47 protein-coding genes (1 of these 47 running past the window's edge) are annotated in these 57,671 nt (G+C 68.2%); 27 read left to right on the top strand and 20 right to left on the bottom strand.

From position 1 onward, the window contains the following. The 4 genes from VGP60_RS17410 to uvrB all read left to right on the top strand — a co-directional run. On the top strand, nt 1–266 hold the 3' portion of the coding sequence (locus VGP60_RS17410) for a DUF5685 family protein (RefSeq protein WP_327549056.1). 988 nt of this gene lie to the left of the window's left edge; the window shows 266 of its 1,254 coding nt (coding positions 989–1,254); its start codon lies off the left edge, out of view; it ends in the stop codon at nt 264–266. 46 nt (nt 267–312) lie between these two features. Further along, nucleotides 313–1,587 (top strand): PucR family transcriptional regulator, encoded by a 1,275-nt coding sequence (locus VGP60_RS17405; protein WP_327549055.1) that lies wholly within the window; start codon nt 313–315, stop codon nt 1,585–1,587. A gap of 134 nt (nt 1,588–1,721) precedes the next feature. After that, nucleotides 1,722–1,973 carry a hypothetical protein gene (locus VGP60_RS17400; RefSeq protein WP_327549054.1) on the top strand — a complete coding sequence of 84 codons (252 nt, stop codon included), beginning with the start codon at nt 1,722–1,724 and terminating at the stop codon, nt 1,971–1,973. Nucleotides 1,974–2,045: 72 nt separating this feature from the next. Next, nucleotides 2,046–4,202 carry an excinuclease ABC subunit UvrB gene (uvrB, locus tag VGP60_RS17395; protein ID WP_327549053.1) on the top strand — a complete coding sequence of 719 codons (2,157 nt, stop codon included), beginning with the start codon at nt 2,046–2,048 and terminating at the stop codon, nt 4,200–4,202. A 145-nt stretch (nt 4,203–4,347) separates the two neighbouring features. Here the strand turns inward: uvrB and VGP60_RS17390 are convergent, their stop codons facing one another. From VGP60_RS17390 to VGP60_RS17370, 5 genes are all read right to left on the bottom strand, one after another. Further along, entirely contained in the window at nt 4,348–5,757 is a 1,410-nt protein-coding gene (locus VGP60_RS17390) for a S28 family serine protease (protein ID WP_327549052.1), read from the bottom strand. A 103-nt stretch (nt 5,758–5,860) separates the two neighbouring features. Further along, nucleotides 5,861–6,628, bottom strand: a complete 768-nt coding sequence (locus tag VGP60_RS17385) for an enoyl-CoA hydratase/isomerase family protein (RefSeq protein ID WP_327549051.1) — start codon at nt 6,626–6,628, stop codon at nt 5,861–5,863. Between the two features lie 40 nt (nt 6,629–6,668). After that, nucleotides 6,669–7,874 carry an alpha/beta hydrolase gene (locus VGP60_RS17380; RefSeq protein WP_327549050.1) on the bottom strand — a complete coding sequence of 402 codons (1,206 nt, stop codon included), beginning with the start codon at nt 7,872–7,874 and terminating at the stop codon, nt 6,669–6,671. A gap of 143 nt (nt 7,875–8,017) precedes the next feature. Then, nucleotides 8,018–8,971: an ABC transporter permease subunit gene (locus VGP60_RS17375; protein ID WP_327549049.1), complete on the bottom strand. Its 954-nt coding sequence runs from the start codon at nt 8,969–8,971 to the stop codon at nt 8,018–8,020. Further along, the gene (locus VGP60_RS17370; protein ID WP_327549048.1) at nt 8,968–11,835 is read right to left on the bottom strand and encodes an alpha/beta fold hydrolase; all 2,868 of its coding nucleotides are present in this window, start codon (nt 11,833–11,835) and stop codon (nt 8,968–8,970) included. Before VGP60_RS17370 ends, VGP60_RS17375 begins: the two co-directional genes overlap by 4 nt. 308 nt (nt 11,836–12,143) lie before the next feature. Here VGP60_RS17370 and VGP60_RS17365 point away from each other — a divergent pair, with 308 nt between their 5' ends. The 3 genes from VGP60_RS17365 to VGP60_RS17355 all read left to right on the top strand — a co-directional run bounded on the left by VGP60_RS17365 (nt 12,144) and on the right by VGP60_RS17355 (nt 15,745). Then, complete coding sequence (locus tag VGP60_RS17365) at nt 12,144–13,127, top strand: TerC family protein (RefSeq protein ID WP_327549047.1); 984 nt, start codon at nt 12,144–12,146, stop codon at nt 13,125–13,127. Nucleotides 13,128–13,161: 34 nt separating this feature from the next. Then, nucleotides 13,162–15,117, top strand: coding sequence for a S9 family peptidase (locus tag VGP60_RS17360; protein ID WP_327549046.1), 1,956 nt, complete (start codon nt 13,162–13,164; stop codon nt 15,115–15,117). Between the two features lie 100 nt (nt 15,118–15,217). Then, on the top strand, nt 15,218–15,745 hold the full coding sequence (locus VGP60_RS17355) for a GNAT family N-acetyltransferase (protein ID WP_327549045.1): 528 nt from the start codon (nt 15,218–15,220) through the stop codon (nt 15,743–15,745). Here VGP60_RS17355 and VGP60_RS17350 read toward each other — a convergent pair. The 3 genes from VGP60_RS17350 to VGP60_RS17340 form a co-directional block, all read right to left on the bottom strand. Next, on the bottom strand, nt 15,738–16,394 hold the full coding sequence (locus VGP60_RS17350; protein ID WP_327549044.1) for an RES family NAD+ phosphorylase: 657 nt from the start codon (nt 16,392–16,394) through the stop codon (nt 15,738–15,740). The genes VGP60_RS17355 and VGP60_RS17350 overlap by 8 nt on opposite strands. A gap of 66 nt (nt 16,395–16,460) precedes the next feature. Next, nucleotides 16,461–17,042 (bottom strand): DNA-binding protein, encoded by a 582-nt coding sequence (locus VGP60_RS17345; RefSeq protein ID WP_327549043.1) that lies wholly within the window; start codon nt 17,040–17,042, stop codon nt 16,461–16,463. A gap of 337 nt (nt 17,043–17,379) precedes the next feature. After that, nucleotides 17,380–18,372 carry a LacI family DNA-binding transcriptional regulator gene (locus tag VGP60_RS17340; protein ID WP_327549042.1) on the bottom strand — a complete coding sequence of 331 codons (993 nt, stop codon included), beginning with the start codon at nt 18,370–18,372 and terminating at the stop codon, nt 17,380–17,382. 174 nt (nt 18,373–18,546) lie between these two features. Between VGP60_RS17340 and VGP60_RS17335 the strand changes: the two genes are divergently transcribed. Continuing rightward, nucleotides 18,547–20,061 carry an FGGY-family carbohydrate kinase gene (locus tag VGP60_RS17335; RefSeq protein WP_414640365.1) on the top strand — a complete coding sequence of 505 codons (1,515 nt, stop codon included), beginning with the start codon at nt 18,547–18,549 and terminating at the stop codon, nt 20,059–20,061. On the opposite strand, the gene VGP60_RS17330 is transcribed toward VGP60_RS17335, so the two are convergent. Next, nucleotides 20,024–20,719 (bottom strand): helix-turn-helix domain-containing protein, encoded by a 696-nt coding sequence (locus VGP60_RS17330; RefSeq protein ID WP_327549041.1) that lies wholly within the window; start codon nt 20,717–20,719, stop codon nt 20,024–20,026. The genes VGP60_RS17335 and VGP60_RS17330 overlap by 38 nt on opposite strands. A gap of 214 nt (nt 20,720–20,933) precedes the next feature. Between VGP60_RS17330 and VGP60_RS17325 the strand changes: the two genes are divergently transcribed. The 3 genes from VGP60_RS17325 (at nt 20,934) to VGP60_RS17315 (ending at nt 22,902) form a co-directional block, all read left to right on the top strand. Next, nucleotides 20,934–21,425, top strand: a complete 492-nt coding sequence (locus VGP60_RS17325) for an MmpS family transport accessory protein (protein WP_327549087.1) — start codon at nt 20,934–20,936, stop codon at nt 21,423–21,425. Continuing rightward, the gene (locus VGP60_RS17320; protein WP_327549040.1) at nt 21,422–22,045 is read left to right on the top strand and encodes a hypothetical protein; all 624 of its coding nucleotides are present in this window, start codon (nt 21,422–21,424) and stop codon (nt 22,043–22,045) included. The genes VGP60_RS17325 and VGP60_RS17320 overlap by 4 nt, the downstream gene beginning before the upstream one ends. A gap of 89 nt (nt 22,046–22,134) precedes the next feature. Then, on the top strand, nt 22,135–22,902 hold the full coding sequence (locus tag VGP60_RS17315) for an ABC transporter permease (RefSeq protein WP_327549039.1): 768 nt from the start codon (nt 22,135–22,137) through the stop codon (nt 22,900–22,902). Here VGP60_RS17315 and VGP60_RS17310 read toward each other — a convergent pair. The 4 genes from VGP60_RS17310 to VGP60_RS17295 all read right to left on the bottom strand — a co-directional run bounded on the left by VGP60_RS17310 (nt 22,865) and on the right by VGP60_RS17295 (nt 30,818). Next, nucleotides 22,865–23,548, bottom strand: a complete 684-nt coding sequence (locus tag VGP60_RS17310) for a histidine phosphatase family protein (protein WP_327549038.1) — start codon at nt 23,546–23,548, stop codon at nt 22,865–22,867. The two genes, VGP60_RS17315 and VGP60_RS17310, sit on opposite strands and share 38 nt — an antisense overlap. 11 nt (nt 23,549–23,559) lie before the next feature. Then, a complete protein-coding gene (locus VGP60_RS17305) occupies nt 23,560–25,425 on the bottom strand; it encodes a Na+/H+ antiporter (protein WP_327549037.1) in 1,866 nt (621 codons plus the stop codon). Between the two features lie 34 nt (nt 25,426–25,459). Then, nucleotides 25,460–27,541, bottom strand: coding sequence for an acyltransferase family protein (locus tag VGP60_RS17300; protein ID WP_327549036.1), 2,082 nt, complete (start codon nt 27,539–27,541; stop codon nt 25,460–25,462). A 202-nt stretch (nt 27,542–27,743) separates the two neighbouring features. Then, the gene (locus VGP60_RS17295; protein WP_414640368.1) at nt 27,744–30,818 is read right to left on the bottom strand and encodes a glycosyl hydrolase 2 galactose-binding domain-containing protein; all 3,075 of its coding nucleotides are present in this window, start codon (nt 30,816–30,818) and stop codon (nt 27,744–27,746) included. A 384-nt stretch (nt 30,819–31,202) separates the two neighbouring features. On the opposite strand from VGP60_RS17295, the gene VGP60_RS17290 reads away from it, so the two are divergent. Further along, the gene (locus tag VGP60_RS17290; protein ID WP_327549034.1) at nt 31,203–32,939 is read left to right on the top strand and encodes an SdrD B-like domain-containing protein; all 1,737 of its coding nucleotides are present in this window, start codon (nt 31,203–31,205) and stop codon (nt 32,937–32,939) included. 184 nt (nt 32,940–33,123) lie between these two features. Beyond that, entirely contained in the window at nt 33,124–34,311 is a 1,188-nt protein-coding gene (locus VGP60_RS41740; RefSeq protein WP_414640364.1) for an endonuclease, read from the top strand. 42 nt (nt 34,312–34,353) lie between these two features. On the opposite strand, the gene VGP60_RS17275 is transcribed toward VGP60_RS41740, so the two are convergent. Further along, nucleotides 34,354–34,842: a hypothetical protein gene (locus VGP60_RS17275; RefSeq protein ID WP_327549033.1), complete on the bottom strand. Its 489-nt coding sequence runs from the start codon at nt 34,840–34,842 to the stop codon at nt 34,354–34,356. A gap of 357 nt (nt 34,843–35,199) precedes the next feature. On the opposite strand from VGP60_RS17275, the gene VGP60_RS17270 reads away from it, so the two are divergent. The 5 genes from VGP60_RS17270 (at nt 35,200) to VGP60_RS17250 (ending at nt 41,631) form a co-directional block, all read left to right on the top strand. Beyond that, the gene (locus VGP60_RS17270; protein WP_327549032.1) at nt 35,200–35,988 is read left to right on the top strand and encodes an alpha/beta hydrolase; all 789 of its coding nucleotides are present in this window, start codon (nt 35,200–35,202) and stop codon (nt 35,986–35,988) included. A 290-nt stretch (nt 35,989–36,278) separates the two neighbouring features. Beyond that, nucleotides 36,279–36,803 (top strand): DUF4365 domain-containing protein, encoded by a 525-nt coding sequence (locus tag VGP60_RS17265; protein WP_327549031.1) that lies wholly within the window; start codon nt 36,279–36,281, stop codon nt 36,801–36,803. Then, nucleotides 36,800–37,858, top strand: coding sequence for a hypothetical protein (locus tag VGP60_RS17260; protein WP_327549030.1), 1,059 nt, complete (start codon nt 36,800–36,802; stop codon nt 37,856–37,858). Before VGP60_RS17265 ends, VGP60_RS17260 begins: the two co-directional genes overlap by 4 nt. Before the next feature lie 33 nt (nt 37,859–37,891). Further along, a complete protein-coding gene (locus VGP60_RS17255; protein WP_327549029.1) occupies nt 37,892–38,512 on the top strand; it encodes a hypothetical protein in 621 nt (206 codons plus the stop codon). Next, complete coding sequence (locus VGP60_RS17250) at nt 38,509–41,631, top strand: helicase HerA domain-containing protein (RefSeq protein ID WP_327549028.1); 3,123 nt, start codon at nt 38,509–38,511, stop codon at nt 41,629–41,631. Before VGP60_RS17255 ends, VGP60_RS17250 begins: the two co-directional genes overlap by 4 nt. Nucleotides 41,632–41,634: 3 nt before the next feature. Here the strand turns inward: VGP60_RS17250 and VGP60_RS17245 are convergent, their stop codons facing one another. Next, nucleotides 41,635–42,012: a hypothetical protein gene (locus VGP60_RS17245; protein WP_327549027.1), complete on the bottom strand. Its 378-nt coding sequence runs from the start codon at nt 42,010–42,012 to the stop codon at nt 41,635–41,637. 249 nt (nt 42,013–42,261) lie between these two features. On the opposite strand from VGP60_RS17245, the gene VGP60_RS17240 reads away from it, so the two are divergent. After that, entirely contained in the window at nt 42,262–42,861 is a 600-nt protein-coding gene (locus tag VGP60_RS17240) for a DUF7711 family protein (protein WP_327549026.1), read from the top strand. Between the two features lie 140 nt (nt 42,862–43,001). On the opposite strand, the gene VGP60_RS17235 is transcribed toward VGP60_RS17240, so the two are convergent. Beyond that, nucleotides 43,002–43,679 (bottom strand): MBL fold metallo-hydrolase, encoded by a 678-nt coding sequence (locus VGP60_RS17235; RefSeq protein WP_327549025.1) that lies wholly within the window; start codon nt 43,677–43,679, stop codon nt 43,002–43,004. Nucleotides 43,680–43,786: 107 nt separating this feature from the next. On the opposite strand from VGP60_RS17235, the gene VGP60_RS17230 reads away from it, so the two are divergent. Further along, nucleotides 43,787–44,983: an acyltransferase gene (locus VGP60_RS17230; protein ID WP_327549024.1), complete on the top strand. Its 1,197-nt coding sequence runs from the start codon at nt 43,787–43,789 to the stop codon at nt 44,981–44,983. An 82-nt stretch (nt 44,984–45,065) separates the two neighbouring features. Continuing rightward, nucleotides 45,066–47,921, top strand: coding sequence for an excinuclease ABC subunit UvrA (gene uvrA, locus VGP60_RS17225; protein WP_327549023.1), 2,856 nt, complete (start codon nt 45,066–45,068; stop codon nt 47,919–47,921). A 76-nt stretch (nt 47,922–47,997) separates the two neighbouring features. Here the strand turns inward: uvrA and VGP60_RS17220 are convergent, their stop codons facing one another. Next, a complete protein-coding gene (locus VGP60_RS17220) occupies nt 47,998–48,570 on the bottom strand; it encodes a hypothetical protein (RefSeq protein WP_327549022.1) in 573 nt (190 codons plus the stop codon). Next, the gene (locus VGP60_RS17215; RefSeq protein ID WP_327549021.1) at nt 48,567–50,279 is read right to left on the bottom strand and encodes a PHP domain-containing protein; all 1,713 of its coding nucleotides are present in this window, start codon (nt 50,277–50,279) and stop codon (nt 48,567–48,569) included. Before VGP60_RS17215 ends, VGP60_RS17220 begins: the two co-directional genes overlap by 4 nt. A 224-nt stretch (nt 50,280–50,503) precedes the next feature. Here VGP60_RS17215 and VGP60_RS17210 point away from each other — a divergent pair, with 224 nt between their 5' ends. The 4 genes from VGP60_RS17210 to VGP60_RS17195 all read left to right on the top strand — a co-directional run bounded on the left by VGP60_RS17210 (nt 50,504) and on the right by VGP60_RS17195 (nt 52,921). Further along, on the top strand, nt 50,504–51,040 hold the full coding sequence (locus VGP60_RS17210) for a hypothetical protein (RefSeq protein WP_327549020.1): 537 nt from the start codon (nt 50,504–50,506) through the stop codon (nt 51,038–51,040). 147 nt (nt 51,041–51,187) lie between these two features. Next, a complete protein-coding gene (locus VGP60_RS17205; protein ID WP_327549019.1) occupies nt 51,188–51,727 on the top strand; it encodes a sigma-70 family RNA polymerase sigma factor in 540 nt (179 codons plus the stop codon). After that, complete coding sequence (locus VGP60_RS17200) at nt 51,724–52,467, top strand: zf-HC2 domain-containing protein (RefSeq protein ID WP_327549018.1); 744 nt, start codon at nt 51,724–51,726, stop codon at nt 52,465–52,467. Before VGP60_RS17205 ends, VGP60_RS17200 begins: the two co-directional genes overlap by 4 nt. 7 nt (nt 52,468–52,474) lie before the next feature. Next, nucleotides 52,475–52,921 (top strand): polyketide cyclase, encoded by a 447-nt coding sequence (locus VGP60_RS17195; protein ID WP_327549017.1) that lies wholly within the window; start codon nt 52,475–52,477, stop codon nt 52,919–52,921. 118 nt (nt 52,922–53,039) lie between these two features. On the opposite strand, the gene VGP60_RS17190 is transcribed toward VGP60_RS17195, so the two are convergent. Further along, nucleotides 53,040–54,359, bottom strand: a complete 1,320-nt coding sequence (locus tag VGP60_RS17190; protein WP_327549086.1) for a cation:dicarboxylate symporter family transporter — start codon at nt 54,357–54,359, stop codon at nt 53,040–53,042. 186 nt (nt 54,360–54,545) lie between these two features. Between VGP60_RS17190 and VGP60_RS17185 the strand changes: the two genes are divergently transcribed. After that, complete coding sequence (locus VGP60_RS17185) at nt 54,546–56,162, top strand: sensor histidine kinase (protein WP_327549085.1); 1,617 nt, start codon at nt 54,546–54,548, stop codon at nt 56,160–56,162. Next, nucleotides 56,159–56,833, top strand: a complete 675-nt coding sequence (locus tag VGP60_RS17180) for a response regulator (protein WP_327549016.1) — start codon at nt 56,159–56,161, stop codon at nt 56,831–56,833. Before VGP60_RS17185 ends, VGP60_RS17180 begins: the two co-directional genes overlap by 4 nt. Before the next feature lie 205 nt (nt 56,834–57,038). On the opposite strand, the gene VGP60_RS17175 is transcribed toward VGP60_RS17180, so the two are convergent. Then, on the bottom strand, nt 57,039–57,671 hold a 633-nt coding region (locus VGP60_RS17175; RefSeq protein WP_327549015.1), incomplete at its 5' end, for an HNH endonuclease signature motif containing protein.

Raw genomic sequence — 57,671 nt, 5'->3', positions numbered from 1 at the left:
ACGGCCCGCCGCCCGAGGAGCCGAAACCGGAGTCACTGGACGGCAAGGGCGGCTGCTGCTGGTACCCGAAGTTCGCCGTCCCGGCGAGGAAACGGAACTTCTTCGCCGGCTGCGCCATCGCGACCTACATGTGCTGCAGCTGCCAGTTCTGCTGCCGTGACCCGTTCCCCGGACCATGGAGCGGAAAGCCACACGACACCGCCTGCGACGGGTGCGATTGCTGCGACTGCGACTGCGACTGCGACTGTGATTGCTGCGGGTGCTGACCCCGTTTACATACACGATTGGTCTGTCACCCCATAAGGTGATCTCGTGCTGGATGAAGCGGTCGTCTCGGAACGGATCAAGAGCGTCGCGGCCGGACTCGCCGGAAAAGCGGGCGAACTCACGGGCGACCTCGTAAAACTGTACGAAAAGGAGCTCCCGCAGCTCGTCCACGACGACGAGCGCATGGTGAGCCTGCTGTCCGCGAGCGTCTACCAGAACCTCGAAACCGGGTTGCAGATCTTCCAGCACGGCATCGATCCCACCCGGGTCGAAGCGCCCGCCGCGGCGATGGAGTACGCGCGGCGCCTGGCCCAGCGGGGCACTCCGGTCATCGACCTGATCCGTGCCTACTACCTCGGGCAGACCGCGATCCTCGACTACGCGATCGCCGAGACCACCGGTAAGATCGACGACCCGATCCTGTTCGGCGCCATGATGCGCCACCTGCTGACGGGTACCTTCGCCTTCATCGACAGGGTGAGCCAGCAGGTCGTTTCGGCCTACCAGGAGGAACGGGACCGCTGGCTGTTCAACCGGAGCGCGGTGCGGACGGCCAGGGTACGGGCGCTTTTGGACAGTGACGGTTCGCTGCTCGACATCGACGGCGTGGACGTCGAGGCCACCGAAGCCGCGCTCGGCTACCGCATGCGCGGGGTCCACCTGGGAATGATCGTGTGGCACACCTCCGACGCGTACGCCGGTGACGCGCTGGGCGCGCTGGAGGCGCTGGCCGTCGAACTGGGGAAGCGGCTGGAAGGCGACGGCCGTCCGCTGTTCGTGCCGCGGGACGAGTCGAGTGCCTGGGTGTGGCTGCCGCTGGCGTCCGCCGCGTTCCCGGATAGTGAACTCCTCGACCAGGCGCTCGCGAGCAGTGAGCCGGGTGTCCGGCTGTCCCTCGGCGAGCCGGGGCTGGGTATCCAGGGGTTCCGCCACACCCACCAGCAGGCGCTGCGGGTGCACGCCCTCGCGCTGGCCGCCGGCGAGCACTGCGACCGCGCGCTGACCTTCCGCGAGGTCGGGACGATGGCGTTGATGACCTCGGACCTGGGTGCGGCGCGGCTCTGGGTCGCCGACACCCTCGGCGCGATGAGTGCCGACGACAGCAACTGCGAACGCTTGCGCGACACGCTGCGTGTCTTCCTCGCGACGGGCAGCAGCTATACCGCCGCGGCCGCCGCGCTCACCATGCACAAGAACTCCGTGCAGTACCGCGTGCGCAAGGCCCAGGAACTCCTGGTCAGGCCGATCACCGAAAACCGCCTCGACGTCGAACTCGCGCTGAACCTCTGTCACCGGCTGGGCGCCGCAGTGCTGTCTTGAAGCCCAAAACACGAAAATGACGGGATGACGCTGCCGAAACACCCCTGATTTTTGGTGTTTCGCACCACTGATGTCGAAGATCCTTGGGTCGCCGACACGAAGAGCTTTACTCCGTTCGGACCTAACCTTCACCCATGGGTGAACAAGGTGGGGCTCTCGCACTCGTCCGACTGCGCCGAGGCGTCGTCGGCGAGAGCAGACGCGTGATCCACCTGATCCCCGTGCCGACCGAAGGCGCTCTGCCCGGGCACCTGACGGCGTTGTGCGGCGAAGAGGTTTACCCCGGCCAGGCCGAGATGCTGGACAGGCTGTGCGGAATGCCGTGCCAGACCTGTCTGCTGCGCTCGCCCGCGCCCGCTCCGGATTTTCTCGCCGCGGCAGGGTGAGCCTCGCCGCGGCAGGGTGAGCCACGCCTGACCGGCCTGAAACTGTCGGTGGGGGCGTCTACCCTGGATCCCGTGGCTTTCGCAACCGAACATCCCGTACTCGCCCAGTCCGAATTCCGACCTGTCTCCGAGATCCCTCGGTCGGGCGGCCGGTTCGAGGTGGTCAGCGACTACAAGCCCGCCGGTGACCAGCCGGCCGCGATCGACGAGCTGGAGAAGCGGGTCAACGCCGGCGAGAAGGAGGTCGTCCTCCTCGGTGCCACCGGTACCGGCAAGTCGGCGACCACGGCCTGGCTCATCGAGCGGGTCCAGCGCCCCACCCTGGTGATGGCGCCGAACAAGACGCTCGCCGCCCAGCTGGCCAACGAACTGCGGGACCTCTTCCCGAACAACGCCGTCGAGTACTTCGTCAGTTACTACGACTACTACCAGCCCGAGGCGTACATCGCGCAGACGGACACCTACATCGAGAAGGACTCGTCGATCAACGACGACGTCGAGCGGCTTCGGCACTCCGCGACGATGAACCTGCTGTCCCGGCGCGACGTCATCGTGGTCGCCAGTGTCTCCTGCATCTACGGTCTCGGTACGCCGCAGTCCTACCTGGACAGGTCGAGCAGCCTGAAGGTGGGCATGGAGCTGTCGCGGGACGTGTTCCTGCGCGCGCTGGTGGACATCCAGTACACCCGCAACGACATGGCGTTCGCACGCGGCACGTTCCGCGCGCGGGGTGACACCGTCGACATCATCCCGGCGTACGAGGAGCTGGCGATCCGCGTCGAGTTCTTCGGTGACGAGATCGAGAAGCTGTACTACCTGCACCCGCTCACCGGCGACATCGTCAACGAGGTCGACGAGCTGCGGATCTTCCCGGCCACGCACTACGTCGCCGGGCCGGAGCGGATGGAAAAGGCCATCAAGGGCATCGAGGCCGAGCTGGAAGAGCGGCTCGCCGGGCTCGAGAAGGCCGGCAAGCTGCTGGAGGCCCAGCGGCTGCGGATGCGGACCAGCTACGACATCGAGATGATGCGCCAGGTCGGGTTCTGCTCGGGGATCGAGAACTACTCGCGGCATATCGACGGCCGTCCCGGCGGCACCTCGCCCGCGACGCTGATCGACTACTTCCCGGACGACTTCCTGCTCGTCATCGACGAGTCACATGTGACAGTGCCGCAGATCGGCGGCATGTACGAGGGTGACATGTCGCGTAAGCGGAACCTCGTCGAGCACGGGTTCCGGTTGCCGAGCGCGATGGACAACAGGCCGCTGACCTGGGAGGAGTTCTCCGACAGGATCGGCCAGACGGTGTACCTCTCGGCGACGCCGGGGCCGTACGAGATGGGCCAGACCGGCGGCGAGTTCGTCGAGCAGGTCATCCGGCCGACCGGCCTGATCGACCCGCAGGTCATCGTCAAGCCGACCGAGGGCCAGATCGACGACCTGGTCCACGAGATCAGGATCCGCGCGGAGAAGGACGAGCGCGTCCTGGTCACCACACTGACGAAGAAGATGTCCGAGGACCTCACGGACTACCTGCTCGAGCTCGGCATCCGCGTGCGGTACCTGCACTCCGAGGTGGACACCCTGCGCCGAGTCGAGCTGCTACGGCAGCTTCGCGCGGGGGATTACGACGTCCTGGTCGGGATCAACCTGCTGCGTGAGGGACTCGACCTGCCCGAGGTATCGCTGGTGTCGATCCTGGACGCCGACAAGGAGGGCTTCCTGCGGAGCGGGACGTCGCTGATCCAGACGATCGGCCGTGCCGCCCGAAACGTGTCCGGTCAGGTCCACATGTACGCGGACAGGATGACCGACTCGATGAAGCGCGCGATCGACGAGACGGATCGCCGCCGTGCCAAGCAGGTCGCGTACAACCTGGAGCGCGGGGTCGACCCACAGCCGCTGCGCAAGAAGATCGCGGACATCCTCGACCGCGTCTACGAAGAGGCCGAGGACACTCAGGAGCTCGCCGTCGGCGGTTCCGGGCGGAACGTCTCGCGCGGCAAGCGGTCCGAGCAGGGGGACAGGCCTCGCAGCTCGGGCGTGCTGGTGGACAAGGACGTCACGACCATGCCGCGGGCCGAGCTCGCGGACCTCATCCAGCAGATGACCGACCAGATGATGCAGGCCGCCCGCGACCTGCAGTTCGAACTCGCCGCCCGCCTCCGCGACGAGGTCGCCGAACTCAAAAAGGAACTACGAGGAATGGACGCCGCGGGCCAGAAGTAAGGCCGCCGCTCCTGACTCAAGTGCAGTCTGCGCGCGCCCAAGTGCATTCCACGCGCACCCGAACGCACCCCGTGCACGCGCCCCTACCCAGACGGGCAACACGACCGCACGGTCCGGTAGGTGTGTTCCCCGGGTGGGGAGGCCGCTAGAGGCGGGGGCGGGTGGTGAGGAGCGGGTCGGCGTCGAAGCCGGGGAAACCGGCGGGGGACAGGGAACGGGCCGCGGGGGCGGGAGTCTCGGGGAGACCGGCCCAGCGGCGGACGGTGGCCGTCGCCTCGGCGGCCTGCGCGGCGGGGAGCTGCGCGATCCGGGCGCCGTGGTTACCGCCGGGCACGTAGTAGCGGTACGAGTCGCGCGAGCCGAAGCCGAGTTCGAACGGTTCCGCCGCCCACGGGTCGTTCTCGCCGTAGACGAACAGCATCCGCTTGGCCTGCGACTTCACCCAGAAGTCGATGTCCGGCATCGCGACGTAGTCGAAGCGCGGGATCTTGACCGAGTCGGGCACGAAGGTCGAGGCCACGTTCGCGCCCGGGTAGCGCAGCAGGTCCTTCAAGTAGCTCTCGTACGATTCGGGCGAGCCGAGCTGCGCGGCCGCCTGGTAGTAGTACGGGACGAACATCTCGAGGCCCTGGTCGGAGTAGGTGTTGAGGCTTTCGACCCGCTCGAAGAACGCGTAGACGTCTTGCGCGCTCGCCCCGGCAGCGGGAACGTCCGCGCAGCCGGCCTGCGTCTGGTACTGCCAGAACGCGAAGTACGAGTCGATGACGGAGATCTCGAGCGACTTGTCCGCCGAGCCGACGATGGAGAACGTCAGTCCCTGGGCGGCCGCGTCCTTCGCGGCGATCGCGCCGAGCTCGTCGCGCCGCTTCAGCGCGTCACGCTGGATGGCCTTGAGCGCGGCGCGGCAGGCCGGGTCGTTGCCGACGTTCGCCAGGAAGCGGTTGTACACGTCGACCGGGTTGATCACGTCATTCGGTGCCACGTAAGGGATCGTGGCGTCGACGTCGTTCGGGAAGAAGCGGCGGAAGTACGTCGCCGTCATCCCGCCCTTGCTGCCGCCGGTGGCCAGCCACTTCGCCTGGTAGATCGACTTGAACGCCTGCACCGCGCGGTGCTCGTCGGCCGCGGCCTGCCAGATGGTGAGCTGCTTGCCCCAGTTCTCCGGCTGCGGCCGCGAAGGCGTGAAGTAGCGGTACTCCATCGACAACTGGTTGCCGTTGACGATCTGCGTCGGCTCCGAGCGGTTCGGCGACTCCGACACGTTGTAGCCACTCGTGAACGCGACCGTCGGGGCGCTGACATCGCGGTGCAGCAAGGTGAACCGCTGCTCGAACGTGCCCGCGCGCGGGTCGCGATGGTCCGCGGGCTGCGTGAACGTCAGCTTGAAGAAGCGGTACCCGGCGGGCGCGGCGTTCTCGGAGACGATCGTGAGCCCGGGAATGTGCTCCAGCGCGGTCTTGATGTCTTCGGAAGCCGCGTTGGCGGCCGGGGCGAGGGTCACCGCCGTCACCATGGCCACCAGTACCGTCGAACATTTCACCAGAAGCCTGCGCATGGACCCCTCCGCGATCGAATTTCCCCAGCTGAGGGATCTTCACAGAACGCGGCGTGGTGGGCAATGGGCCATCCGGCGTCCCGGCTGGTCGGAAATCGACGCCTCAGCGTTTGCCGAGCACGCTTTCCACGTACGCCTTGATGGACTGCGACGCTTCCGGCGTGCTCCACAGCTCCTGGACGTAGGCGTCGTCCCCGGCACGGCTCTCCGCGATCCGCTGGTGGAAGGGCTGGTGCAGCTGGGCTTTGGTGTGTGCGAACGTCCGCGGGGGCACGACGCCGAGCTGCGCGGCGAGCGCGACCGCGCCCGTGAGGACGGCGACGGGCTCGGCCAGTTCGTCGGCCAGTCCGAGCGCCAGCGCTTCTTCACCTTCATACGTACGGCCGAAGTAGGTCAGCTCGGTGAGCCGGCGTTCGCCGTAGGCACAGCGCAGGATTTCCAGTGCCGACAACGGAAACGGTACGCCGACGAGCAGCTCCGTCACGCCGACGCGGCCGTGTGACGCATTCAGCACCCGCCGGTCGCAGGCGGCGGCCAGCACCGCCCCGCCCGCGATCGCGTGCCCGTTGACGGCCGCGATGATCGGCTTCGGAAAGCCGAACACGGCGAGAAAAGCGTCGGAAAGCGCCGGCAGGAACTCCGCGATGTAGGCGGCACCGCCGTCGTGGACGCGGCGCAGGTCGACCCCGGCGGAGAAGACGCCCCCGGTCCCGGTCAGGACCGCCGCGCGGTACCCGTTGTGCTCGACGTGGTTCAGCCGCTCGACGAGTTCCACGCACAGCTCGGTGTCGATGGTGTTGGCCTTGCCGTGGTCCATCCGGAGGACGGCGACGTCCCCCTCGGCTTCGACGTGGATCGACGACGTCGGCACGAGCCCTCCCCGCGGGTTGACGGCAACTCCGGGGCCGACATTACGGGGAATCGGCGTCGCGAAGCCACTCCAAAAGCGTTCGGTAGACCTCGTCGCGGTGCATCAGGTCGAAGTGGTTCATCCCGCCGACCCACCGGCGCTCCGCCACCTGCGCGGTGTCGACGGCGCTCTTCGGCATCACCAGCAGATCGCCCAAACCCCGTGCCAGCAAGCTGTTCTCGCTGCGGGCGAGGGTCGCGGCGAGGAAGTACTGGCGGACGCCCTCCGGGAGGAAGGTGTCGACCGGAGTATCGGTGCGCCGGACGGCGTCGGGGTCGCCGCCCGTCCACTGCTCCTCGTGCAGGAAGCCGTACCGCAGGTCCTTGACGCCCGGGCTGCGCAACGCCAGCAGGTCACCGAGCGGCGCCGACTCCTCGAACCGGCGCAACGCCCAGGCCGCCAGGTTCGCACCGCGCTCCAGCGGGGCACCGGTGTGCGGCACGCCGAGGCAGACCAGCCGAGTGACGAGCGGCAGCCACGGCAGTTCGGCGGCTTGGTGGACCGCGCTGCGGGTGACCAGCCCGCCCATCGAGTGTCCGATGAGGACGATGCCGGTCACCGGAACCGGCCACGCGCCAACGAGTTCGGTGAGCACAGCGGTGAGTTCTCGGCCGTTCTCGGAGATGTGCTTGCCGGTGTTGTAGCGGAAATAAACCTGGCTGGTGCCCAGATCCGCCGTCAGTCGCGTGCCGAAGTCCGGTCGCTCCGCGCGGAACCACCAGCGCTCGGTCTCGATCAACCCGTGCAGGAACACCACGAGCTTCCCCGACGCGTCCGGGTACGCCTCGGCCAGCGCGGCCGTGTCGATCGGGACCCGCCGATGGTCGACCCGCAGCGTCATCCGGCTGGGCAGGAGGTCTCCCCGTATTTCGGCCCGCGCGCCGAAAGCGCCGTTGAGCACACCCGTTGTCGCCTGCCCGACCGGGGATTCCACGAGAGTGCCCTCCGGGCGCAAAGTCCCCGCGACCCGGGACGCCGCTTCGACAACAGCGCCGCCCATCGCGATTCCCGTCCGCACGCTGCCGTAGACCAGCCCGGAAACGCTGTCGTGTAAGGCTTTCGCGGGCAACGCGACGTCACCGGCCACACCGAACGCACGGCGGGCGATCGCGCGGTGCATCCGCTGCACGGTGCCGGTGATGCCGCCCGCGGTGTCGCTCAGGAGCCGCGCCGCACCACCGAACTCGTCGGCCGCCGTCCCGCCCATCCGGGCCCCTCACCTTGTCCGCAAAGCCACCATGGCCACCTTAGTCGCGTTCAACGCGCCCACCCGTCTCCCTCCGCCACCCTCAACGGAGACGCTGCGCGTCCAGCTTTGATTCAAGGTGGCCATGGTGTAACCGCAAGGGGTCAGCTGGTGACGTCCTTCGTGGAGAACCGCCGTGCCGCGAGCAGCATGAACACGGTTCCGTAGATGACCGAAGAAAGCAGCCCGCTGGCCATGTTCGTCCAGTCGATATCCGTCGAGATCAGATCGATCCAGGCGAACGAATAGTGCGTCGGCAGGTAGTTCCGCAGGGTGCCGAGCGCGGTGATCTGGTCCAGGATCTGCGAAAGGATCGCGGCCAGCACCGCACCGCCCACAGCACCGAGTGGCGCCTCCGTCGACACGCTGAGCAGCAGCGCGAGCCCCGCCACCCAGGCCAGCTGGAGCACGATGTAAACCGTGGCCAGCAGCATCGCGATGATGCTGTCGCCGAAGCCGATCGCGTCGCCGGTCGGGCTGATCGCGTCGCCGGCGCCGTACCAGAGCACGCCCGCCACCAGCGAGACCAGCGGCAGCAGTACGAGCGCCAACGTCGACAGCAGCCCGGAGACGACAGCCTTCTGCCGGAGCAACCTGTGCCGTGGCACCGGGATCGCCAGCAGGTACTTCAGGCTCGACCACGACGATTCGCTCGCGATGGTGTCACCGAAGAACAGCGCGACGATCATCGGCAGCAGGAACGTCCCGGAGACGAACAGGGCCAGCACCACGAAGTTCGGCGCGCTCACGGTGGCGAGGTCGACGAACCCGCCGGAGCGCTGGTTCGAGTTCGCGTTCCCGATCTGGAACGCGATCACCAGGATGAACGGCAGAAGTACCACGAACCCGAGCAGCAGCTGCGTTCGACGGCGGCGGATCTGCCGTTGGAGCTCCACCCCGAGCCGCAGCGTCCGCGAAGCGCGGTAGCCCGCGACAGCGCCGTCCGGGCCGACTTCGGTCTGCTCGAGCGTCGCGGCGTCGGTCAGCTCCTGCAGTGCGCTCGGGTCGGTGTGCACCCCGTGGTCGACCACGGCGTTCGCCTTGTCGGTCTTGCTCATTTGATCGAGTCCTCTCCGACAAGCTGCAGGAAGGCGTCTTCGAGCCGTCGCCGCGGCCCGGCCTGTTCGACGGCCACCCCCGACTTGACCAGCATGGCCACGGCTTCCGAGCGCGGCATCCCGTCGAGATCCGCGTGGACGAGGTCACCCTCGACGTCGACACTGAGCACTCCGGTGAAGGCGCGCAGCGCTTCGGCCGCCGCCTCCGGCTGGTCGACGCGGAACGTCGCTTCGCCACCGGCCGCCGCGATGTCGGCGACCTCGCCGGACGCGACCAGCGACCCCCGGTGCATGACCACCACGTGGGTACAGGTCTGTTCGACCTCGGCCAGCAGGTGGCTCGACACCACCACGGTCCGTCCCGTCGCGGCGTAGCGCTGCAGGACCTCACGCATCTGGTGGATCTGGGGCGGGTCGAGCCCGTTGGTCGGTTCGTCGAGCACCATCAGCTCCGGCAGGCCGAGCATGGCCTGCGCGATCGCGAGCCGTTGCCGCATACCTTGGCTGTACGTCTTCACCCTGCGGTGCACGGCGTCGCCGAGCCCGGCGATCTCCAGCGCCTCGGAGAAGTGCGCCCGCTCCGGGGGACGCCCGGTGGCGGCCCAGTAGAGCTTGAGGTTCGCCTCACCGGAGAGATGCGGCAGGAAGCCCGCACCCTCCACAAAGGACCCGATCCGGGACAGCACCGGCGCGCCGGGGGCGATCTTGTGGCCGAACACCCGGATGTGCCCGGCGGACGGCGTGATCAGGCCCATCAGCATACGCAGCGTCGTCGTCTTGCCGGCGCCGTTGGGGCCCAGCAGGCCGAGTACCTGGCCGGGCTCGACCCGGAACGACAGGTCCTTCACCGCGACGAAGCCGCCGGGGTAGGACTTCGAGAGTCCTTCGATCACCAGCGGGTACTTCGCCAGGTCCTCGTCGACATCGTGGGCACGACGGCGGCGGAAGGCCGCGAAGACGGTCAGTACCAGCGCCGCGAGCAGTGTGCCCGCGATGCCGAACAGCTGCCCGGACGGCCAGCCCGCGCTGACGGCCGTGCCCGGGACGACCGGGACGCCGAGTGTCGCACCGTCGGCCAGGGAGACCTGGTAGACGGCCGGGGCCGCGGAAGACGCGTACGCCTGGTCGGTCGTGCCGACCACCAGCCGCAGTGAGTGGCCCGCTTCGATGGGCCGCACGATGCCCGGCAGCGTCACCGTGACCTCGACCGGCGAACCGTTCGCCGGCAGCCCGGAGACCCGCAGCGGCGCGATCGAGTTCGCGGGCAGGACGCGGCTGCCGTCGGGGCCGACGTCGTAGAGCTTCGCGAAGAGCACGGCTTCCGGCGAAGGCGCGGTCACGGCCGGATCGGCGGCCACCCGCAGGCGGACGGTCGACGAACCGGTGATGATCAGCTGGGAGTTCAGCGGCGCGGTGGTGAACTGCGCCGCCTGGCCCGGCGGATCGACGCTGAACAGCCCGGCCAGCCGCGACGAGCTGCTCGCCAGCGCGTTCAGGCCGGGAAGCCCGCTGACCGCGGGGGGATTGCCGCCGGCCGGGTTCACGATCGACTGGGACGGTCCGGCCAACGCCAGCTGACGGCGTTCGGTGGTGTCCCCGGCGAGCCCGGGGTAGGTCGGCGCGTTCACCGAGCGGACCGACGGGGTTCCGTTGGCGCGCAACGTGCCCTGGATGTCGTAGCTGAACTCGGTGCCGGGATCGGTGCCCTTGCCGGTGAGCTGGAACGACAGGAAGTCGGCGATCTTGCCGCGCAGCTGGGGTCCCGGCTTCCCGCCGTCGTGGCCGCCGGTGTACCAGATGGTCTTGACCTTGCCGCCGGCCGCGGTGATCTGGCGCGCGGTCGCGTCGGACTGGTCGAGGCCGAAGAGCGTGTCGCTCTCACCCTGCACGAGCAGCGTCGGCACGGTGATCTTGTCGGTCACCGAAACGGGGGAGACGCGGTGCAGGAGGTCGAGCGTCTGCGCGCTCGCCTTCCCGGTGGTCGCCAATTCGGTGTACGCCTGGCATGCCTCCTGCGTGAACCGCCCGCAGGGATCGGCCGTCGGGGCCGGACGCGGATCGCCGGGCTGGGCGCCACCTCCTCCCCCGGCCGACGACGTCTGACCGTTGTCGGTGGTCTCCTGGCCGGGCTCCGGGGCGTCGTTGCTGGGGCTGCCGGAACTCGCCGCCCCCGTTCCCGCGGAGAAGAAGATGCCCGCCCACGACTTCTTGAACACGCCGTCGGCGGTGAACGCGCCTGCGGCGGGCGTGCCCGCCGGGGCCGCGGCCGTGGTGGCGGTGTTGGGCACGAGGCCCTGTGCCAGGTCGTTGTAGGTGATCACCGGGGCGATCGCGTCGACTCGCTTGTCGGTGCCGGCGAGCAGCAGCGACAGCGCGCCGCCGTAGGAAGCGCCGGTGACCCCGATCTTCGGGTCGCCGTTCGCGTCCGTGCTGACCTGGTGCCCGGCGACGAGCCCGTCGATCAGCTTGCTCGCGTCCGCGACCTCGAAGCGCGGGTCGTTGAGCGAGATCTTGCCGGTGCTCTTGCCGAACCCGCGGGCCGACCAGGTGAGCACGAGGAAGCCGCGATCGGCCAGCTCACGCGCTTCGGTGGCGACGCTGTTCTTGTCACCCCCGAAGCCGTGCGCGAGCAGGACCGCGGGGGCCGGCGTCTGCTCGGGGGTGTAGAGCGTCGTGTCTATTTGCACCTGATCGGGTGAGCCTGGTGCGGCGGGTACGGGGACCATGGCGTCCTGGGTTTTCACCGCGGACGGTGCTGGTCCACTGCTGAACCAGACGAATCCGGCGGCGACCAGCACGAGGATGGCCAGTGTCAGGGCCAGCAGGCGGCTGCCGCGGGTTCGGGGTAGCGGAATTCGGGGCACAGGTGTGACCGTAGGTGATGTTTCCTGAGAGTCTCTCCGCGGCCTCACGCGGATATGACACGAATGGCCGCCGCTCATAGAGTGTGACGCACGTTACCGCACCAACTCAGTGACGGAGGCAACCTCAGCTGGCTTTCTCCGTCAGGAACGGTCAAACTAGACAGGTTGTGGAGGGGAGTATTCCTTCGCGGCGATGTCGTCAGCACGGCTGCCCTAGGCGCCCGGCATCGTCGGTCGGCATTTCGTAGCCGGCGGAAGAGACCTCCGGCTAGTTGCTGATGCTGTGCACTAACCGGAGGTTTCAGTACATGTCTGTTCCCCTGTGGCTATGGATCGCGACGATCATCGGACTTCTGGTCCTGATCGCGATCGATCTGGTCATCGTCGACCGCAAGCCCCATGAGGTGACCACCGGCGAAGCCGCCAAGTGGGTCGTCTTCTATGTCTCCTGCGCGATCCTGTTCGGGATCGGCGTCTTCCTCTTCGCCGGGAACGACTACGGCGTCCAGTTCTTCACCGGTTACATTACCGAGTACTCGCTCAGCGTCGACAACCTGTTCATCTTCATGGTGATCATGGCGTCGTTCAAGGTACCTGTCATTCACCAGCACCGGGTGCTGCTCATCGGAATACTGCTCGCCCTCGCCATGCGCAGTGCGTTCATCGCCGTCGGCGCCGCGCTCATCGCGCAGTTCGTGTGGGTGTTCTTCCTCTTCGGCGCGATTCTCGTGTGGACCGCGGTCAGCATGGTCCGCAGCAAGGACGAGGACGAGGAATACCAGGAAAACGCTGTCACGCGGATGGTGCGGAAGGTCTTCCCGGTCACGGACGATTACCACGGCTCGAAGTCGTTCATCAAGAAGGACGGCAAGCGCTGGATCACCCCGATGTTCGTGGTGATCGTGGCCATCGGCAGTGCGGACCTGCTGTTCGCGGTGGACTCGATCCCGGCGATCTTCGGTATCACCCAGGAAGCGTTCCTCGTGTTCACCGCCAACGCCTTCGCGCTGATGGGACTGCGGCAGCTCTACTTCCTGCTCGGTGGCCTGGTCACCAAGCTGGTTTACCTGTCCTACGGGCTCGCGGTCATTCTCGCCTTCATCGGCGCGAAGCTGTTCCTGCACGCATTGCACGAGTACCACGTGGTGCCGGACTGGCTCGATATCAACAACTGGATGTCCCTCGGCGTGATCGTCGTCGTCCTGACGGTGACGACGCTGCTCAGTCTCCGGAAAGCCAAGAAGAACGAGGCACTCGCGCTGACTGAAGAGTCGGTTGAGGCAAACAGGTAGTTAGAACGGCTAACTATCGGGTACGGTCGGTCTCGTGCGTCCTTCTGACATCGAAACCCTGACGGTGCCCCGAACGCTCACCCTTCGGGGTGGAGTGTTGCTGGCCGGCCTTTCCCGTCCCGATCTCAAGACCAACACCTACCGCGGGCATATCCGCAAGGTCGGTCTCGATGGTACGGAAGGGCCTTGGACGCAGGGTGAACGCGACTCGGCGCCGTCGATTTCCCCGGACGGCCGCTGGGTCGCGTTTCTGCGTTCCGGCGAGGGTGAAGGCCCGGTGGCCAAGCCGCAGTTGCACGTCATGCCCGTCGGCGGTGGCGAGTCGAAGCGCCTGACGGAGTCCCCGCTCGGTGTCGGCGCGCCCTCGTGGGCGCCCGATTCCCGGCGCGTCGCGTTCACCGCGCGGATCCCGGAGGCGGGCCGCTACGGCACCGCCGAGCCGGACGGCGAGCCGGTCAAGGGCGAGGAAGAAGCACCCCGCCGGATCACCCGGCTCGACTACCGCATCGACGACATCGGCTTCCTCGGCGACCGCCCGCAGCTCCTGTTCGTGCTCGACGCCGTCGCCGCGCTGGACGCCGACGAGCTGCCGGAGCTCACTCCTCTGACCGGGGGCACCGACGTCGACAATCCGGTGTGGACACCCGACGGCAAGACCGTGATCGTGGGCGCCGGCCGGGACTGGGGCCGCAAGGAGACCGAGCAGAGCGACCTCTACGCGATTCCCGCCGCGGGTGGTGAACCGCGGCTCCTCGTCCGCAGCGCCGGTTCCGTCTACAGGTGGGCCGTCTCCGAGGACGGTGTGCTCTGGTACATCGGGGCGGAGTTCCCCGACGGCAGCCAGGAAGCCCGTAACGCCGGACTGTGGTCGGCCGTACTGTCCGAAGGTGACGGTCCCATTGAGACACGCAGGCTGACCGAGATCGAGTCGGTCGACTGCGATTCGGGCGCCGGGGCGCCGGTGCCTTTCGGCGACGAGATCCTCGTGGCCGTCCGGAATCGCGGCGCTGTCGAGCTGCGCGCGGTTCCCCGCGACGCCGACCTCGCGCCGCTCGACTCGCTGCGTCGCCTCGCCGGTGAGCGGGCCGCCGTCCACGCCTTCGCCGCCGAAGGGTCCACTGTGGCCGCGGTGATCGCGACACCGCAGAGCGCCGGTGAGGTCGTGCTGCTCGCCGACGGAACCGAACGGATCCTGACCGACTACTCGGAAGCCTTGCGCGACAAGGGAATCCGGCCGGTCGAAGAACTGAACACGAAGTCCGCTGACGGTCACCCGGTGCACGGCTGGCTGGTGCTGCCGGAGGGCGAAGGACCGCATCCCGTCCTGCTCGTCGTCCACGGTGGACCGTTCGCGGCCCAGGACTGGGGCCTGTTCGACGAGGCCCAGGTGTACGCGTCCGCCGGATACGCGGTCATCCTCGGCAATCCGCGCGGTTCGGCCGGGTACGGCGAGAGCCACGGCCGCGCGATCGTCCGCGGGTTCGGCACGGTCGACGTCGACGACGTGCTCGCCCTGCTCGACGCCGCGCTGACGCGGCCGGATCTCGACACCGAGCGCGTGGGTGTCATGGGCGGGTCCTACGGCGGTTTCATGACCAGCTGGCTCGCGTCGCACCACGGCGAACGTTTCCGCGCGGCGTGGAGCGAGCGGGCCGTCAACGCGTGGGACTCGATGCTCGGCAGTTCGGACATCGGGTACATGTTCGTCGATGGCTATATCGGCACGGACCTCGCCGAGCAGCGCCGCGTCAGCCCGTTGTCCTACGCCGAGAAGATCGACATCCCGTTCGCGGTGGTGCATTCCGAGCACGACTGGCGGTGCCCGCTGGAGCAGGCGCAGCGGATGTTCGTCGCGCTCAAGCGGGGCGGCACCGACGCCGAACTCCTGCTGTTCCCCGGTGAAGGCCACGAACTGAGCCGGTCCGGCCGCCCCAGGCACCGGGTGCAGCGCTTCGACGCCATCCTCGACTGGTGGTCCCGCCACCTCTGAACCCCGGAATATGTCGACAACTTCCGTTAGGTCCGCTAACGGAAGTTGTCGACATATTCGGGACTTGTGCGGCTGATCACGCGCGTATGAAGATGGGCTCGTGGTCTGGACGGTACGCAAGGGGACGCTGAGCGATGCCCCGGAAGTGGCCAGGGTCAACGTCGAGGGCTGGCGCACGGCCTATCGCGGCATCCTCACCGACGAGTACCTCGACGCGATCAGGTCCGACGACCGGCTGGAACGGCTGGAAGAGCGGCTCACCGCCCGCGAGCCGAGCGCGGTGTTCGTCGCCGTCTCCGACGCGGGGACGGTCGGTGCGTACGGGGGAGTGACGCCGGTCCGGGACGCCGGGGACGAGCATCCCGTCCTGCCGACGGGTGAGTTCGCCGCGCTGTACGCCGACACCGCGTCCCGCGGGACGGGCGCGGGCCACGCGGTGCACGAGGCGGGCCTGGACCATCTCGCCGAGCAGGGTTTCAAACACGTCATCCTCTGGGTCTTCGAGAAGAACGCGCCTTCGCGGCGGTTCTACGAAGCCCGCGGCTGGGCCTGCGACGAAGTCACCAAGGACGGTGTGCTCGGCGGCGCGCGGTTCACCGAGATCCGGTACTCGCGGGCCCTCAATTGAGCATGGTGTAGTTCAGTTCCTGGCACACGCGGCCGAGCGGGACGTCGAGCCCGGGATGGTCCAGTGGCAGCAGGACGTCCGGCGCGATCGGCAGCGCTTCGCCCGCGGGCGGGTCCCAAAGGCACAGTGCCGGGTCGCCCGAGTCCATCGAGGACCGGTACCAGAGCCCGTCGAGATCACCGAAGGCGCCGCGGATCGCGCGGGCCCAGGCTTGCGTGATCTTCTTGGGGCCACTGGAAATCTCCTGTGATGCGCCGACCCGCGTCGGCCACAGCCCGCCGAGGTCGAGCAGCCGCAGTGTCCGGGTGGGACGGACGATCACCAGCCGCGGGCCGCGGGTCTTGCGATCCACTGTGGACGTCGTCTGGAACACCTCGGCGACACTGGTGCGCACGGACAGTCCGAAGTAGAGCACCCCGTTCCCGGCGTCCGTCACGGCCTGCCCGCCGCGCGCCGGTTGCTGCTGGTCGAACCGGCCGTGCGGGAGCGGGCCGGTGTAGCGGAACGAATTCCACTGCTGGGGATGGTTGCCGTGCGCGGTGAAGATCCTGACGAGCCTGGTCGCGGGATGTACCGCTATCACGTCCGCGGTGCGGTGCAGCTCGTTGATCAGGACAGCGCGCGCGGGCGGCAGGGGAAGCCGGGCCATTTGAAGCGGTTCGTCCGTCCTTGTAGGTGATCTTGCCTGGGCTGGGGCTTTCCGGGCGTCGTCGGCCTAGAAAGGCGACCCCAGCATCGCGATCTGCCTCGCGGCGAGTTCGGGGTCGCCACCGGAGAGGAGCCATTGTCGCGGCGTCGCGGGCCGGTCGTTGATCACCAGGTCGGCCTGGGGGGTGCTCATGAAGGCGGCCACCACGAGCGCGGGCTGGTCTTCGGGCAGCGCCCGCAGCACCACTTCGAGGCCGGGGAGCACGCCGGAGCCGTTGAACTGCCAGGACGGCAGCCGCCAGCCGCCGTCCTTCCAGCCGGTGAGCCTGCCTTCCTTCAGCCTGTGCCGGATCCGGCTGTCGTCGACGTTCAACGCGCGGGCGGCCTGGGACACCGTCAGCGCGGATTCGGCGAGCACGGCGTGGGCGGCGACCGTTTTGGCGCGGAAGTCCGCTTCGCCCTCGGCGTACGGGGAGAGGTCGAGCCCGGCGTCGGTCAGCGCGGCCCGCTGGTCGGGGGAGAAGTAGTGCGAAGGGTCGGGGCTCGGTGGCGACAGTTTTCGTGCCGCGTCCTCGACCAGGATGAGGAACTCGGTCGCGTCCACTTTGAGGCCCGCCTTGGCGAGAACGTTCTCCAGTGCGACTGACATCCGCCTAGCTTAGCCTGGATGTGCGGGTTCGTGCGGTCTGTCATCAATCTGTGGGCCAATTCACCAAAGATCGACACTCAGCGCACATAATCAAACACGCGCAGTAGGGATCCTGCGTAAGTGTGCCCGGATCGAGTGGGGTTGTCCAGGCGACGATAGTCGGGAATTCGCGCACCGATACCGCCATCTGTCGACAGATGGCGAAGAAACCGACGCGGGGCAAGTCACCTGGGCGCGTGGCTCGTGAGTGGCTACGAGTGTTCTAACCCTTGTAGCCACTCACGAGAAGGTGACCAACCACGCGGCCGGACGCGCCGTTCGGTCGCCATTGGGTGGGTCAGGGGGTGCGGCGGGAGCTGGCGCGGGCGACGAGGTGGGCTTCGAGGACGGTGGCCGTCGGCTCGTCCGAGCCACCGCCGATCCTGGCCAGCAGGAGTTTCGCGGCGACCGTGCCGATGTCGTAGGCAGGCTGCGTGACCACGGACAGCGGCGGGTCGACCAGGGTGGTCCACGGCGCGTCGTCGAAGGCGACGATGCCGACATCGCGCCCGGCCCGGATTCCCCGCGCCTTGAAGGCCTCCAGCGCGCCGATCGCCATCGTGTTGTTGATGACCAGCAGCGCGTCCGGCGGTTCGGCCGCGTCCAGCAGTTCCGACGTCGCTTCCCGTGCGCCCGCGGACCGGAGCTCCGAGCGGCGGAACAGCTCGGTGGTGATCCCGGCGGCGCGCAAGGCGTCGCGGTAGCCCTCGAGCCTGTCGTCGGCGGTGCGGACGCCTTCCGGCCCGGTCACGCAGGCGATGTGGCGGTAGCCCTCGGCCAGCAGGTGCTCGGTCGCCTCGCGGGCGGCCCGGCGCGTGTCGACGAGGACCTGGTCGCCGGGTTCGGTCGGCAGCGGGCGGTCCACCGCGACGACCGGCGTGCCGCGGTTGCGCAGGACGGAAACGTCCGTCGACCTCCCGGTGGGGGAGATGATCACGCCCGCCACCCGCTCCTGCAGGGCGACGTCGAGGTAGCGGCTTTCCTTCTCCTCGTTTTCGTCGGAGTTGCAGAGCACCACCGAATACCCGGCGGTCTGCGCGATGTCCTCGACGCCGCGGGCGATCGCGGTGAAGAACGGGTTTTCGACGTCGGAGATGATGAGCGCCAGTACCGCTGTCTCCTGGCGGCGCAGGTTCCTGGCCAGCGCGTTGGGGTGGTAGCCGAGTTCGGCCGCGGCCGCCCGGACCTTCGCCGCCAGTGCCGGATCCACAGTGGACTTCCCGTTGAGCGCGCGGGAGACGGTGGCCGTGGACACGCCGGCCCTGGCCGCCACGTCGCTGATCGTCGCCACCGCTTGCCTCCGATTCTCAGCGCCGAGAACCTCTAAAGTAATCGATTACCTGCAGGTTCCGCCACTCGCGGTGTGCCGCGCTGGCCGGGGCGGCCCCGGCTGGATACGGTGAGGTGCGCCCGGGTGACGCGATCTTGTCGCGCCTGTTCAGTCGGCACCGTAGCAGGAGGAATCTTGGTTCGCATCAGCTTCTCACCACGGCCGGGTGCCGTCGACGGGCTGGTGCTGGGTATCGACATCGGAACGTCGAGCTCGAAGGGCGTACTGGTCACCCGCCGGGGTGAGGTTTTCGCCAGGGCGAGCCGGCCACACGAGACGTCCTCTCCCCGCCCCGGCTGGTTCGAACACGATGCCGACGCCGTCTGGTGGGCGGATTTCCTGGCGTTGAGCCGGGAACTGACGGCGGCCGCGGACCGGCGTCCGATCGAAGGGCTCGCCGTCAGCGGGATCGGCCCGGTCCTGCTGCCCGCGGACGCCGGCGGACGCCCGCTGCGGCCCGCGATCCTGTACGGCGTCGACACCAGGGCGAGCCGGGACATCGCCGAGCTGACCGCGGAACTCGGCGCCGAGTCCATTGTGGACCGTTCGGGGAGCGCGTTGTCGTCGCAAGCCGTCGGGCCGAAGTGGCGCTGGCTCGCACGCCACGAGCCCGAGGTGGCCGAGCGCGCCGAACTGTTCTTGATGGCGAGCTCGTACCTGGTCCTGCGGCTCACCGGCGAATATGTACTCGACCATCATTCGGCGAGCCAGTGCGACCCGATGTACGACCTGCGCGCGGGCTCGTGGGCCGAAGACTGGGCGGAGCTCGTCGCGCCCGGCGTCGACCTGCCGAGGCTGGCTTGGCCCACCGAGGTCGTCGGCACGGTCACCGCCGCGGCGGCCGCGGAAACCGGGCTGCCCCAAGGCTTACCGGTCACCGCGGGCACGATCGACGCCTGGGCGGAAGCCGCCAGCGTCGGTGTCACCGAGCCCGGCGACACCATGGTCATGTACGGCACCACGATGTTCCTGGTCCAGGTGCTGGCCGACCCGCGGCCCCGGCCCGGGCTGTGGACCACACGCGGCGCGTTCCCCGGCACGTACTCGCTCGCCGCCGGGATGGCGACCTCCGGCGCCATCACCGACTGGCTGCGCAAACTCGTGGGCATCGACTTCGGTGAGCTGCTGGACGAGGCCGCGCGGGTTCCGGCCGGAAGCCGTGGCCTGCTGATGCTGCCGTACTTCGCGGGGGAGCGGACGCCGTTGTTCGACCCGGCCGCGCGTGGTGTCCTCGCCGGGCTGACCACCGCCCACGGCCGCGCCGAGATCTACCGCGCCGCGCTGGAGGGAATCGCCTACGGCGTCCGCCACAATCTCGAAGCGATGCACGCGGCGGGCGGCGTGGCACGCCGGCTGGTCGCGGTCGGCGGTGGCACCCAAGGCGGACTGTGGACGCAGATCGTCAGCGATGTCACCGGTTCCGAACAGCAGGTGCCGGGCGAAACCATCGGCGCGGCTCTGGGCGACGCGCTCTTGGCCGCCACCGCGCTGGGCTGGGAGCCCCGGGACTGGAACCCCGTGCGAACGGTCGTGAAACCGGACGCGGCCCGCTCGGCGACCTACGACGAGTTCTACCGCCACTACCGCGCGCTGTATACGTCCACAGTGGACATCACGCACTTCCTCGCGGCGCGGCAACGGGACGGGTGAAGAACTCCCCGGGCGTGACGCCGGTGAGTTCGCGGCAGTCCCGGCTCAGATGCGCCTGGTCGGCATAGCCCGCGTCGGCCGCGAGGGACGCCAGTGTCGTGCTGCCCGCCCGCGCGATCGCCCGCTGCAGCCGTGCGACCCGGAGAAACGTGGCGGGTCCGTAGCCGATGGCCTGGGTGAACCGGCGGCGCAGCTGCCGCTCGCTGACCGCGAGGTCGCCGATCGCCGCCGACACCCGTGGGACCCCGGTCTCCAGCCGCCGGACGAGTTCGGCCACTTCGGGATCGGGCGTCGAACGCAGGTTTTCGCCGACGAACCCGGCGAGCGCGGCCGGCTCGGTCAGCAGCCGCTCGGCGGTGAGCACGCCGTGGCGGCCCCAGAGGTCGGCCAGTTCCACCCGCTGGTCGCGCAGTTCGTCGGCGGCGACACCGAGCACCCCCGGCGCGCGGCCCGGCCGGAACCTGATCCCGTGCAGCGTCGAGGTCGACTCCGATTCCCAACCCCGGGTGTCCGGCCCGGCGACGAACACCGCGCCGTCGCCGACGATGAGGTCGAGGCACCCGTCCGGCACGATCCGCTTCGGGCCGTCGTGATGCGACCACCAGAGGCACGAAACGACCTCGGACAGCGGTGCGGGCGGCGGCGTTTCGCGGTACACCCCTCCATCATGCCCACGGATCCCGATATGCGCTGAAGGGGACTTTCACCCTTGAGAAGGAAGTGAAAGTCCCCTTCAGCCCGTTGGTGGGGCACGCACCCGAATGGGTGAACGTTGAAGTTTCTACCGGTCAAGGCTAACAACGAGTCACGTTTTGGCGAGTAACAGGCAACGTGCTTGACGAAAGCGCGATCGAGCGGGAGCAGGCCTCGTGATGGGTGTACCTGGCGCGCCGGAACCGCGGCCGGCCGACGAAGGGGCCGAGTCGCTGAAACTGATCGGCACCACGGTCCTGGTGATGGCGATCGTCGCACTCGCGGTGACGCTGGCGGTTCAGCTGATCCCGGAGAACGGGCGCGGCGACACCTCCGCGCGGGCCGCGGGCCAGACGACCGGGATGCAGCCGCTCGCCGCCGCGGCCAAGCTCGTCACGCACGCGGTGAGCTACGAGCTGTTCGGCGACAGCGGCGTCCGCAACGTCACCTATGTCGCGCAGGGCGCGGCGATCGCCCAGGTGCTCGACGCGTCCACGCCGTGGTCGAAGTCCTTCCAGCGCACCGGGTTCGAGGGCGGCTCCGAGTTCTACAGCGTGTCCGCGCAGAACGCCGGCGGCGGCACCCTGCGGTGCCGGATCGTCGTCGACGGCACGGTGGTGAGCGAGAAGTCCGTGGCGGGCGATCGTGCGATGGTGACCTGCGTCCGGTGAAGCTCCCCGTCAAGATCCACCGCGCCCGGCTCGGCGGTGAGGAGTTCCGGGTCATCCGCCCCGGCGCGATCCTGCCGAACGCGGTGCTCCTCGATCACAACCACTGGCTCGACATGTACGTCGACGAAGCGGCGGCCACCGCTATCGGCGGGTTTTGGCTGCTTGCCGCCCGCTCGCCCCGGTCCTTGATCCACCTGCCGCTGCGGGCCAGCACCTGGCCGTTCGACGAGTCGCGAGCCGGGTTCGGCGCGAAGCTGGATCTCGTGCTGGTGCACCATTCCCTCCAGTTCGCGCCGTCGCGCTGGAAAGAGGTGCGGCGCAAGCTCGACGCTGGACGACCCGAGACGGCGAGCCTGCCCGAAGCCGCGCTTCCGGCGCCGGAACTGGTGCATCGCCATCACCGGGAAAACCACGACCTGTTCCATCAGCACCTGCACGCCGAGACCCTCTTCATGACCGGCAGTGCCAAGGTTTTCCGCGCCACGGCCGAACACTTCCTCGACGTCGCCCGGCACGGCCCCGAGGCACCTTCCCGCTACTCGGAGCGGTTCCATTCCGGTGATGGCGTGCTCGGCGACGCCCGGGAGATCACCGTTGAGTACGCCACGTCCTGGGCGTGATCGCCTACCCGTGGCTACCCTCCGGAGATGGACGCGGAGCCGCTAGCAGGTGCTTTGCCGAGGCAGTGCCAAGCCTTGCGCGCCATGGCATGACCGGGGCGTCGATCGAATTCGGGCCGGTGCTCGTCGTGGTCCTCGTCGTGCTGACGCTGCTCGGGTCGGTGGTCGTGTGGCTGGGCGGGATCGGGTCCGGCCGCGCGGTGGGCGTCGCGGCGGTGCGGGCGGTCGTGCAGCTCAGCGTGGTTTCGCTGGTGATCACCGCGATCCTGAAGTCCGGCTGGCTGACGGCCGGGTTCATCGCGCTGATGTTCGTGGTCGCCTCGTTCACGTCAGCACGCCGGATCGGGGTGCCGCGTCAGGTGCCCTGGATCGCCGCGGCGATCGCGACCGGCGTCGCCCCGGTGCTCGCGCTCGTGCTCGCTTCCGGGGTGGTGCCGGCGGAACCGATCGCGGTGGTGCCCATCGCGGGCATCCTGATCGGCGGCGTGATGTCGGCGACGTCGCAGGCCTGCCGCCGGGCATTGGAGGAACTCAAGACGCGCCACGGCGAGTTCGAAGCCGCGCTCGCGCTCGGGTTCGTCCGGCGGGCGGCCGCCCTCGAAATCGCGCGGCCGTCCGCGGGGCACGCGCTGATCCCGGCATTGGACCAGACACGCACCGTCGGGCTGGTGACGTTGCCGGGGGCCTACGTCGGCGTGCTGCTGGGCGGTACAGGCCCGGTGCAGGCCGGCATCACCCAGGTGCTCGTGCTGATCGGGCTGCTGGCCGCGGAAGCGATCTCGGTGCTGGTGTCCGTCCAGCTGGTGGCGGCCGGGCTGGTCAGCCGAGAGGTGCTTGAAGGTGCGCGGTGTCGTTGAACCGCCGCACGATCCAGGAATCGCCCGAAACGACGATATGCGAGATCGAGCCGTTGTCGGCGCCCAGCATCGCGAACGGCTGCGAACCGGTGGCGTGCGCGAAGACCTGGCCGATGACCCCGCCGTGGGTGAACACCGCGACCCGCTGGTCCGGGTGTGCCGCGGCGATGCGCGCGAGGGCCCCGGTGATGCGCGCGTCGAACGCCGCGCCCGATTCGGCGCCGGGGATGACGTCCCAGCGCTGTTCCGCCCACAGCTCCTGGGCGGTCGGGTGGCCTTCCGAGGTCAGCTTGCGGAACAGGCCGCCTTCCCAGTCGCCGAGATGGACCTCTCGCAGGTCGGCCTCGACCGCCGGCGTGAGCCCGAGCTTGGCGGCCAGCGGTGCCGCCGTCTGGGCGGTGCGGCGCAGCGTGGTGACGTAGAGCGCGGTGATGCGTTCGTCGGCGAGCCGCTGACCCACGCGCTCGGCGTGCTCACGGCCTTCCAGCGCCAGATCCGGGTCGGCCTGGCCGCCGACCAGCTCGAACGGGTGGCTGTCCCGCGCGGGCGCGGACTCGCCGTGGCGGACGAGGAAGATCTCGGTCGCGCCGGGCGGCGGGACGAAGCGGTGCTGCCGGTATTCGACTTCGTTTTCTGGAGTAGTCACGTGTCCCGACTTTATCCGAGCAACTGGTCGTTGAAACACCAACGCCAGTTCTCGCCGGGCTCGATGCTCCGCATGACGGGGTGTCGGGTGTCGTGGAAATGCTTCGTCGCGTGCCGGCGCGGCGACGAGTCGCAGCAGGCGACGTTCCCGCATTTCAGGCACTTCCGCAGGTGTACCCAAGTGGTGCCCTCCTCGACGCACGCCGCGCAGACGTCCGTCGCGGACGGTTCGGGCTCCGCCTTCGTCTTCATGCGTTCGAGATGCTCACAGGAGCCCGCCGACGCCGCCGGGGTGTTCAGCTCCCGGCCGACCAAGGTCGCCTGCTCGCCGAACCGGTCGAGCATGGATTCCTCGATGTCCAGCGCGTCGAGGACGCGTCGCAGGACTTCGTCGTCGGCCGTTCCCGCGTCGCGCGCTGTCAGCAGTTGCTCGCGCTCGGCCTCCAGCATCGCCGTGCGCAGCCGCCGGTGTACCGCACTCGGCGTCTCGAGCAGTTCGCTGCGTTGCCCGAGCTGTTCCCACGCGGCGTCGGAGCGCTGCTGGACCTTGTCCCGCAACCGTTCGATGATCTCCGGCGGATCCTCGGCCCGGGCGACCTCGTCGAGCCGTCTGAGCCCGGCGCGGGTCATGTCGTTGACCAGCGCCGCTTCCTGCAGTGCGTCGACAGCCGGGTCCGGCGCGGGAAGTTTCAGCCGGCGCACCAGCATCGGCAGCGTCGTGCCCTGCAGGAGGAGGGTCCCGGCCACGACCACCAGCGCGGCCAGGACGAGCACCGCCCGCTGCGGTGTGTCCGTGGGCAGGACGAACGCGGCCGCGAGCGTGACCACCCCGCGCATCCCGGCCCACGAGATCACCGCCGAGTACGACCACGGCCACGGCTTGGTGCGGAGGAGCCGCTTGCCGGTGCCGATGAAGAGCATCCACAGGACCCGGGAGAGGATCGTCGCGCCGAGGATGGCCGCGCAGATCCAGACCAGCGTCCAGACGTGGAGCCCGGTGTCGCCCACTTCGGACATGATGCGCCGGACCTGCAGCCCGATCAGCAGGAAGACCATGTTCTCCAGCAGGAACTGGATGGTCTGCCAGTTGAGGCGGCTGGCGAGCCGGGACGCGCCGGACAGCATGCTCGGTGCCTTGTGCCCGAGGATCAGCCCGGCGATGACCACCGCGAGCACGCCCGAACCGTGGATGGCTTCGGCGGGCAGGTAGGCGATGAACGGCACGGCGAGGGAGAACGCGGTGTCGGTGACCGGGTCGTCTAGCTTGGTGCGCACCATCGCCGCCACCGCGCCGACCCCGAACCCGACGATCACCCCGCCCGCCGCGGCGAGCACGAAGTCGACGCCGACCTGCCACAGCGTCACCGAGCCGGCGATCGCGGCGATGGCCGTCCGCAGCGCGACGAGCGCGGCCGCGTCGTTGACCAGGCTCTCGCCTTCCAGCAGCCGGACCAGTTTGCGGGGCATGCCCACCCGGCGGGCCACCGCCGTGGCCGCGACCGCGTCCGGCGGCGCCACCACCGCGCCGATCGCGAACCCCGCCGCGAGCGGCAGGTCGGGGATCACCAGCCACGCCACCACGCCGACGACGGCGGTGGTGAACACGACGAGCCCGACCGAAAGCAGCGCGATCGGCCCGCGGTTCTTCCGGAAGTCGACCAGTGACGTGCGGATCGCCGTCGCGTAGAGCAGCGGCGGGAGCAGCCCGAGCAGGACCACCTCCGGATCGAGGTGGTACTCCGGGACGCCGGGGACGTAGGAGGCGACCAGGCCGACGACGATCAGGCACAGTGGCGCCGACCAGTCGAGTTTCCTGGCCAGCGCGGTGACCAGTAGTACGGCCGCTACCAGCGCGACGATCTTTACCGCAATGTCCACGCCGTTATTCTTACGCCGTCATGACATGGCGACATCAGCGGAGGCCCAGCTGGGTGACCAGCGGTTCGTACAGTGTGCGCACGTAGCTGTCGGTGAGGTGGTTGTCGCGGTGGACCACGACGTTCCCGACCACCGCCGGGCACGTCTCGGGCGTGCAGATCCAGTTCGTCAGATCGGCCACTCCGATCCCCGGCACCTGGCTCGCGGCCTCGGCCAGCGGATCACCACCGGGCGGGAACGCGACGGCGCGAGGGGTGTCGCAGACTTCGTGGCGTTGCCGGTTCCGTTCGAGGCACGCCGGGACCGGCACGGCGGCGCGGGGGATTTCGCGGATGACGGTGACCGGGATCCGCGCGTCCCGCAACGGGTTCAGCAACGCGCGATAGCCGTCCACCATGATCCGGCGCGACTCCCAGGTCCAGTTGAGGTCCTTCCGGTAGGACTCCGGTGACATCGCCGAGGTGATGACGAGGTCGGGTCTCGTCGCGAGGATGCCCGCCAGCTCGGCGCGGTTCTGTTCGGTGCACGAACTCAGCTGGTTGCCCCCGATGGACGGCGAGACGTCGTTGAACGGGCAGCCGTTGCGCACCATGATCTTGGCCCGCCAGTCCGGGTTCCGCCCGACGTACTCGGCCAGCACCGTGCTGAACTGCGCCGCGTGGGAGTCGCCGACGAGGACCATCGTCTTCGGCGCGGCCGGGGACCCGTAGGTGCAGGCCTGGCCGGCCACCGGCAGCTCGGCGATGTCGTAGGTGTTGCAGGAAGGCCGGTCGGCCAGCGGCAGGTCGGCCGCGGCGACCGCGGGATCGGGCACGAGCGCGGCACCGGCGCGGGCGGGTCGCGGGTCCACCGGATCGAGGGCCATCGCGCCGGGATGGGCGCTGTTGAGCACGGCCGCCCCGGCGAGCGCGTCGAGCTGCGCCTGCGCGGTCTGCCACGGCGCGACGATGACGAGGGCGGGCAGCGCGACGAGCGCCGCGCCGAGCAGGTATGTGCCGCGACGGCGGCGTCCGGCCGCGCGCCGGCGCCGGAACGGGTCTTCTACGAGATGCTTCGACGCGGCCGCCAGCACGAAACTGAGGACGACGGCGAAGAGCACCTGAGCCCAGTCCAGCTCGGCGCGCTGGGTGACTTCGAGCAGCAGGACGATCACCGGCCAGTGCCACAAATAGAGACTGTACGAGATGTCGCCGAGGTAATGCAGCGGCTGCCGTCCGAGTACCCGGACCGTCTCGTGGTCGGCGTTCCGCCTGCCGGGGACACCGGCGACGAGCAGCCCGACGGTCCCGAGCGTCGGCAGGAGCGCGATCCACCCCGGGAACGCGAGATCCGTCGAAAACGTCATCGCGCTGAGAAGTACCGCGGCGAGACCGCCCCAGCCGAGCAGCAGCCGCAACCCGCGCCCCGGCCGCAGGCGATGGAAGACGATGGCGACCAGCCCGCCCAGGCCCAGCTCCCACATGCGCGTCGGCGTGATGAAGTACGCGGCACCATGATGGTTCGCATAGAGCACGGAGAACACAAAGGACACCACGGTCACGAGCCAGACGGCGGCGAAGGCGAAATGCGGCGCGCTCGACATCCGCCGCGTCGCCTGCCGCGCGCTGAGCAGGAGCACCAGCGGGATGACCAGGTAGAACTGCTCTTCGACGCTGAGCGACCAGAAGTGCTGGACCGGCGAAGCGGACGCGGTCGCGTGCGCGTAGTCGGTGGAAGACCACGCCAGCGTCCAGTTCTGCACGTTGAGCGCCGAGGTGAGGATCTCGCTGAAGATCGACGGCTGCCGGGAGATCGGCATCAGCAGCAGGGTCGCGGCGACGGTGGCGAGCAGCACGACCGAGGACGCGGGCAGCAGGCGGCGGATCCGGCGGGCGTAGAAGTCGAGCAGCTTCAGCGTTCCGGTGCGCCGGATCTCGCCGGTGAGCGTGCCGATGATCAGGAAGCCCGAGATGACGAAGAAGACGTCGACCCCGACGAAACCGCCGGGCAGGAATCCCGGCCGCAGGTGATAGACGACGACCAGGCCGACGGCGAGGGCCCGCAGTCCTTGGATGTCCCGTCGCGGCGCTGTCCGGAACTGGCCGGTGTCGACGACCCTGGCGATCGGAACGGTCATTTCCGCAGCCGAGACCGCCACGCCCATGCTCCTTGACTCAGGCCCGCCGGGAAGTTCGGGGCGCTGTCCGAATCGGAAGCGTAGGTGACCGGTTTTTCACTCTTTGGTGAGGTGCCGTTTCCGGGCGGTAAACGCTATGAACGGACCTTTCCTAGCGCGTTACGCTAGGAAAGGTCCGTTCATAGCGCAGTGTGCGTGCGGGCTACCCGGTGGTCACCACCAGGTTGTCGGCGTTCGGGCCGCCGTTGGCGGTGGTCGCCGTCGCCCTGATCTTGTTCGTCCCCGCGGCGAGGTTCACCGTGAGGGATTTCGTCTGCCAGGTCGTCCAGGCACCTGTCCCGGCGAAGGCGAGGCCACTGGCGGCGGCCGTGCCGTTGACCGTGATGTTCATCGGCCGGTTGACCGTGGTGCCGTTGGCGTAGCGCAGCACGACGTTCGCGTTGCCCGCGGTCGCCGCGTTGACGGTCCACTCGACGTAGCCGCCGTTGGCGTTGTCGTAGTTGACGAACCCGGTGCCGGTGAACCCGGTGTGGTTGGCCTCCACGACTCCCTGCGAAACCAAGGCGTTCTCGGCTTCGTAGGTCTGTGTACCGCCCACAGGCCCGCCGTTGCCGGGGATCGTCTGCGTGCCGGTGTTCCAGCCGGAGATCCGCACCGAAGGCGCGGCTCCCTTCAGATCGGCCGTCCGGTACGTGGCGGTCAGCGTGGTCGACTCGCCCGGCCACAGGCTGACCGCGTTGTCGGACCACTGGATCGGCAGGACCGGTGCCCCGGCCGCGCCGACGATGTGGGTGTCGACGAAGAACGCCGGTGCCTTGCCCGTGCCGGTGTTCTTGAGCGTGACCTTCGTGGTCGTGGTGTCGCCGGAAGCGGTGGTCGTGGCCGTGCCGGCGACCGTCGTCTGGGCGAGGCCGGAAAGCCCGCGCAGGTCGGCGTAGCTCGTCGTCGGGACGTAGTACCAGTCGTTATTGGCCCAGTCCATGACATCGGACTTGGTGGACAGCCAGTACACGTTGCGGCTGACCTCTTTGCCGGACTGGTCGGTGAGCACCAGCTTCGCCAGGTACGTCGCCGACAGGCCGCTGACCGCGGGGATGGTCAGCGCGGTCACCTTGCCACCGTCACCGGGGACGGACACGTTCGCCGCCGTCTGGTTGAACTTCTCGGTGCCGTCGACGTTGTAGAGCTTCACGCTGGCGGTCAGATTGCTTGCCGCGGCGTGGTTCTGGTTGACCACGACGACCGACTTGTTGTCGTAGGAGTACTGGATGTGCACCGGTTCGTTGGCCTTCTTCGCGCCGTAGTACGAGCCGTTCTGGTCCAGATAGGCGTCGAACAGCTGCCAGTGCAGCGAAGTCCAGCCGCTGTTGAGCATCCAGTAGATGAGCCCGGTCGACGGGTTGCTCGCGTCGGAGAAGTTCCGCGAGTGCGATTCGTACTCCGCGCGGACGTTCTCGTACTGCGCCAGCTGGGCCTTGCGGACGTAGTCCTGGAGGTTCGCCGGAGCGCCGTACCGGCCCGCCAGCGCGTTGCCGAACAGCTTCAGGTCGTCGAAGGTGGTCGACGAGGAACGGTGGTACTGCGGGGCTTCCGGGTTCTTCCACAGCGTGTCGAGCTCACTGGCCGACATCATCCGCTTGAGTGTGTCCATCGTGGGGATGTCCGGTCCCGCACTGGTTTCGGAGTTGAAGCCCGACGCGCCGCCGCTGTCGGCGTGCGCCTTGTCGTACCAGTAGGACGGCGGGACCCAGTCGTACGGGCCGTTCATCTTCATCCCGGAGGCACCGGTGATGGGGGAGGACTTCGCGGACGCGGCCGCGATGATCGGGGCGGGCCAGTCGGCGGCGGTCAGCGCGTCGACGTAGTTCTTCTCGATCGTCGCGTCGGGCGCGAAGTCGCTGCCGATGTGGAAGGAGATGACGCTCGGGTGGTCGCGGAGCCGTTCGGCCTCACCGGTCATCGACGCCTTGGCGACCGGGTAGTCCTCCGGGGTCCACGGCTCGCCCTTTTCGCCGCCGTTGACCTGGCCTTCCCATTTGTCACAGCATTCCCAGCCGGGCATGGTCAGGATGCCGTACTGGTCGGCGAGGTCGAAGAACTCGTCCGGCTCGATGTGGCCTTCGAGGCGCACGGTGTTGAGGCCGAGGTCCTTGACGTACTTGAGCTTGTCGGAGGCGTGCTTTTCGTCCCAGCGCAGGAAAAGATCCGGCGACCAGCCGCCGCCCTTGATCAGGATCGGGCGGCCGTTGATGACGTACTGCCTGCCGCCGCTCGAGTTGAGCGGCGCCTTGATGTCGCGGATCCCGAACCGCGAGCGCGCGGTGTCGGACGCGACGCCGGAGACGCTCGCGGTCAGGTTCAGGTCGTGCAGCGCCTGCCCGCCCATGCCGGCCGGCCACCAGACGTTCGGGTTGCTGACCACGACCGCCGGGAAGGTGACGGTCTTCTTTTCTTTCGCCGCAAGGGAAACCGTCTGGCTGATCGCGGTGCCCGCGACCGTGCCGGAGACCGTCGCCTGGACCGCGGCGGCGGAGTCGTTGCGCACGACCGCCTTGACGGTCAGGTCGGCGCGGCTGAGGGATGGCATCGTCAGCTTCGTGACGACGTGCTCGCCGCGCAGTGCGACGGCGCCGCTGCGCCGGACGAGGACGTCACGGACGATGCCCATGTTGTTGTCCGGCGGGGTCTGGGCCCAGTCGATCCAGCCCATCGAGAGGTCGCGGTTGGGGTCGTTCGGGTAGACCTTGATCGCCACCGAGTTGACCCCGGGATGGACCTGCGCGGTGACGTCGAGGTCGTGCCGGGTGTAGGCGCCGACGACCTGCAAGCTGTCGGCGACCCTGGTGCCGTTGACCCAGACGTCGGCGCGCGAGAGCACCCCGCTGAAGTCGAGATAGGTGCGCAGCGCCGACTGGCTGTCGAGGGTGAGATCGGCGCGATACCACCACGGGACGGTGAAGTCGGCGGGGTTCGCCGACTTCATGTTGGTGGAGTAGAAGGGATCCGGGTACTTGTTGTTCTGCAGTAATCCGGCGTAGACCGTTGAGCGGGACGAAACCGGGTACCAGCCCGACGTCGGGAAGCCGGGCCGGGAGACGGCGGCGTCGTCGGTCGTCTTGGCGGAGGACTGGATGAGGTAACCGGGGATGGGGGTCGCGGCGCCCGCGTCGTCGGCGACGGCCAGCACGGTGTCGACGGCGGTGTCGATCGTCGGTGCCGCCGGTGCGACGCCCGCACCGGCGAGTGCCGCGGCGAGGGCGGCCACGGTCAGCAGCATGATTCTGTTTCGGGGACGGGTCTTCCGGCGGATCACGGAGCGCCTCCTCTAATGATTGTTAGGGAACTTTCCTAACAATTGGCCAGATGTTAGTGACTCCCGGCGTCCGGGACAATGCTTGACGGCGTTTCGGCCGGTAGGGACCCCCGGATGCGCATCTATCGAACATGTGTTCTACTAGTCCCGCCGGCCCGGATGGGGAAGATCCGCGGCCGGCACCCATACTTCACACGTAACGCTTCCGTCACGAATCACCCGAAAGAATGATGGAACTGGGTAGGTTTCGAGCTCAGATCGACGTCGGGTCACCCCTCGGGCGAATCTGCGCGAGACGTCGGGGGCGTCGACAGCCGGAGCGGTGATCACTTAAGAGGGGGCTCTTACTTGTACCCGTCCGTTCCGCGCTGGGCAGCGCGGGTTTTCAGCGCTGCCACCGCGTTCCTGATCATCGGCGGCCTGGCTGCCGCGCCCGCGCTGGCACAACTCGATCCGCCCGCCACCACCACCTCGGAAGCGCCCCCGCCCAGCACGCCGGAGACACCGCCAAGCGAAACGCCGTCGGAGGCCCCCTCGCCTTCGGAGCCGGCTGCCGACGCGGCGCCCGACCTGAAGCTGACGGCCACGGTCGAACCGGGAACGTACGTGAACGGCCAGTACATCCCGATCAACGTCACCGTCACGAACAACGGTGAAGGAGTGGCCAAGGGGGTACTGGGCAATGCCTACGCGATGCCCGGCTCCAACGTGTCGACCGAATCGTTCGGCTGGCGGGAGTTCTACTTCTACCAGCCCGGACAGCCCACCCCGGCTCCCGGCGGGACGATCGAGCCAGGAGCGTCCGAGAAGTTCGTGCTGAAGGCCAGGGCAAGTAAACAGGACGAGGTGGATCCCCGGCTGAGGGTCTTTGCCGGGGCTCAGCGCGAACTGACCCCCGAGGACAACGAGGTGGTGCTGACCGTGCCGGTGCTCCCGGCCACCATCACGGGCACGCTCGGCGGCGTGGTTTACGGGGACGCCAACGACAACAACGTTTCCGACACTGGCGAAGGGCTGCAGGGCGTCGAAGTCAAGTTGTACGTGGACGGGACCACCAAGACGGTCAAGACGGACTACTACGGACGCTTCGACTTCCGTGATATGCCCGCGAAGCAGTACTACCTGACCACTTCCGACGGCCCGCAGGGGTGGATCATCGAATCCCCCGGCGACGTGATCGTCGACGGCTCCGACAAGAGCGCGAACCTGGCCGTCCGCGCGGAACGGCCTCTCTCCGAGACGTTGACCGCCAAGGCCGAATTCGGGGCGACGACGTACAAACCCGGTGATGTTGCGACGGTGACCGTCACCCTGACCAACCACGGCAAGAAGGCACTGACCGGGATCAAGGTCGGCTGCGACCGCTTGGGCTCGGCCGCGCACCTGGTCGGCTATGACCGGGAACACTGGGGAGAGCTGGGATACGACGGCCCCGGTGCCGACCTGGCGGTGGGGGAGACCCGGGTGTTCCAGGCACACGGAGAGGTCACGCAGGGCAGCCAAGATCAAGGGATCGTCTACATCGCCTGCGATTTCGGCGACGACGACCGGTATATCTTCGGCTTCCCCAACGTCTACGAGTACGTCAAGGTGCCGGGCAAGACCGCGGATCTGGGCGGCGTGGTCTATCAGGACTTCAACGGCAACAACACGGTCGATCCCGGCGAAGCGGTCTCGAACCTGAGGTTCGGCGTGTCCGGGTGGAAGACCGGCCCCGTCGTGGCCAAGACGACCACCGACGTCAACGGTGTCGCACAGTTCATCCGCCTGCCGCGAGGCTGGTACGCCCCGGTCGTCTACGGCCCGTGGAAGATCGTGGATCCGGAGAAGCTGACCAACCCGATGCAGTACACCGATCATTTCAGCGTCAAGGTGGTGCCCGGTCCGGACAACCCGGAGCCCGTGGACACACCCCCCGCGGACCCCGTTCCCCCGGCCGACGGCGGCTCCGGCTCCGGTTCGAGTGGCGGTTTGGCGAGCACCGGGGTCGAGGTGTTCGGCCCGGTCGCCGGCGGCGCGGCGGCGGTGTTCGCCGGAATCCTCGCGCTGTTCTACGCGCGTCGCTTGCGGCGTAACGAGGTCTGAGCCCAGGGTGCTCGCGTGCCACGGCGCGCGAGCACCCGGTGGACCACGGAGCGTTTAGAGAAGTTCATACGATGGTGGCTGGTTTCGTCGGCATATCCCCCCTAACGTGAGAAAAAATCACACTGCGTGAACCCGTGGACAAGCTATCCACCGGAAACGCGGACGCTGGGGAGAGGAATCGCCCGTGCCCGTCACCCGTGTCATCCGCTGGAAACCGCTGGCCCTACTGGCCGTCACCGTCGCCGCGGTGGCCATCGTCTTGCAGGTCCCGACGACCGCGACCGCGGCGGCGCCCATCACCGTCTCGCAAGCGATCGGCCTGCAGGGCTCCACCGCCACCGTCCGCGGCTATGTCGTCGGCCAGCCGACCGCGACCAACACCGTCGTCCGCTCGAACTTCCCCGGCGACACCGCCCTCGCGCTCGCGGATTCCGCCGCCGAGACGAGCACGTCCCGGATGCTCTACGTGCAGGTCACGGCGTCCTTCCGGGCCGCGTACGGCCTCAAGACCAACCCCAGCCTGATGGGCCGGCAGCTCGACGTCACCGGCCCGCTCGGCGCCTACTTCGCGCACGCCGGCCTCACCTCGCCGACGGCCATCACCCCCGCCGGCAGCACCCCGCCGTCGTCGTCGACCACGACCCGTCCGCCGACGACCACCCCGACCAGCCCGCCCGGCGACTACGACGGCACCTACTACCGCGACGCGATCGGTCGCACCGGGCCCGCGCTGAAGAGTTCGCTGCACCAGATCATCAGCACCAACACCAAACTCACCTACGACCAGGTGTGGGACGCGCTGAAGGCCACCGACCAGGACCCGAACAACTCGGCCAACGTCATCCTGCTCTACAGCGGCCGTTCGCAGAGCAAGACGACCAACGGCGGCAACGCCAACGACTGGAACCGCGAGCACGTCTGGGCCAAGTCGCACGGCGACTTCGGCACCGCGACCGGTCCCGGCACCGACATCCACCACCTGCGCCCCGAAGACGTGTCGGTGAACGCGGACCGTGGCAACAAGGACTTCGACCTGGGCGGCTCCGCGGTGCCGGAGGCCCCCGGCAACCTCACCGACGCCGACTCGTTCGAACCGCGCAACGCCGTCAAGGGCGACGTCGCCCGGATGATCCTCTACATGGCCGTCCGCTACGACGGCGGTGACGGCTTCGCCGACCTCGAGCCCAACAACAACGTCAACAACGGCAGCGCGCCGAACATCGGCAAGCTGTCCGTGCTGAAGCAGTGGAATACCCAGGACCCGCCGGACACCTTCGAAAAGCGGCGCAACCAGGTCATCTACGACACCTACCAGCACAACCGGAACCCGTTCATCGACCACCCCGAGTGGGTCAACTCGATCTGGAACTGAGGTTTCGAAGGGGCGTCCGTTTTCCTTGCGGGCGCCCCTTTTTCACGGCTTCGGCAGCTCCGCGGCGACGTCGGCGAGGTCGCTCATCATCGAGCCACTCGGGTGCCCGCCGCCTGGCGTCGACTCGGCGATCACCACCAGCGACCCGTCGCGCCGGGAGTCGTAGTACTTGCCGGTGAAGTCGACCCCCGCGAGACCCAGCAACGCCCCGCCCAACGGCTCGACGTTGCCGGTGCCCTGGACGTCGACCAGTTTCTTCAGCTTTTCGGCACTCTCGGTACGCGGCATCCGCACCCACGCGACCGAGACGACAACGGTGTTTCCCCCGGAGTCGCCGAGCGCCAGCACTATGCGGTCAAGCGAACGGCAAGGCGTCCGCAGAAAGAATTCCCGAACCTGCCCGAACGAATGCGGACCACAGACCAGTTCGTTCTTGACCGTCTGCTTGAGACGCTTGAATCCCGCCCGTTTCCACGCCTCGTCACGCTGCCCTTTCTTGGCGGCGTCCTTACTGGACGTCTTGGCCCGCATCCCTTGCCCCGCAGCCGATTCGACCGACGAAACCCCAGCTCCGCCACCCGCTCCGCCGAATACGACCACTCCGGCGACCGTCGCGGCCGCCAGTCCGGCGCCACTTTTTGTCCAACGCCCTTTACTGTCACGTTTTTGTCCAGGTTCAAAGCCTGCCATTAGTGCTCCGTTCTCCCCTGCGGAGCGTCAGATCATTACCGCTCAAACGGTTATCGAGAGAAAAATCGGTAAAGAACCGCCCGAATGGATCAGTCACTTCGTTCGCTCTGCAAGAAATTGGGAGGCGAGAGCTGCCGCCGATGGCACGATGGCGAAATATCTGGCGCACTACGCCGCTGACAGGAGAATGGGAACCGCGTGGCTGACATCGTCCTGGTGCACGGCACCACCCAAACCGCCGCCGGTTTCGCCCCGCTGGTCGCCGAACTACGCGACCGCGGCCACCGGGCGCTGACCGTCGACGTCCCCAGCGCCGCCGCTTCGACAGCCGAGGCCTATGCCGGTCTGCTCGCCGCCCAGCTCCCGGCCGACCTCGACCGTCCTGTGGTCGTCGCACACTCGGCCGCGGGCCTCCTGCTGCCGTCACTGGCTCGCCGCCTCAACGCCCGCCACCAGGTTTGGCTCGCCGCGGCTGTCGGTGACTACGCGGGCCAACGCGGCTTCCTGACCGAGGTCCGACAAGACCCGACGGCCGTGGTGCACGAAGAGTGGCTCGGCGCCGACCCCACCGGCGACCCGGTACTGGCCACCTACTTCCTCTTCCACGACGCGAACCTGGCCGCACTACGACAGGCACTGCCGACCGTCTCGTTGTGCGACCTTTCCGCGGTGTACGCCGAGATCCCGACCGTCGACCCCGCCGCCGTTCCCTCGACTTACGTCCTGCCGACCGGCGACCGCACCCTGACCCCGGCCTGGATGGCGAAGGTGGCCCGCGAACGCCTCCACCTCAAACCCGTCGAGATCCCGGGATCGCACAACTTCTACGCCGCTTCTCCGGACACCGCGGCCGCACTCATCAGCAGGGCTGTGGTCATGGACGCGGTCCCAGCGCGAACGAGCACGTCGATGTCCGGTTCGGTGATCACTCCGTACCGGTCGTTCCGGCTGGCCACTTCGTTACGCGGGACGTCCGGTGTCACGTAATCGCGCCAATGGACATTAAGGTGACGAATTGCGCGAGTCGCCGACATACGGTTTCGCTCGGTAGGTGGGATCTGCTTTTGTGTAGTCATGCCGACGAAGTCTTCGGCTTACGCGGTGGTGAAGCTTGGAATAGATCATGAAAGGAGCTGGCCTTTCGACCGGAAAAGATCATCGGTGGCGCGGAATCGGTGCGTTTTTTGGTCCATCCGGGCTCAACCCGCTAACACGAATACACCCGTCCGCGTAGGCTTCGGGCGCTGTTCGTCCCGACCGCAGCCGGGGGAGGTTGTGTGCTGGAAGCTTTGAACCACCAGGGAAAATTCGGCGAGGACTACGTTCGGGCGCTCGCGTCGGCGGCTGGTCTGCTCACCTATGACTTCGATCTCGACCACGACGGAATCGATCTCGGGATACGTTTCCCCGGACGGCTCCACGGGGTCGCTTCGCCCGGTGTGGAAGTGCAGATCAAATCGTCTTCCCAGAGCAGGATCAAGCCATCCGCGTCGGAGTGGAACTTCACGGGACTGAACGAGGTGCAATTCAACCGGCTCGCCGGGGACGACTTCACGGTGCCGCGGCTGCTGATTCTCGTCCGGGTCCCGGCCGAAAGCAGTGCGTACGTCGAATTCAGGACGGAGGGAATGCTCCTGCGGCACCTCGCCTACTACTGCTCGTTGCGGGACGAGAAGCCGATCGAACGGCCCGACCGCAACCGCCGGCGCTCGGTCCGGGTGCCGACGGCGAACGTGCTGACCATCCGGAGCCTGCTGGACCTGGTCCGCGCTGTTCAGCAGCCGGCGCGGAGTTCGGCGTGACGAGCCAACTCGGGGTCGCGGACATCACGGGCTACCTGCGGGAAAGTGGCTGGCAACGGCAGCCCGTCGAATGGCGGGGCGCCTCGGTGTGGTCATACGGCGAAGACGAGGTGCTCGTGCCCGGCCGGGACGGCATGGGTGACGGCGATCTTCGGGTCCGCGAAATCGTGGCGGTGCTCGCCGAGGTCGAGCGACGGCCACGCGACGAGGTCGTCCAGGACATCCGCCTGCCCTGGGCCGACACGCAGTGGTTCCGGATCTTCCCGGACGGGCTGCCGTCCGGGTTCACCACGTTGCGCGATGGCATCCAGTTGCTGACCGGTGTCGAAGGCGCGCTGCGTGCCGCGGCGCGAGCCGTCGTGGAGGGCCCACGCCTGGCATTCCAGGGAGATCCGGCCGACGACGTCGACGGCCTGCTGGCCCGGGTGCACCTCGGCTCGGCCCGGCCCGGCAGCTATGTCCTGCCGGTGCGGGTGCCCCTCGACGCACCTCACGCCCGGTCGGTGACGTCGAAGCTCTACCAGGCTGTTTCCGTGCTCAGCGAGGTCCGCGATTCGACCGAGGCCGGTGAACTCGCGGCCGCGGAGATCTCGGCCGATCTGTGCGAGTCGCTGGGTGAACTGGGCGGAGACCACGCGGAGTCGCCGTTCGAGATCAGGTTCCGGTGGGCGAGAAGCGAACCGACCGAGGCGCGTGACGCCGCCTTCGACTTCCAGCCGGGCTCCGCCGCGGTCCTTCGATCCCAAGGTCAACGACTGCGCCTGCTGAGCGAGAACGGCGACTCCGGCGCGGTGACGGTGACCGGGCCGATCCAGGGCCTGCGGCACGAATCCGCGCACGCCGACCGATGGTCGATCGAGGTCCGTGGCGACGTGGTCGTCGCGGGCGTCAGCAGGCGGGCGATCTGGGTGCGGCTGCCCGACCGCGCCACCTACGAAGCCGCGATCGCCGCCCACCGCGGCGACAAGAGGGTCCGCATACGGGGTGTGGTGAACGGTTCCGGCAGACGGCCGGAGCTGATCGCCGAACCAGCCGGGTTCGAGGTCCTGGACTGAGCAGTCCTGACAACACGATGAAGGAGTAGCGCCATGCCGGATCACAAGCTGGGGGTCGCACAGCGGGCCGCGCTGTTCGCCTTGATGGTGGAGGCGCAAGAAGTGTCGAATCCGGAGCTCAAGGCCCGCCGGAACTTGACGATCGTGGGAAAGGACCGGCTCAAACTCAATGAGGAGAAGCTCGTCGAGAGCTGGCTTGACGGCCGCAGCTACCACCATGAGCTCACCGAACGCGGCTGGAAGTGGTGTTCCGATCAGCTTGCCGCCGAAATTCCCGAAGGAGCGGGTTCCGCGGAGCGCGCGCTCTACGCGGTGCTGGAGGGAATCGAGCGAGGACTCAAGCGCGACCAACGTTCCTTGGCCGAGTTCTTCGGCCCGGAAGCTCCGGCACTCGACCTCGAAAGCCGGATCCGCGGCGCCTACCGGGAGCTGGCGGACGAACCCAAGGCCTGGGTGAGCCTGACCGACCTGCGTGTCTTCCTGGCCGGCGCACCGAAGACCGAGGTCGACGACGTGCTCCGCCGGATGGACGGCACGCCGGAGGTCACTCTCATTCCGGAGGCCAACCAGCGGACCCTCACCGCCGAGGACCGGGCGGCGGCCGTCAGCATCGGCGGCGAGGACAATCATCTGATCTCGATCGGCGAAGCATGAGCGACGACGAGCTCAAAGTACTGGCGGAACTGCACTTCGCGACCACACTGACCCAGGACGACGTATGGAAACCGGCCCAGGTCCACGTTCCTGGCCTGCACGTCGAGGCGCAGCGGCTGATTTCCCGCGGTATGCAGGACGCGTTGCACAGCAAGGGGCCCAGCCCGACCGGGGTGGTGCTCAACGGTCGTAGCGGCGCGGGGAAGACCCATCTTCTGGGCTGGGTGCGACAGCGGTTGCGGAGCGAGGGCGGGTACTTCTTCCTTAGCAACCTCGGTGACAGCGGTGGTTTCTGGCCGAATGTGGTCGAAGCGCTGCTCCAAGGCCTGCGAGAGGACGGCGAGCACGAAGCCGACCAGCTCGGCACCTTCCTGCGCCGGTTGTCCTCTGCCGCACGGATGCCCGCTGCCGCGGTCGAAGCGCTCGCGGGCGAAGCGCCGCTGACGCCCGAGCTGCTGGACGACTTCGTCATCGGGCTGCGGCGGCTCGATCGCAGAGTGGCGTCGGACTGCCAGGACACGGCAAGGGCGCTCGCCCTCTACGCTTCGACGGCGCCACGGCTGAACAACGTCGGGTACGACTACCTGGCGTCCAGCGGTGAGCTGACGCAACGGGACCGGGACAAGTGGGGCTTCCGGGCGAGACCGCACGACGCCCGGCGCGTGGTCTCCGACGTGACGAGGCTGCTCGCGTTGACCGGGCCCAGCGTGATCGCCGTCGACCAGATCGACACCCTGATCGCGCTGTCGAACAAGTCGACCAAGGAGATCAGGACCTCGGCCGACGACGAATCCGTCGATTCGCGGATCGCGCGGATCGCCGACGGCTTGATGCTGCTCCGCGACGAAACCCGCCGGACGCTGACCGTGGTCGCCTGTCTGCCGCAGTCATGGGAACTGATCAGGACCAGGGCGGCGAATTCGGTTCCGGACAGGTTCACCGTTTCCCCGAACCTGTCGCGGATCCCCGACGTCGCTGTCGGGCGGGAACTGGTCGCGGCCCGGCTGGGCCAGACCTACGAGAGGATCGACTTCAAGCCGCCGTACCCGACCTGGCCCGTGGCGCCGTCCGCGTTCGACGACGTCAAGGCGTACACCCCGCGCGAAGTCCTCAACCGGATCGACAGGCACATCGAAGCCTGTCTGCGGAGCGGGGAAATGCGCGAGCTGACCAGTTTCGCGGAGGAAGCCGAGCTGTCGCCGCTTTCCGGTGAACTGTCGGGGGAACTGCCCCTGGTGTCCGATGTGGACCTTACGGCCTTCGACGCGCGCTTCGAAGAGCTGAAGCGGACCGCGGACGTTGCCACGCCTCTCGACCCGGACCGCGAAGACGAGGTCATGCCCGCGCTGCTCTCCGCAGGGCTCGCGGCGTGGATCGCGGAGCGCGGCACGCGCCAGACGTGGTCGGTGGATTCCTTGCATCGAGCAAAAATCGCGGCTCTGCACGCTCGGCTCCGGCTGACTCTGGACGCCGAACTGGAGGACGAGGCACATTGGGCTTTCCGCGCGATCGCCAGTGACAAGGCCCGTGCCGCGCTCAATCGCTTGGACAAGGCTTGGGAGGCCTCGGGGATCAAGCTGGGTGTTCCGGGCCGCACGCTGGTGCTCCTCCGCAACACGCAGTGGTCCTCTGGTGAGGTCACCCAGGACCACCTGGGAAAGGTCGAGCAGGAGGGCGGCGTTTCGGTCCCGATCACCGAGGGCGACCTCCGGACGTTCGCCGCTCTGCGTCAGATGCTCGAGGAGCATCAGGCCGGACTGCACGACTGGCTCGCCGCTCGCAGGCCCGCCACCGGAACGGAGTTGTTCACCGCGGTGCTCCCGGCCGGGACGGCGGAGACGGTTGAGGCCGCCGTGACCGCTCAGCCGGTGGTGATCGACAAGGAGTCAGACGGCCCACAGGTGCCGGTGGGACGGCTGGTGGCCGACCAGAAGTCCGTGAGTGTCCCGCTGGCATCACTCCGCAAGCACGTGGTGATCTTCGCCGGGTCGGGCTCGGGCAAAACCGTGCTCATCCGACGGCTGGTCGAGGAATGCGCGCTGCTGGGTGTCTCCTCGATCGTGCTCGACCCCAACAACGACCTCGCCCGGCTCGGCGACCGGTGGCCGCAGGCCCCGACCGGCTGGAACGCCGGTGACGAGGCCAAGGCCGAAAGGTATCTGCGGGAAACCGATGTGGTGATCTGGACGCCGGGAAAGGCGTCCGGACGGCCGCTTGTCTTCCCGCCGCTGCCTGATTTCGCCAGCGTGGCGGACGACGTCGACGACTTCACTTTCGCCGTCCAGTCAGCCGTCGCGTCACTCGCCCCGAGCGCGCGAGTCATGGCGAACACCGACAAGGCGAGGAAAGGCAAGGCGGTGCTGACCTCGGCACTGGCCTACTACGGGAAGTCGGGCGGCCGGAGCTTGGACGGTCTCATCAACGTCCTCTCCGACCTGCCGGAGCAGATCAGCGAGCTCCAGAACGCGACCACCATCGCCGCGGAGCTGGCGGAAACACTGAGGGCGGCGAAGGTCATCGAACCGTTCCTGCGGGAGACCGCGGATCCCGTGGATCCGGGTGAGCTGCTAGCCCCTTCTCCGGGTAAGAACGCGCGCGTGTCGGTCGTCAGCCTCGACGGGTTGTCTTCGCTGGAGGAAAGGCAGAGCTTCGTCAACCGGCTGCAGATGGAACTGTTCGCCTGGGTCAAACGACATCCTGTGGTGGACCGGCCGCTCGGGGGGCTGCTGGTAATGGACGAGGCCCAGGACCTCGCTCCCTCCACCACCCGCACGGCGAGCACGGAAAGCAGTATCCAGCTCGCTTCCCAAGCCCGTAAGTATGGCCTCGGCCTGATCCTCGCCACGCAAGCGCCGAAAGCCGTGCACAACCGCATCTCCGGCAACGCGACCACCCAGTTCTTCGGCCGTCAGAACGCGCCGTCCCATATCGAAGCGGCGAAAGACCTCGCTCGCAACAAAGGCCGGGACCTGCCCGATCTGGGCCTGATGCCGCCCGGGGAGTTCTACGTCACCGGCGAAGGCATCGGCTTCCAGAAGGTACGTGCGCCGTTCTGCCTGAGTCATCACCCGCAGAGCCCATTGACCTCGGAGGAGGTGATGGACCGGGCGAAGAAATGAGCCCTACGCCGACCTCGTCGAACAGACCGCCGCGGTCGCGTCCGGCGCGGTGACCGGCGCCGCGATCTGCTGGTCGTCGAAGGTGATCGAACAGGCGGCGTTGTCGCCGACCACGGTGACGCCGAGGTCCAGTTGGCTGACGGACTTCGTGGTGGTGAAGGCCGCCGAGTCGGTGCCTGCCGGCGGGAGGTCGACGCCGCCGGTGTCGCCGAAGACCTCGCCGTGGACGCGGAAGATCGTGCCGGGATCACCGGAGACGGACACGGCGACCTTGTGTTCGGTGAGCGAGGGAGCGGGCGGTGCGACGGGTGGCGGCGCCGCCACAGTGGGGGGCGGAACAGGAGCCGCGGCGGGCGAGCAGGCGGCGAGCATGGTGCCCACAGCGAGAGCGAAGGCTGCCGGGAGACGAAGCCGTCTCGTGGATGCGCTGAGTGCGTTCATGTTCACGACCTATCCGTTAAGACATGTTCGCCGCTCCGGGGTGAAACGCAACGCCCTCGGCCGCAAATAGCTCCGATCGGGTGTACTTCAGCTCACTCCCGTTTCAACGCTTGTATGTGCGGATGGTCGCCAAGCCGGCCGGGTGTTCATCTGGGCGCCGCCATTGTGCAGGACACTAGGCTGCGATGGGTGAAGTGGTCGACCGCGATACGCAATCTGGGGGAACTGGCGCAGGCTAGCAGTGACCTTGCCGCCTCACCAGCGGCGAAGTACGCATTGCCGGTCACCCAACTCTGGGCGGCGCAAGAGATTCTCGGCATGCCACGCGACATCGAGTGGGTGACGGTGGCAGTTGTCGTCGATCTTCCCGTCGAGGACGTGCCGTGGCTGGTCAAGCCGAACGGCTCCGAACACTGGGAGAATTTCACCCGGGCCGCGAAGCATCCTATTGTCACTCTGTGGCGATCGGCGCAGGCGCCGGTTTGGAACCATTACCTCAGCCGGCCTGCGCTCTTTTGGGACCGGCGGACCGGCCTCGATGCGGACGCGCTGCAGGCGCTGAGCGAAGGGCGAGGTGAGGAAGTCCGGATTTCAGCTCCGGCGCCTGACGAATTTCGTGCCCGGCTCGAAGACGATCTCGCGGTCAGTTTGGGTGCGCTGCGCGAGCGGACCCGGGCATACGAAGACCGCAGATGGTCGCCGGGCAAGTTCACCGCGGTCGCCGATGAGCTTGGGGAAGCCAGCAACGGCTATGTCGACCTGCTGGACGGCTTAGGTCGTGTCCTGTGAGTCTGGGCGCGGAGACCGCGAGCGAGACTTACAGGACACGGCCTAGCCGGCTGAACTCGGCATACCGTGCCACCGCGGGATCCTGATGAGTCCCTCGCTTGTGCAACTGAATACACCTTTTTGCAGTGTATTTGCCGCACCTACCAGCCGCGTTCGCGCCATTCGGCGAGTTTCGGCTTTTCGGCGCCCAGCGTGGTGTCGTCGCCGTGGCCCGGGTAGACCCAGGTGTCGTCGGGCAGCGCGTCGAAGAGCCGTTCCGAGACGTCGTCCAGCAGTGACGTGAACAGTTCCGGCGAGCCGGTCTTGCCGACACCGCCGGGGAACAGCGAGTCGCCGGTGAACAGGTGGCCGTGGCCTTCGGGATCCCGGTACAGCAGGGCGATCGACCCCGGGGTGTGCCCGCGAAGGTGGATAACCTCGAGTGCACAGGTGCCCGCCTTCAGCGAATCCCCGTGCTCCACCAGGAAGTCCGGCGGGATCGGCAGGGGCTCGGCGTCCAGGGGGTGGGCGGCGGTGTTCGAGCCGTTCGCGCCGGCGACGGCGCCCAGTGCCTGCCAGTGGTCGGCGTGCTGGTGGGTGGTCACGACGGTGCGCAAGGCGGGACGATCGGCGCCGTGGCCGATCAGGTCCGAGATGCGTTCGGGGTCGTTCGCGGCGTCGATCAACAGTGCTTCGTTGGTCTCGCGGCACACGAGCAGATAGGCGTTGTTGTCCATCGGGCCGACGGACAGTTTCGTGATGGTCAGCGCGGCCAGGGTGCGGCGTGCGGCATCGCCGCCCGGCTCGACGTGGCCCGTGTATTCCTCAACGACGTTCACCTCTCATACGGTAGTCGCGTAGCTCCGGCCAGTTCCACCCGCACAAGTTGGTCACAGCTTGGCCACGTACTCTCGGAACTCCCGACGCTCCGAGCCCCAGGACGATAGTGCCGAATCCCCCTTCGCCCGCCGGGCAGCGCACGACCAGGCGGATCAGCTGGGACATCATCCGGGTCGTCGCGTTGCTTTCGGTGATGCTCGGGCACATCACGCACCAGTCGAGGATTCAGCACCCCGAGCTCGCGGGGTATCCCTTCAGCGTCGACGCGCAGTACGGCGCCTCGATCCTCCTCGTGGTCTCCGCGTATTTCGTGTGCGCGAGCCTGCGCAAGGGAAAGCCGGGGCGGTGGCTGTGGAAGAAGGTCGCCCGGCTGCTGCCCGCGTACTTCGTGGCCGTGGTGCTCACCTACGTCGTCATGCGGTTCGCGGCCGCGTGGTTCAACCGGCAGAACCTTCCCGACGCCCCGCCGTGGTACGAGCCGTCGGTGGTCGACCTGTTCGCGAACCTCGCCATGATCCAGAGCTGGTCGACGGATTTCCAGTGGCTCGACGGGTCCTACTGGACACTGCCGGTGCAGATCATGGCGTTCACCGCGGCCGCTCTGCTGTGGCCCCGGCGGTGGCGGACGGATTTCGTGGTCGTGGCGGTGATCTGGGCGCTCATCGTCGGACCGTTGCTGATCCGGTTCGTCGTCTTCCAGCCGCTGGACACCCCCGACTGGGCGGTCACCATGATCTTCGGCCTCGGGCTGCACCGGGTGCACTCGTTCGCGATCGGGATAGCGGTCTGGTTGTGGGCGAAGGGGCGGCTGCGGCACTGGCACCTGGCGCTGTTGCTGGTCGCGACGGTGGCCGCGCAGGATCTGAACATGTATCCGCTGCACTACGCGCTGCCGGTGGACGCGGCCAGGGTTCCCTCGATCGTGGGATTCGCGGTGATGTTGCTCGCCCTCTGCGCGGCGGCGAAGGGGCCGGACTGGGACCTGCCATGGCTGCGCCGGTTGACCCCGGTCATCAGCTGGCTCGCGGGCATCTCTTACGGTGTCTATCTGGTCCATCAGGAGCTCGGCTACATCCTGGCGCGGGTCCTGCTCGGCGCCGGGGCCACGGGGTGGGAGCGGCTGCCCATAGTCTTGGTCGCCGCGGTGCTCGCGGGATGGCTCCTGACGGTGCTGGTGGAGCGTCCCGTCCATCGCCGGCTGGCCGGGTTTCGGGAAGTAAAAGCGCCGTCGCCGGCGTTGAAAGAGCAGGTGGAGGCGCCCCCGGCCGGGACGTCTCCGGTTTCTGTCGGTGGTCCGACTTAGCATGGTGGGGCCCGGGGGTCTAGCTGCTTCCGAGGCATTCGTAGACCAGGTAGAAGTATGAATAGATCTGAAGGGACCTGGCGTGGCTGATCGCCTCGTTGTTCGCGGCGCCCGCGAGCACAACCTCCGCGGTGTCGACATCGACCTGCCGCGGGACAGCCTCATCGTTTTCACCGGCCTGTCCGGGTCCGGCAAGTCGAGCCTGGCGTTCGACACCATCTTCGCGGAAGGGCAGCGCCGGTACGTCGAGTCGCTGTCCGCGTACGCGCGCCAGTTCCTCGGACAGATGGACAAGCCCGACGTCGACTTCATCGAGGGGCTTTCGCCGGCGGTGTCGATCGACCAGAAGTCCACCTCGCGCAACCCGCGTTCGACGGTCGGCACGATCACCGAGGTCTACGACTACCTGCGGCTGCTGTACGCGCGCGCCGGCAAGGCGCACTGCCCCACGTGTGGCGAGCGGATCAGCAAGCAGACCCCGCAGCAGATCGTGGACCAGGTGCTCGAGATGGAGGAGGGCACCCGCTTCCAGGTGCTCGCCCCGGTCGTGCGCGGCCGCAAGGGGGAGTACGTCGACCTCTTCTCGAACCTGCAGCAGCAGGGGTACGCCCGTGCGCTCATCGACGGCACGGTCCACGCGCTGACCGACCCGCCGAAGCTGAAGAAGCAGGAGAAGCACCAGATCGCCGTCGTCATCGACAGGCTGGCGGTCAAGGCGAGCTCGAAGCAGCGGCTCACCGACTCCATCGAGACCGCGCTCGGCCTGGCCGACGGCATGGTCGAGCTCGACTTCGTGGACCTCCCCGAGAACGACCCGCACCGCGTGCGCGGCTTCTCGGAGAACCTCGCCTGCCCCAACGGACACCCGCTGGCAATCGAGGATCTCGAGCCGAGGTCGTTCTCGTTCAACTCGCCGTACGGCGCCTGCCCGGAGTGCACCGGGCTCGGCATCCGCAAGGAGGTCGACCCGGAGCTGGTCGTCCCGGACGACGAGCAGACGCTCGGCGGCGGGGCCATCGCGCCGTGGGCCGGCGGGCAGACGGCGGACTACTTCCAGCGTCTGCTCGAATCGCTTTCCGAGGCCATGGGCTTCCGGATGGACACGCCGTGGCGTCGGTTGCCGGCGAAGATCCAGAAGGCCGTCCTGCACGGTGTCGACGAGCAGGTCCACGTCCGCTACAAGAACCGCTACGGCCGGACACGTTCGTACTACGCGAACTTCGAGGGCGTGATCCCGTTCCTGGAGCGCCGCCAGGAGCAGACCGAGTCCGAGCAGATGCGGGAGCGCTACGAGGGCTACATGCGGGAGGTCCCGTGCCCGGCGTGCCAGGGCACTCGGCTCAAGCCGGAGATCCTCGCGGTCACCCTCGAGCACAACACCCGGGGCGACCGCTCGATCGCCGAGGTCTGCGCGCTCTCCATCTCGGAGGCGTCGGAGTTCCTCGACGACCTCGTGCTCAACCAGCGTGACGCGATGATCGCGGGCGCGGTGCTCAAGGAGATCCAGGCGCGGCTGCGCTTTCTGCTCGACGTCGGCCTCACGTACCTGTCGCTGGATCGGGCGTCGGGAACGCTCTCCGGTGGCGAGGCGCAGCGCATCCGGCTCGCCACGCAGATCGGGTCGGGTCTCGTGGGTGTGCTGTACGTGCTCGACGAGCCGTCCATCGGGCTGCACCAGCGCGACAACCACCGCCTGATCGAGACGCTCGTCCGGCTGCGGGACCTCGGCAACACGCTGATCGTCGTCGAGCACGACGAGGACACCATCCGCAGCAGCGACTGGGTGGTCGACATCGGCCCCGGCGCCGGTGAGCACGGCGGGTACATCGTGCACAGCGGGCCGTTCAAGAAGCTGTTGCGCAACAAGGAATCCCTCACCGGGGATTACCTGTCCGGCCGCCGGTTCATCCCGATCCCGGAAGAGCGCCGCCCGATCGACAAGAAGCGCATGCTGACCGTCGTCGGCGCGCGCGAGCACAACCTGCGCGGGATCGACGTGTCGTTCCCGCTGGGCTGTCTCGTCTCGGTCACCGGGGTTTCCGGTTCCGGGAAGTCGACGCTGGTCAACGACATCCTCGGCACAGTGCTGGCGAACAAACTCAACGGCGCGCGTCAGGTGCCGGGCAGGCACACCAGGATCAAGGGACTCGAGGAGGTCGACAAGCTCGTCCGCGTCGACCAGGGCCCGATCGGGCGCACCCCACGGTCCAACCCGGCGACGTACACCGGCGTGTGGGATCACGTGCGCAAGCTGTTCGCGTCCACGGTCGAGGCGAAGGTCCGCGGTTACCAGCCGGGCCGGTTCTCGTTCAACGTCAAGGGCGGCCGTTGCGAGGCGTGCACCGGTGACGGCACGATCAAGATCGAGATGAACTTCCTGCCGGACGTCTACGTGCCGTGCGAGGTCTGCAAGGGCGCGCGGTACAACCGGGAAACCCTTGAGGTGCACTACAAGGGCAAAACCGTGTCGGACATCCTCGACATGCCGATCGAGGAGGCGGCCGAGTTCTTCGAGCCGATCAAGGCGATCCACCGGCACCTGGCGACCCTCGTCGACGTCGGCCTCGGCTACGTGCGGCTCGGGCAGCCCGCGCCCACGCTCTCCGGTGGTGAGGCGCAGCGCGTGAAGCTCGCCAGCGAGCTGCAGAAGCGGTCGACCGGCAAGACGGTCTACGTGCTCGACGAGCCGACCACGGGGCTGCACTTCGAGGACATCCGCAAGCTGCTCGGCGTGATCAACGGCTTGGTGGACAAGGGGAACTCGGTGATCGTGATCGAGCACAACCTCGACGTCATCAAGACCTCGGACTGGGTCATCGACATGGGTCCCGAGGGTGGTTCCGGTGGCGGCATGCTGGTCGCCGACGGGACGCCGGAGTTCGTGGCGTCGGTCGAGGAGAGCTACACCGGGCAGTTCCTCAAAGAGGTGCTCAAGTAGAGCAGTAACGGGCGGCCGGGTGGGTGGCTCGTGAGTGGCTACGAGTGTTCTAACCCTCGTAGCCACTCACGAGCGGTCAGCCGTGGTCGGCGCAGCAGGGCGTCGGGTCCGGCACCTCGAACGGCACGAAAGCGCCGTCGGGAGCCGGAGCCGTCATCAGCGTCAGCTGCCCGTCCCGCCACTCCGGCCGCACGTGGTCACGCGTGTGCACCACGGCTTCCGGTGCGGGTTCGCCCTGCCCGGCCAGTACGACGACCCGGTCGATGGCCGACTCGTCGAGCAGTTGCCCGACGGTGACTTCGCCGACAAGCCGGTCCACGCCCGGATAGACCACAGCCCGGCCGCCCTGCTTGCCCGCCAGTTCGGCGGCCGCGTCGGCCGCGCCCGTGGAAAGCTCCACCGGCCCGGTCCGCCGTCCCTCCCAGGAAACCCCGACGCCCAGCGCGCTGAGCGGTTCCCACCAAGCGTCGGGAGAGAAGCCCGGCGGGAGCTGGAACGACACCGCCACGTGCGGCCTGGCCGCCCGCACGAAATGCGTGCACGCGATCGTCTCCGGCGGCAGACCGAGCCGGTCCCGCTGTTCCTGGATCAGGTGGTCGGCGTCGCGCAGGCTGCCCGAACCCGCGTCGAGCCCGAACACCGCGGTCATACCGGCAGGGCCCAGATCGGGTTGCTGTAGAACCAGAGGTCCTTCCACGGGTCGGCGTCGCCGATGACGTCGAGCGCGGGGCCCGACGGGTCGACCGCCGCGCCGAGCAGGCCCGGCGCGGTGCGGTTGCCGTCGGTGCCGCGCACCCGCACGTAGACCGGCTTGTCTAGCGCGCCCAGCGAGTAGGTGAACGTCACCGTCCCGGTGGACTTGCCGACCTCGAACGACTTGACGACCTTCGTCTTCGGTGTGGTGAAGGTGTCGCGGTCGGCGGCCGCGCCGGTCACCGAACCCTGGATCACGTCGAGCCGCGCCAGCACCGGCAGGTACTGCGCCCAGTTGGGGTTGTTCGCCAGGTCGACGGTGATGACGAGCTCGACGGGCGTGCCGCGCCGCGCGTGCAGGACCCCGCCGATCGTGGTGCTGGACTGGTGCCAGCGGTCGGCCGTGCGCAGTTGCAGGTCCAGGCCGCTGATCAGGCCGCCGTGGTCGACCCAGACGCGGCCGGCGCGGATCCCGTCCATCACCGCGGCGTAGGCGAAACCGGTGGCGCCGACATGGGTCCGGCTGTAGTAGCCGGGCCAGAAGTCGCCGACGCCGAAGTCCGGCGAGCCGCCGTAGACCGGGTCGTTGTACCGGCCGTTGGCCTCGAAGTTGCTGTCCGGCCCCCGCGTGGCGACGTCGCCGATGATGTTGTGCGAGTCGGAGTTGGCGGTGATCCACCACGGCTTGCCCTCGGCGAGCAGGCTGTCCCACAGCCCGCCGACGGTCGACGTCATCCAGTCGAAACCGCCGTAGGTGCGGTAGCTCTCCAACGGGTAGCCGGGGAACGACGCCGCGCTCGGGTTGTTGTCGTAGAGCCCGCGGGCCTTGCCCATGCCGAACGGCGTCTTGATGCCACCGGCCTGGTGACCCGGCGCGCCCTCCATGCCGACGGCGATGCGGGGCTGCGCGTCACGCCAGCCGCGGATCTCGTGGGGTGAGTCGATGCCCCGGCGGGCCGGGTGGTTGGCCAGGAACAGCGCGTCGCGCACCTTGTTCCGGCGGACGGCGTCGGCCAGGAAGTTGATCCCGGCGATGGCCAGAGCCTCATTGGCGGGGACACCGTCGTCCGGGTTCTTGCCCCGCTCGTCGAAGGCGTTCTCGAACTCCTTGAGGGTGGACACCTCGTTCCCGCCCGGGTGCACGAACACCGTCCCGTGCTCGGCGCCGGGGATGTTCCACTCCAGGCCCTGGAACACGAGCGTGCTCGGGATCTCCCGGCGGGCCGCGACGATGTCCGGGTTGACCTTCTCGACGCCGATCTTGGCGTGCGTGATGGTGCCGTGGTCGGTGACGACCATCCAGTCGAGGCCGTAGGCGTTGGCGTGCCGGGCCTGGTCGATGACGCGGTACTTGCCGTCGTCGCTGTACTGCGTGTGGATGTGGTGGTCACCGGCGAGCCATTGCAGCTTGCCGGGGCGCTGCTCGGCGGGAGGCCTGCCCTGCGATCCGCCCGTCGCGGCCGCGGTCGCCGTGCCGCTGAGCACACCCGCGGCACCCAGACCGGCACCGAGCAGGCCCGTCCGGCGGAACATCGAGCGCCGTGACAGTTCCGCCGGGCTCAGCTCCTCGTCGTGCACCGCGGTGTCCAGCGTCGGCGGCAGTTCGACCGCCTGGTCGTCGTGATGGTGATGGTGGTGGTGATCGCCGTGGTGGTGATGACCCATGAATGGAGCTCCTCGCTGGCCTGACCGGGGATAGCCGCGCAAGCTTCGACCGAGCGGGTGAACAACCGAGGTATCCCCGGCCGACTACGTGCGGCGCGGAGGTGACCGTTGGCCGTCACAAAAAACCTTCGGAACCTGATGAACCAGTCCGGCGGGCCGTCCGTGTTCTAGGTATCAGGAGGTCGTCGCTATCCATTGCGGAGGCTCCTCAGTAGGAGGTTTCGATGATCCGCGTCCGCTTCGCCCTTGTTTCCGCCACGGCCCTGACCGGCCTGGCCCTGCTCTCCGCATGTGGCGCTGGCGATTCCGGTACCTCCGCGGCCGCCCCGAAGCAGGCGGCGGGCGGTGGCGCCGGACTGGCGGCCACCATGGTCGGCGACCTCGGCAACGTGGTCACCGGCGCGGACGGCAAGACGCTGTACCGCTTCGACGACGACACCGTGAACCCATCGGTCTCCAACTGCGATGGCCAGTGCGCCGCACTGTGGCCGCCGGTCCTCGCCGACTCCGCCACTTCCGTCCAGGGCATCGACAAGAGCCTCATCGGCGAAGTCACCCGCAAGGACGGCACCAAGCAGGTCACGCTCGACGGCCGGCCGTTGTACGAGTACGTGAAAGACACCGCCCCGGGCCAGGCCAACGGCCAGGGTGTCCAGGGCACCTGGTTCGCCGCGAAGCCGGACGGCGGAAAGGCAGGTCAGACGGCGACGCCGCCGAGTTCCGCAACGGCGGATACGGGCAGTGGTGGTTACGGCTACTGAACGCCACCGAAGTCCGCAGCGTGACTCCCAGGGGGTGAGGTGCCGATGAGTACATCAGCGGCTGCACTTGAGGGCCATCGATCGACGTTCGCCATCCGTCTTGCAGTAACGTCCTCGCCGACCAAGCACACAGGCGAGAGGACCCGGGTGGCGATCGGCGGCTGGCGGCCCAAGCGGGCCAAGGGCGAAGACCTGATCCGGCACTTGTACGAAGAGCACGGACGGAGCTTGCTCGCATACGCGACCAGGCTCACCGGTGATCGTGCCGCTGCCGAGGATGTCGTCCAGGAGACTTTGGTTCGAGCGTGGAAACACGCCGACGACCTCGAAAACGGTAAGGGCTCGGTCCGCGGCTGGTTGCTGACCGTGGCGCGGAACATCATCACGGACAAGGTCCGGGCGCGGGCTTCGCGGCCGCAGGAAGTCGAGGAACCCGCCGAATCCCCGGCCATCCAGCGCGACCACGCGCAGACGGTCGTCGATTCGATGACGGTGCTCGGCGCCATGGACAGCCTGTCCCCGGAGCACCGTGAAGTGCTGGTGGAGATCTACTACGGCGGCAAGACGGTCGCGGAAACCGCCGAGGCTTTGGGCGTCGCGCCGGGTACCGTGAAATCAAGGTGTTACTACGGCTTGCGTGCGCTGAGAGCCACGATGTCGACCAAAGGAACGGAGGTGGCTCGATGAGCGCCGTTGATCACGACCAAGCGCAACTGGGCGCCTACGTCCTCGGTGCGCTCGAAGCCGGCGAGGCGGCCGAGTTCGAAGCACACCTCGCCACCTGCCCGTCGTGCCGGCAGGAAGTCGACGAGCTGAGCGTGCTCCGCGACGACCTCGACGAGATCCCGCCCGAGGCCTTCCTCGACGGGCCGCCCGACGGCGGCGACATGCTTCTTCAGCGCACGCTCCGCGCGGTGCGGGCGGAACAGCCCCAGCAGTTCAGGACCCAGACGCAGACCCAGAGCCGGCCACGGCTGTTCGCGATCGCCGGTGCGGCCGCGGTCGTCGTCGTGACGCTGGGCGCGGGAATCTTCCTTGGCAGGCAAACGGCTCCGGACGTCACCGCCGGTGGACTGCCGACACCGCCACCGGCGACGAGTTCGGCGTCGACACCGGTGGCCGGCACCCGCAATATCGAAGGCAGCGACGCGAGGACAGGTGCCCGCCTGGCGGCCACGGTCACACCCGCGGCCGGCTGGGTCAAGGTGCATCTCGCGGTGCAGGGCATCAAGGAAGGCGAGAAGTGCAAGCTGATCGTCGTCTCGAAAAACGGCGAGCAGGTCGAGGCCGGTAGCTGGGTGGTGTCGGCCAAGGGTGAGAAGGAAGGCACCGGGATCGACGGCACGGCATTGGTCGCGCCGGATGACGTGCAGTCGGTCCAGGTCGTGACACTCGACGGCCGGAAGCTCGTCACGGCCTCGGTGTGAGCCAGGGGTGAGTGGCTCCTACCGGTTCCGGAACACGTGGCTGATCGCGGCCGCGCCGAAGGTGGTCTTCGACGCGGTCGTCGATCTGGCGACGTATCCGGTCTGGTGGGCGGATGTGCGATCGGTGAGCCAGATCGACGCCGAGACGGCCGAACTGATCTGCCGGGCGGCTCTGCCGTACCGGCTGGTCCTCAGGATGCATCGCGTCGAGCAGGACGAGCGGGCCGGGCGGCTGCGCGTCAAGCTCAGCGGCGACCTTGAGGGCTTCCTCGCCGGACTCGTTCTCGGGTCCGGCGAGGAAACACGCTTGGAGATCACCCAGGAGGTGGTCGCGTGCAAACCGCTGCTGCGGCGGCTGGATCCGTTGGCACGCCCGGTGTTCCGCGCCAACCACGCGCTGATGATGCGGCGCGGCAGGCGAGGACTCCGGACCCACCTGGAAAAGTCCGCCTGAGCCGCGAGATCCCTTGGAAACCAAGAGACCGCCATCTGTCGACAGATGGCGGTCCAAAGGCGACGCCGTGGTGCGAGCGCACGGGGGGTTTCGCTCGCACCACGGCATCGTTGCGGCGTCAGCGGACCGCCGCGGTTTCCCGTTCGTCGTCCTGCGGACCCGGGGGTGCGGGCTCGTGGTCGTCGATCAGGGTGGTCTCGTCGAACGGGGCCCGGCCGGCGAACACGGCTTCGGCCTGGTCCCGGTCGAACTCCTTCGTCCAGGAACCGATCAGGACGGTGGCCACGGCGTTGCCGGCGAAGTTCGTCAGCGCCCGTGCCTCGGACATGAACCGGTCGATACCGAGGATGAAGCCGACGCCGTCGACCAGGTCCGGGCGGTGCGACTGCAGCCCGCCCGCGAGGGTGGCGATACCGGCGCCACTGACCCCGGCCGCGCCCTTCGCGGCGATGATCATGAAGAGCAGCAAGGAGATCTGCTCGCCGATGCCCAGCGGGCTGCCCTGTGCCGACGCGATGAAGAGTGTCGCCATCGTCAGGTAGATCGCGGTGCCGTCGAGGTTGAACGAGTAGCCGGTCGGGACGGTGATACCGACGACGGGCCTGCTGACTCCGAGGTGCTCCATCTTGGCGATGAGCCGCGGCAGCGCCGACTCGGACGACGAGGTCGACACGATCAGCAGGAACTCGCGGGCCAGATACCTGAGCAGGCTCAGGATGTTGACCCTGGCGCCGAGCCACAGCACCGTGCCGAGCACACCGAACACGAACACCAGGCAGGTTGCGTAGAAGCCGATCATGATCACGGCGAGGCTCTTCAAGGCGCCCCAACCGGTTTCGCCGACCACGGCGGCGATCGCGCCGAACGCGCCCACCGGGGCGGCCCACATGATCATCGCGAGGATGCGGAACACGAGACGCTGGATGTGCTCCAGTCCGCGCAGGATCGGCTTGCCTGCCTTGCCGAGCTTCAGCAGGGCGAACCCGGCGAGCACGGCGACGAGCAGCGTCTGCAGGACCGAGCCTGCGGTGAACGCCGAGACCAGGCTCGTCGGGATGATGCCGAGCAGGAACTCGACACCGCCGGCGGCGCCCTCGGCCTGCTCCTGTGCCTTCGCCGCGGCGGACGCGCTGAGCTGCAGGCCTTCGCCCGGGTGCAGCAGGTTGCCGACGACCAGGCCGATCGCCAGCGCGAACGTCGACATCACCATGAAGTAGACGAGCGCCATGATGCCGACCTTGCCGACCTTCGCCGCTTTCGCGACGGAGCCGATGCCGAGCACGATGGTGCAGAAGATGATCGGCGAGATCATCATCTTGATCAGGTTGACGAACCCGGTGCCGAGCGGCTTGAGTTCCTTGGCGAACTCGGGGGCGACGAAACCGACGATGACGCCGAGTACGACAGCGGCGATCACCGCCATGTACAGATAGTGCATCTTGTCGCGACGCGGCGGGGCGTCCGAAATCTGCGGTGTAGGCACCGTTGCCTCCAGCTCAAAGGAATCCTTGGGTTGGGGTGACTATGCGGGTCGGTATGAGCCAGGTCACGGTTGTGTTCATTGAGTACACGGGTTCGGGTGTCCTATCGACCGGGACCCGGCCGGGTGTGCTGGTATTGGCGGGTGCCGACGAAGCCGCGCCGCCGCTGGAGCCTGGCCAGGCAGCTACTCGTGCTGCAGGTCGTGATAGTCGGCGCCCTGGTCGCCGCCGGTTTCGTGCTCGCCTACGTCGACGCGAGCAGCGCCACCAGCAACCGGGCGCGCGATCAGGTCGCCGCGATCGCGACCACGGTCGCCGATTCCCCGAGCCTGCTGGCGGCACTGTCCACACCGGACCCGAGTGCGTCGCTCCAGCCGTTCGCGGAGGAAGTCCGCAAGGACACGAAGATCGATTTCGTCACCATCATGAACACCGACGGCGTGCGGTTCACCCACCCGACCCCGACGCTGATCGGCCAGCGGTTCCTCGGCAGCACCGCGCAGGCGCTGGCGGGCGAGAGGCTCATCGAGACCTACACCGGCACGCTCGGGCCGTCGGAACGTGCTGTGGTGCCGGTGTTCGACGCCCAGCGCCGCGTGGTGGCGATGGTGGCGGTCGGGATCAAGGTCGACGCGATCTCCGCGGAGCTCCGCGAACGGCTGTGGACGTTGTTCGCCGTCGCCGGTTCGGTGCTGGTCGTCGGGTTCGCGGGCAGCCTCCTGGTGAGCGCGCGGCTACGACGTCAGACGCGGGGTGTGGCTCCGGCGGAACTGAGCAGCATGTTCGAGTACCACGAAGCGGTGCTGCACGCCGTCCGTGAAGGCGTCGTGCTGATCGACCGTGACGGCCGGGTCGCGCTGTGCAACGACGGCGCGAGGGAACTGCTCGGATCCACAGCGGACTTGGTGGGCACGCCGGTCGCCGAACTGGGCCTGCCGCCCGAGCTGGAGGTGGCCTTCACCGCCGCCGAACCGCGCTCCGACGAGATCCACGTGACGGAAAATCGCGTACTGGTGGTCAACACCGGCCCGGTGCGGTCCCGTGATCGCGCGATGGGCACGGTGGTGACCCTGCGGGACCACACCGAACTGCAGACGCTGACCGGTGAACTGAACACCGTCCGCGGCTTCGCCGAATCCCTGCGTTCCCAGGCGCATGAAGCCGCGAACCGGTTGCACACCGTCGTTTCGCTCGTGGAGATCGGGAAAGCCGAACAGGCCGTCGAATTCGCGACCGCGGAACTGGAGATCGCACAGCAGCTCACGGACAGGGTCGTCGGCGCTGTTTCCGAGCCGGTGCTGGCGGCGTTGTTGCTGGGGAAAGCGGCCGAGGCGAGCGAACGCGGTGCTGAGCTGACACTGACCCCGGACACCGCGATCGACGACGTCGACAGTGGCGTCTCCGCGCGGGACCTCGTCACGATCCTCGGCAACCTCATCGACAACGGGCTCGACGCGGCGATCGAAGGCGCTGGGGAGCGCGACGGACGCCCGCGCGTCACCGTCACCGCACGCACCGGCGATGGCGAACTGTTCCTGCGGGTCGCCGACACCGGCCGGGGACTGCCGGATGACTCGGTGTCCGAGGTCTTCCAGCGCGGCTGGTCCACGAAACCCGCCGACAGTCCCGTCGGGCACGGCCTGGGGTTGGCACTGGTCGGGCAAGCCGTGCGGCGTTACGGCGGCACCATCGAAGTCGGGCGCGACGTCGGCGCGGTGTTCACCGTGCGGCTGCCGCTGCGGCGAGGAGGCGGCCGATGATCAGGGTGCTCGTGGTGGAGGACGAACCGGTGGCCGCGGAGGCGCACCGGGTGTACGTCGAGCGCATAGCCGGGTTCACCGTCGCCGGGGTGGTGCACTCGGGCGGGGACGCGCTGCGGTTCTGCGAGCGGGAGTCCGTCGACCTCGTGCTGCTCGACTTCTATCTGCCCGACACGCACGGTCTCGCGGTGTGCCGGTCGTTGCGCGCGGCGGGCAACCCGGTCGACGTGATCGCGGTGACCTCGGCGCGGGACCTGGCCGTGGTGAAGGCGGCGGTGTCGGTCGGCGTCGTCCAGTATCTGCTGAAGCCGTTCACTTTCGCTTCACTGCGCGAAAAACTGGAGCGGTACGCGGAGTTCCGGCAGAGCGTCGGGCAGGCGGGGGAGGCCACCGGGCAGGCCGCGATCGACCGGGCGTTCGCCGCGCTGCGGACGTCGGATCAGCAGTCGCTGCCCAAAGGGATGAGTGTCCAGACGCTCGAAGCGATCACCGAGGCGCTGGCCGCCGCCCCCGAAGGCTTGTCCGCCGGTGCTGCCGCGACCGTCATCGGAGCCGCGCGCGTCACGGCCCGGCGTTACCTGGAGTACTTGGCGGACAACGGTTTGGCGCAACGCGAACCCCGCTACGGCCAGGTCGGCCGCCCTGAAGTCTGGTACCGGCCTAAGATTTAGTGGTTTCGGCTTTGGGGGTGGTTTTCGCTCCCCGCATTACCTTGGTGAGGCTTGCGGCAGCGAAAACACCCATCCGGCATGGAACCTCTGCTCACCCCGCCGCCGGTGGTGACGCCGCCGCACTTCCAGCGCTTAGTGCTTGGGGTGACTCTGGTTGAGGTCCCGGGCAGGCCGCTGGCCGCGATGACGGTCAAGGTCATCGCGGTCAGGCGGCCTGCTCATGGGGGAGAACATGGGCGAGGTTGCGGATCGGGACCTGTTCCTGATCCAGCCACTTCGGCGGGATGAACTCCGGGATCCCGTGCACCATCCGGATCGACCACCCACCGTGATGCACCTCCATATGGTGAAACAGGCACAGCAGCACCGTGTTGCCCAGGTCTGTCAGGCCGCCGTCGGCCCATTCCGTCACGTGATGTGCCTGGCAGTAGCGGGGCCTGCGGTGACAGCCCGGTCGGGCGCAGCCCCGATCCCGGGTCACCAGGGCCCGGAACTGTGCCGGGGCCACGGTCCGTCGCGCGCGGCCCAGATCCAGCACCTCGCCGCGGGTGCCCAGCACGGCCGGGACGACGTTCGCATCGCAGGCGAGGCGTCGCAGGTGCGCGATGCTGGTGTAGCCGATGCCGTCGATGAACGCCTCACCTGTCCGGCGTTCCAGCTCGTCGAGACTGATCGTGACGATGATCAGGGCCCGGTCTCCGCCGACCAGCGGACGGTCAGGAGACTTGGTCGCCAGCAGCACGACCTCGGCGAAGGCATCACCGCGCCGCTGTTCCAGAGTGCGGGTGTCCTCCCGGCCGAACTCGTCGACCGGGCGTGGCTTGGCCAGCGGGTCGAT

The organism is Amycolatopsis sp. (assembly GCF_036008905.1).
In the GTDB taxonomy this organism is placed as follows: Bacteria; Actinomycetota; Actinomycetes; order Mycobacteriales; family Pseudonocardiaceae; genus Amycolatopsis.
The sequence above is the reverse complement of the archived record's forward strand: the minus strand, read 5'-3'. Positions and strand labels throughout refer to the sequence as shown.

Excerpts from the sequence above, each read along its gene's own strand:
- VGP60_RS17400 (WP_327549054.1), top strand. The coding sequence starts at position 1,722 with ATGGGTGAACAAGGTGGGGCTCTCGCACTCGTCCGACTGCGCCGAGGC.
- VGP60_RS17390 (WP_327549052.1), bottom strand. The coding sequence starts at position 5,757 with ATGCGCAGGCTTCTGGTGAAATGTTCGACGGTACTGGTGGCCATGGTG.
- VGP60_RS17380 (WP_327549050.1), bottom strand. The coding sequence starts at position 7,874 with ATGGGCGGGACGGCGGCCGACGAGTTCGGTGGTGCGGCGCGGCTCCTG.
- VGP60_RS17375 (WP_327549049.1), bottom strand. The coding sequence starts at position 8,971 with ATGAGCAAGACCGACAAGGCGAACGCCGTGGTCGACCACGGGGTGCAC.
- VGP60_RS17365 (WP_327549047.1), top strand. The coding sequence starts at position 12,144 with ATGTCTGTTCCCCTGTGGCTATGGATCGCGACGATCATCGGACTTCTG.
- VGP60_RS17350 (WP_327549044.1), bottom strand. The coding sequence starts at position 16,394 with ATGGCCCGGCTTCCCCTGCCGCCCGCGCGCGCTGTCCTGATCAACGAG.
- VGP60_RS17345 (WP_327549043.1), bottom strand. The coding sequence starts at position 17,042 with ATGTCAGTCGCACTGGAGAACGTTCTCGCCAAGGCGGGCCTCAAAGTG.
- VGP60_RS17325 (WP_327549087.1), top strand. The coding sequence starts at position 20,934 with ATGGGTGTACCTGGCGCGCCGGAACCGCGGCCGGCCGACGAAGGGGCC.
- VGP60_RS17315 (WP_327549039.1), top strand. The coding sequence starts at position 22,135 with ATGACCGGGGCGTCGATCGAATTCGGGCCGGTGCTCGTCGTGGTCCTC.
- VGP60_RS17300 (WP_327549036.1), bottom strand. The coding sequence starts at position 27,541 with ATGACCGTTCCGATCGCCAGGGTCGTCGACACCGGCCAGTTCCGGACA.
- VGP60_RS17295 (WP_414640368.1), bottom strand. The coding sequence starts at position 30,818 with ATGCTGCTGACCGTGGCCGCCCTCGCCGCGGCACTCGCCGGTGCGGGC.
- VGP60_RS17275 (WP_327549033.1), bottom strand. The coding sequence starts at position 34,842 with ATGCGGGCCAAGACGTCCAGTAAGGACGCCGCCAAGAAAGGGCAGCGT.
- VGP60_RS17255 (WP_327549029.1), top strand. The coding sequence starts at position 37,892 with ATGCCGGATCACAAGCTGGGGGTCGCACAGCGGGCCGCGCTGTTCGCC.
- VGP60_RS17250 (WP_327549028.1), top strand. The coding sequence starts at position 38,509 with ATGAGCGACGACGAGCTCAAAGTACTGGCGGAACTGCACTTCGCGACC.
- VGP60_RS17220 (WP_327549022.1), bottom strand. The coding sequence starts at position 48,570 with ATGACCGCGGTGTTCGGGCTCGACGCGGGTTCGGGCAGCCTGCGCGAC.
- VGP60_RS17215 (WP_327549021.1), bottom strand. The coding sequence starts at position 50,279 with ATGGGTCATCACCACCACGGCGATCACCACCACCATCACCATCACGAC.
- VGP60_RS17210 (WP_327549020.1), top strand. The coding sequence starts at position 50,504 with ATGATCCGCGTCCGCTTCGCCCTTGTTTCCGCCACGGCCCTGACCGGC.
- VGP60_RS17200 (WP_327549018.1), top strand. The coding sequence starts at position 51,724 with ATGAGCGCCGTTGATCACGACCAAGCGCAACTGGGCGCCTACGTCCTC.
- VGP60_RS17190 (WP_327549086.1), bottom strand. The coding sequence starts at position 54,359 with ATGCACTATCTGTACATGGCGGTGATCGCCGCTGTCGTACTCGGCGTC.
- VGP60_RS17180 (WP_327549016.1), top strand. The coding sequence starts at position 56,159 with ATGATCAGGGTGCTCGTGGTGGAGGACGAACCGGTGGCCGCGGAGGCG.